Source organism: Castellaniella ginsengisoli, assembly GCF_040955415.1.
Lineage (GTDB): Bacteria > Pseudomonadota > Gammaproteobacteria > Burkholderiales > Burkholderiaceae_B > Castellaniella > Castellaniella ginsengisoli.
This window is the reverse complement of record NZ_CP158257.1, coordinates 1-57671: the sequence shown is the minus strand read 5'-3', so window position 1 is coordinate 57671 and position 57671 is coordinate 1. Positions and strand designations below refer to the sequence as shown.

41 protein-coding genes (1 of these 41 running past the window's edge) are annotated in these 57671 nt (G+C 65.0%); 31 read left to right on the top strand and 10 right to left on the bottom strand.

Going from position 1 to position 57671, the window contains the following annotated elements:
- From ABRZ00_RS00205 to clpB, 14 genes are all read left to right on the top strand, one after another.
- Nucleotides 1-6824 carry the 3' portion of an SDR family NAD(P)-dependent oxidoreductase gene (locus ABRZ00_RS00205; protein ID WP_368644350.1) on the top strand. Its footprint begins 805 nt before the window's first position, so only the last 6824 of its 7629 coding nucleotides appear in the window; its start codon lies beyond the left edge, outside the window; it ends in the stop codon at nucleotides 6822-6824.
- Nucleotides 6821-8146: an aminotransferase class I/II-fold pyridoxal phosphate-dependent enzyme gene (locus ABRZ00_RS00200; RefSeq protein ID WP_368641517.1), complete on the top strand. Its 1326-nt coding sequence runs from the start codon at nucleotides 6821-6823 to the stop codon at nucleotides 8144-8146. The genes ABRZ00_RS00205 and ABRZ00_RS00200 overlap by 4 nt, the downstream gene beginning before the upstream one ends.
- Before the next feature lie 29 nt (nucleotides 8147-8175).
- Nucleotides 8176-9384: a Wzz/FepE/Etk N-terminal domain-containing protein gene (locus ABRZ00_RS00195; protein WP_368641518.1), complete on the top strand. Its 1209-nt coding sequence runs from the start codon at nucleotides 8176-8178 to the stop codon at nucleotides 9382-9384.
- On the top strand, nucleotides 9377-10501 hold the full coding sequence (locus ABRZ00_RS00190) for a polysaccharide biosynthesis/export family protein (protein WP_368641519.1): 1125 nt from the start codon (nucleotides 9377-9379) through the stop codon (nucleotides 10499-10501). Before ABRZ00_RS00195 ends, ABRZ00_RS00190 begins: the two co-directional genes overlap by 8 nt.
- Before the next feature lie 4 nt (nucleotides 10502-10505).
- Entirely contained in the window at nucleotides 10506-11300 is a 795-nt protein-coding gene (locus ABRZ00_RS00185; protein ID WP_368644349.1) for an ABC transporter permease, read from the top strand.
- Nucleotides 11300-11962: an ABC transporter ATP-binding protein gene (locus ABRZ00_RS00180; RefSeq protein ID WP_368641521.1), complete on the top strand. Its 663-nt coding sequence runs from the start codon at nucleotides 11300-11302 to the stop codon at nucleotides 11960-11962. Before ABRZ00_RS00185 ends, ABRZ00_RS00180 begins: the two co-directional genes overlap by 1 nt.
- Nucleotides 11963-12050: 88 nt before the next feature.
- Nucleotides 12051-13166, top strand: coding sequence for a stealth conserved region 3 domain-containing protein (locus tag ABRZ00_RS00175; RefSeq protein WP_368642826.1), 1116 nt, complete (start codon nucleotides 12051-12053; stop codon nucleotides 13164-13166).
- Nucleotides 13167-13272: 106 nt separating this feature from the next.
- Complete coding sequence (locus tag ABRZ00_RS00170; RefSeq protein WP_368641522.1) at nucleotides 13273-14070, top strand: acyltransferase; 798 nt, start codon at nucleotides 13273-13275, stop codon at nucleotides 14068-14070.
- 366 nt (nucleotides 14071-14436) lie between these two features.
- Complete coding sequence (locus ABRZ00_RS00165) at nucleotides 14437-15903, top strand: CDP-glycerol glycerophosphotransferase family protein (RefSeq protein ID WP_368644348.1); 1467 nt, start codon at nucleotides 14437-14439, stop codon at nucleotides 15901-15903.
- Between the two features lie 92 nt (nucleotides 15904-15995).
- Entirely contained in the window at nucleotides 15996-18080 is a 2085-nt protein-coding gene (locus tag ABRZ00_RS00160; RefSeq protein WP_368644347.1) for a capsular polysaccharide biosynthesis protein, read from the top strand.
- Nucleotides 18081-18103: 23 nt separating this feature from the next.
- Entirely contained in the window at nucleotides 18104-19297 is a 1194-nt protein-coding gene (locus tag ABRZ00_RS00155) for a capsule biosynthesis protein (protein WP_368641525.1), read from the top strand.
- The gene (locus tag ABRZ00_RS00150; protein ID WP_368641526.1) at nucleotides 19297-20046 is read left to right on the top strand and encodes an SDR family NAD(P)-dependent oxidoreductase; all 750 of its coding nucleotides are present in this window, start codon (nucleotides 19297-19299) and stop codon (nucleotides 20044-20046) included. Before ABRZ00_RS00155 ends, ABRZ00_RS00150 begins: the two co-directional genes overlap by 1 nt.
- A complete protein-coding gene (locus ABRZ00_RS00145) occupies nucleotides 20036-21595 on the top strand; it encodes an LTA synthase family protein (protein WP_368641527.1) in 1560 nt (519 codons plus the stop codon). Before ABRZ00_RS00150 ends, ABRZ00_RS00145 begins: the two co-directional genes overlap by 11 nt.
- A gap of 96 nt (nucleotides 21596-21691) precedes the next feature.
- Nucleotides 21692-24283, top strand: a complete 2592-nt coding sequence (gene clpB / locus ABRZ00_RS00140) for an ATP-dependent chaperone ClpB (protein WP_368641528.1) — start codon at nucleotides 21692-21694, stop codon at nucleotides 24281-24283.
- Between the two features lie 236 nt (nucleotides 24284-24519).
- Here the strand turns inward: clpB and ABRZ00_RS00135 are convergent, their stop codons facing one another.
- Complete coding sequence (locus ABRZ00_RS00135; protein ID WP_368641529.1) at nucleotides 24520-24948, bottom strand: MFS transporter; 429 nt, start codon at nucleotides 24946-24948, stop codon at nucleotides 24520-24522.
- A 145-nt stretch (nucleotides 24949-25093) separates the two neighbouring features.
- Here ABRZ00_RS00135 and ABRZ00_RS00130 point away from each other — a divergent pair, with 145 nt between their 5' ends.
- Together ABRZ00_RS00130 and ABRZ00_RS00125 are read left to right on the top strand one after the other, a co-directional pair.
- On the top strand, nucleotides 25094-25573 hold the full coding sequence (locus ABRZ00_RS00130) for a GntR family transcriptional regulator (protein WP_368641530.1): 480 nt from the start codon (nucleotides 25094-25096) through the stop codon (nucleotides 25571-25573).
- On the top strand, nucleotides 25462-26184 hold the full coding sequence (locus ABRZ00_RS00125) for an aminotransferase class I/II-fold pyridoxal phosphate-dependent enzyme (protein ID WP_368644656.1): 723 nt from the start codon (nucleotides 25462-25464) through the stop codon (nucleotides 26182-26184). The genes ABRZ00_RS00130 and ABRZ00_RS00125 overlap by 112 nt, the downstream gene beginning before the upstream one ends.
- A gap of 31 nt (nucleotides 26185-26215) precedes the next feature.
- Here the strand turns inward: ABRZ00_RS00125 and glnE are convergent, their stop codons facing one another.
- Entirely contained in the window at nucleotides 26216-28972 is a 2757-nt protein-coding gene (gene glnE, locus ABRZ00_RS00120) for a bifunctional [glutamate--ammonia ligase]-adenylyl-L-tyrosine phosphorylase/[glutamate--ammonia-ligase] adenylyltransferase (RefSeq protein ID WP_368641531.1), read from the bottom strand.
- A 66-nt stretch (nucleotides 28973-29038) separates the two neighbouring features.
- Here glnE and ABRZ00_RS00115 point away from each other — a divergent pair, with 66 nt between their 5' ends.
- Complete coding sequence (locus tag ABRZ00_RS00115; protein WP_368641532.1) at nucleotides 29039-32632, top strand: YhdP family protein; 3594 nt, start codon at nucleotides 29039-29041, stop codon at nucleotides 32630-32632.
- A 35-nt stretch (nucleotides 32633-32667) separates the two neighbouring features.
- On the opposite strand, the gene ABRZ00_RS00110 is transcribed toward ABRZ00_RS00115, so the two are convergent.
- Nucleotides 32668-33093 (bottom strand): Lrp/AsnC family transcriptional regulator, encoded by a 426-nt coding sequence (locus ABRZ00_RS00110; RefSeq protein WP_343835527.1) that lies wholly within the window; start codon nucleotides 33091-33093, stop codon nucleotides 32668-32670.
- A gap of 155 nt (nucleotides 33094-33248) precedes the next feature.
- Here ABRZ00_RS00110 and rocF point away from each other — a divergent pair, with 155 nt between their 5' ends.
- Nucleotides 33249-34181 carry an arginase gene (rocF, locus tag ABRZ00_RS00105; protein WP_368641533.1) on the top strand — a complete coding sequence of 311 codons (933 nt, stop codon included), beginning with the start codon at nucleotides 33249-33251 and terminating at the stop codon, nucleotides 34179-34181.
- Between the two features lie 116 nt (nucleotides 34182-34297).
- On the opposite strand, the gene gdhA is transcribed toward rocF, so the two are convergent.
- The 3 genes from gdhA to trxA all read right to left on the bottom strand — a co-directional run bounded on the left by gdhA (nucleotide 34298) and on the right by trxA (nucleotide 37341).
- The gene (gdhA, locus tag ABRZ00_RS00100) at nucleotides 34298-35638 is read right to left on the bottom strand and encodes an NADP-specific glutamate dehydrogenase (RefSeq protein WP_368641534.1); all 1341 of its coding nucleotides are present in this window, start codon (nucleotides 35636-35638) and stop codon (nucleotides 34298-34300) included.
- Between the two features lie 19 nt (nucleotides 35639-35657).
- Nucleotides 35658-36914, bottom strand: a complete 1257-nt coding sequence (gene rho / locus ABRZ00_RS00095) for a transcription termination factor Rho (RefSeq protein WP_368640665.1) — start codon at nucleotides 36912-36914, stop codon at nucleotides 35658-35660.
- Nucleotides 36915-37014: 100 nt separating this feature from the next.
- Nucleotides 37015-37341: a thioredoxin TrxA gene (gene trxA / locus ABRZ00_RS00090; protein WP_343835513.1), complete on the bottom strand. Its 327-nt coding sequence runs from the start codon at nucleotides 37339-37341 to the stop codon at nucleotides 37015-37017.
- Nucleotides 37342-37488: 147 nt separating this feature from the next.
- Here trxA and ABRZ00_RS00085 point away from each other — a divergent pair, with 147 nt between their 5' ends.
- The 5 genes from ABRZ00_RS00085 (at nucleotide 37489) to ABRZ00_RS00065 (ending at nucleotide 45553) form a co-directional block, all read left to right on the top strand.
- Nucleotides 37489-39450 (top strand): DNA topoisomerase IV subunit B, encoded by a 1962-nt coding sequence (locus ABRZ00_RS00085; protein ID WP_343835512.1) that lies wholly within the window; start codon nucleotides 37489-37491, stop codon nucleotides 39448-39450.
- 9 nt (nucleotides 39451-39459) lie between these two features.
- Nucleotides 39460-41775: a DNA topoisomerase IV subunit A gene (parC, locus tag ABRZ00_RS00080; protein ID WP_368641535.1), complete on the top strand. Its 2316-nt coding sequence runs from the start codon at nucleotides 39460-39462 to the stop codon at nucleotides 41773-41775.
- 37 nt (nucleotides 41776-41812) lie between these two features.
- A complete protein-coding gene (locus tag ABRZ00_RS00075; protein WP_368642828.1) occupies nucleotides 41813-42859 on the top strand; it encodes a CDP-6-deoxy-delta-3,4-glucoseen reductase in 1047 nt (348 codons plus the stop codon).
- 120 nt (nucleotides 42860-42979) lie between these two features.
- On the top strand, nucleotides 42980-44233 hold the full coding sequence (locus ABRZ00_RS00070) for a D-amino acid dehydrogenase (RefSeq protein WP_368641536.1): 1254 nt from the start codon (nucleotides 42980-42982) through the stop codon (nucleotides 44231-44233).
- A 6-nt stretch (nucleotides 44234-44239) separates the two neighbouring features.
- Nucleotides 44240-45553: an extracellular solute-binding protein gene (locus ABRZ00_RS00065; protein ID WP_368641537.1), complete on the top strand. Its 1314-nt coding sequence runs from the start codon at nucleotides 44240-44242 to the stop codon at nucleotides 45551-45553.
- 69 nt (nucleotides 45554-45622) lie between these two features.
- Here the strand turns inward: ABRZ00_RS00065 and ABRZ00_RS00060 are convergent, their stop codons facing one another.
- Nucleotides 45623-46189: a hypothetical protein gene (locus ABRZ00_RS00060; RefSeq protein WP_368647773.1), complete on the bottom strand. Its 567-nt coding sequence runs from the start codon at nucleotides 46187-46189 to the stop codon at nucleotides 45623-45625.
- A 13-nt stretch (nucleotides 46190-46202) separates the two neighbouring features.
- Nucleotides 46203-46697 carry a type III secretion system chaperone gene (locus ABRZ00_RS00055; RefSeq protein WP_368641539.1) on the bottom strand — a complete coding sequence of 165 codons (495 nt, stop codon included), beginning with the start codon at nucleotides 46695-46697 and terminating at the stop codon, nucleotides 46203-46205.
- A 144-nt stretch (nucleotides 46698-46841) separates the two neighbouring features.
- On the opposite strand from ABRZ00_RS00055, the gene ABRZ00_RS00050 reads away from it, so the two are divergent.
- The 8 genes from ABRZ00_RS00050 (at nucleotide 46842) to ABRZ00_RS00015 (ending at nucleotide 55879) form a co-directional block, all read left to right on the top strand.
- Nucleotides 46842-47924 (top strand): TcpQ domain-containing protein, encoded by a 1083-nt coding sequence (locus ABRZ00_RS00050; protein ID WP_368641540.1) that lies wholly within the window; start codon nucleotides 46842-46844, stop codon nucleotides 47922-47924.
- Nucleotides 47921-49519: a hypothetical protein gene (locus ABRZ00_RS00045; RefSeq protein ID WP_368641541.1), complete on the top strand. Its 1599-nt coding sequence runs from the start codon at nucleotides 47921-47923 to the stop codon at nucleotides 49517-49519. The genes ABRZ00_RS00050 and ABRZ00_RS00045 overlap by 4 nt, the downstream gene beginning before the upstream one ends.
- Before the next feature lies 1 nt (nucleotide 49520).
- Nucleotides 49521-50789 carry a hypothetical protein gene (locus ABRZ00_RS00040; RefSeq protein WP_368647772.1) on the top strand — a complete coding sequence of 423 codons (1269 nt, stop codon included), beginning with the start codon at nucleotides 49521-49523 and terminating at the stop codon, nucleotides 50787-50789.
- A 70-nt stretch (nucleotides 50790-50859) separates the two neighbouring features.
- On the top strand, nucleotides 50860-51354 hold the full coding sequence (locus ABRZ00_RS00035; protein WP_368644346.1) for a hypothetical protein: 495 nt from the start codon (nucleotides 50860-50862) through the stop codon (nucleotides 51352-51354).
- Complete coding sequence (locus tag ABRZ00_RS00030; protein ID WP_368644345.1) at nucleotides 51351-53045, top strand: ATPase, T2SS/T4P/T4SS family; 1695 nt, start codon at nucleotides 51351-51353, stop codon at nucleotides 53043-53045. The genes ABRZ00_RS00035 and ABRZ00_RS00030 overlap by 4 nt, the downstream gene beginning before the upstream one ends.
- Before the next feature lie 14 nt (nucleotides 53046-53059).
- Nucleotides 53060-54157, top strand: coding sequence for a hypothetical protein (locus ABRZ00_RS00025; protein ID WP_368641545.1), 1098 nt, complete (start codon nucleotides 53060-53062; stop codon nucleotides 54155-54157).
- A 44-nt stretch (nucleotides 54158-54201) separates the two neighbouring features.
- Nucleotides 54202-54786: a type 4 pilus major pilin gene (locus ABRZ00_RS00020; protein WP_368641546.1), complete on the top strand. Its 585-nt coding sequence runs from the start codon at nucleotides 54202-54204 to the stop codon at nucleotides 54784-54786.
- A gap of 4 nt (nucleotides 54787-54790) precedes the next feature.
- Nucleotides 54791-55879, top strand: a complete 1089-nt coding sequence (locus ABRZ00_RS00015) for a hypothetical protein (protein WP_368641547.1) — start codon at nucleotides 54791-54793, stop codon at nucleotides 55877-55879.
- A 61-nt stretch (nucleotides 55880-55940) separates the two neighbouring features.
- On the opposite strand, the gene ABRZ00_RS00010 is transcribed toward ABRZ00_RS00015, so the two are convergent.
- Complete coding sequence (locus ABRZ00_RS00010) at nucleotides 55941-57182, bottom strand: urate hydroxylase PuuD (RefSeq protein ID WP_368644344.1); 1242 nt, start codon at nucleotides 57180-57182, stop codon at nucleotides 55941-55943.
- A 55-nt stretch (nucleotides 57183-57237) separates the two neighbouring features.
- The gene (uraH, locus tag ABRZ00_RS00005; protein WP_343835494.1) at nucleotides 57238-57591 is read right to left on the bottom strand and encodes a hydroxyisourate hydrolase; all 354 of its coding nucleotides are present in this window, start codon (nucleotides 57589-57591) and stop codon (nucleotides 57238-57240) included.
- Nucleotides 57592-57671: the final 80 nt, after the last annotated feature.

The following is a 57671-nucleotide window of genomic DNA, read 5'->3' as shown; positions in this document are numbered from 1 at the left end:
CCTATGAACAGGCCTTGGCCGACGGTGACGATATCCAGGCCGTCATTCTGGCCAGCGGAGTCAACGCGGATGGATCGCGCAAGAGCGGGATCACCATCCCCAGCGCCCAAGGACAGGCCGACTTGATGCGCGACGTGCTGTCGCGCAGCGGTCTGGCGGCCGGCGATGTGGATTTCATCGAGGCGCACGGCACCGGAACCGTCGTGGGCGACCCCATCGAGGCCGAGGCCATCGGCCAGGTCTATGGCCAGGCTCACGCCGCACCGCTGCCCATCGGTTCGGTGAAATCCAATGTGGGGCACCTGGAGGCGGCGTCGGGGATGGCGGGGCTGGTCAAGGCCGTGCTGGCCTTGAAACATCGGGTCCTGCCTGGAACCCTGCATCTGGACAACCCCAACCCGCGGATCGATTTCCAGGCCTTGAATCTGGAAGTGCCCACGGCGCCGCGCACTTTTCCGGAAACAGGCCGTCCCTTGATCGCGGGGGTGAATTCCTTCGGCTTCGGCGGTGCGAACGCGCATGTCTTGCTGCAAGGGCCCGCGCCGGCCGCTGTCCGGCCTGCGGCCGCCAGGGCGCTCTCTTCCCGGCAAAGCTCGAAGGATGCTCCCGTTTTCGGCTTGTCGCCGCTGGTGCTGTCGGCGCGTAGCGCACCGGCCCTGGCGACGCTCGCGGACGCCTACGCGCGCCAACTGGTCCTTCAGGGGCCGGATGCCTACGAGGCGATCGCCCGGGGCGCGGCTTTCCAGCGCGACCGGCTGGACAAAGCCCTGATTCTGCAGCCCGGGTCGTTCGCCGATGCGGTGGATCGGCTGCGGGCCTTTGCGGAAGGCGATGACCCCGAGGCGGTCCTGACGGAAGACCGGTTGCCCGAACCCGGCGGCATTGCGTTCGTGTATTCGGGCAACGGCGCCCAGTGGCAGGGCATGGGTTGCAGGCTGCTGGAAGAATCCACCCGGTTCGCCGCCATCCTGGCCGAACTGGATGCGCTGCTGCGGCCGCTGGCCGGTTTTTCCGTGCTGGACGAACTGCGCGCGTCCGCCGAGGCATCGCGCCTGGACGACACTACCGTTGCTCAGCCTTTGCTGTTCGCCCTTCAGGTGGCCGTCACTTCATTGCTGCGCGAGCGGGGTATCGAGCCGCATGCCGTTGCCGGCCACAGCGTGGGGGAAATCGCGGCGGCCTGGGCTTGCGGCGCGCTCAGCCTGGAACAGGCCGCTCGGGTGATCAGCGCCCGCAGTCAGGCCCAGGGCCTGACGCGGGGGCATGGCCGCATGGCCGCCGTGGCCCTGTCGGCCGAAGCGCTGTCGACCTTGCTGGCCGATCTCGATCTGTCCAGCCGAGTGGCCATCGCAGGCTACAACAGCCCGGTCGGCCTGACACTGTCGGGCGATCTGGAAAGCCTGATGCAGTTGCAATCGCATCTGCCATCAGATGTGTTCTTCCGTGTGTTGGATCTGGACTACGCATTTCACAGTCCTTACATGGATTCCATCCACGCTACGGTATTGCACAAGCTGAAAGGCCTGGAGCCGCGCGTACCGCAGTCCGCAGTCTTTGTCTCCACCGTTACGGGGGATGCCCTGGCCGACGAGCGCCTGGATGCGCAGTACTGGTGGCGCAACATCCGTGAGCCGGTCCGGTTCCAGGCCGCCATCCGCAGTCTGGCCGATCAGGGTTGCCGGGTTTTTCTTGAAATCGGCCCGCACGCGATTCTGCAGCGCTATGTCACCGAAACACTGACCTCACTCTCGATCCAGGGTCGGGTGCTTGGCGTGCTGCGCCGCCAGGACGACGGCATACGCTCGATCCGGGACGCTTGCGGGCGGTGCCTGCTGCTGTCCGATCCAGCCTTGCTGCAATTCCGTTTCCAGGCGGCGGCCCAGCGCGTCCGGTTGCCCAATTACCCCTGGCAGCGCGAGCGGCACTGGCATCCCCAAACCAGCGAGAGCCTGCGCGTCATTCAGCGGTCCCGCGAACATCCGCTGCTGGGCTGGCGTCTGCCCGATGCCGAGGCGGCCTGGGAAAATGCGCTGGATGTCCAGGTGCTGCCCTGGCTGGCCGATCATCGGGTGGGGGGCGCCATCGTGTTCCCAGGCGCGGCCTATGCCGAAATGGCGCTGGCCGCCGGCCAGGCCTGGCGGGGCGGAACGCCTGTGGTGGAATCGCTGGAAATCCTGGCGCCGATGGTCTTCGACGGCGACCATGCCCGCAGTCTGCGGCTGACGATTCAGCCGCGCGATGGCGGATTCATGATCCAGAGCCGTCAGCGCCTGAGCCACGATGAGTGGACACCGCATGCCGCCGGGCGTTTGCTGGAAAGTACCGGGGCATGGGCCGGAACGGACCCGGCCGCGCCCGGCGAAGCGCGCCGCGTGATCGATCACGATACGCATTACGCCCTGGCGGCCGGCCTGGGGCTGGACTATGGCCCCGTCTTTCGGGGCCTGCGATCCATCCGGGTCGAGGACGACCGCCTGGACGCCATGCTCGATCTGCCGGTTCAGGCCTGCTCGACGGACTATGTGTTGCATCCGGGCGCGCTGGATCTTTGCTTCCAGGCGCTGATCGCTTTTCTCCAGGATGCGGCTCCTTCGGGACGGGGCATGGCCATGCTGCCGGTGCGCGTGGGCCGGCTGACTGTGTGTCGGTCCGGGCCGGCGCAGCGCCTGCGGGTGCGGCTGCGGCGGCGCGGTCAGCGCTCTGCGCTGGCGGATTGCGAACTGCTGGACGGGGAAGGCGGGACACTGGCCGTGGCCGAGGCCTGCCGCTTTCGCGCCGCGGTCTTGAATCCGAACGCGGGCAAGTCGGCGAGCCATTGGCGGATCGTGCCGCGCCTGCAAGTCCACCCACATGACGAGCGACGGGCCGCGATTCCGGCGCTCTCCGGCCTGATCGCGTCCATGTCCGGGGGCCTGCCGCCACCGGAGGCGCGGCGGCGGTGGTTCCGCGAAACCTTGCCCTTGAGCGAAATCCTGGTGTTGTCCTTTGCGTTCGAGGCTTGCCGGCAACTGGCGCAGCCGCCCCGCGCGCCCGATTGGTCGGCCTTGTTCGACGCGCCGCACGCCAGCCCCCTGATCCGCTGGCTGGGCGCGCGCCTTCGGGATGAGGGTCTGCTGGTTCCCGAAGGGACCGGCTGGGCCTTGGCCCGGGATGCCGACTGGCCACCCGCGGCGGACGTCTGGCAAAGCTTGCTGCGCGACCACCCGGTCTATCTGCCGCAACTCACCCTGATGGGCCATTGGGGTCGCCAGTTGCCGGCCTTGCTGCGCGGTGAGCTGGACCCCTTGTCGCTGCATGACCGCCTGCGCCGTTCCGTCGTGGCCGAAAGCCGCTATCAGGACGACCCTACCTACCTGGGCGTGCGGCAGGCGCTGGAGGCCCTGCTGCGGTCTTTGGCGGCGGCGCTGCCCGCCGCGCGCCGCCTGCGGGTGCTGGAATGGACCGCCGCCCCCAGCGGGCTGTTCAAAATACTGCTGGACGTCCTGCCCGAGGAGCAGGTCGATTATGTGCTGGCGGTCACGGACCCCGAGCTGGCCGACCGCCAGGCGGCGGAGTGTCAGGATCAGCCGGCCGTGCGCGTCCTGCGGACGGATGACGATGAACAGGCGCTCCGCGAGAGCCTGGGCGCCGGACGATTCGATCTGATCCTTTATCGCCATAGCCTGCATCTGTTCGCCGATCCGCACACCGAGGCGGAGCGGGCGCGCCGGCACTTGGCGGACGGTGGCCTGCTGGTGATCGCCGAGCGCCATCCCGACTGGAGTGCTCACCTGGTGGAAGGCCTGGATCCCGCCTGGTGGGTGGACACCCCGGCCGATGCCGGCGCTGCCGAATCCGGCTCCATGCCCGCCCCGGTGGCGCCGCTGTGGCAGCCCGACGCCTGGTGCCGGCTGCTGGCCGAGGCCGGGCTGATGCACGGCACGGTCTGGCGCGAGTCCGCCGCCGAAGACCTGGCCGAAGGCGCGTACCTGGTGCTGGCGCAATGTCCGGACGCCGAGGCGCCCGTCGATCGCCCGGCCGAAGCCGGTGGCGATTGGCTGCTGCTGGTCGATGAGGCCAGTCAGTCCTTCGGACAGGCGCTGGCCGACGGACTGATTGCCGAGGGGTTGTCCGTGACGCTGCGGGACGCCGCGTCGCGGGCGCCCGGGGATGACGGCGTCTGGACCCATTGCGTGTCCCTGATCGGTTGGGGAAAAACCGCCGTCCGTGCGGCCGATCCCGCGATTTTCCTGCTGGGGTGCGTCCAAGACTGGATTCGCCGCGAGACCGCGCCACGCTTGTGGATCGTCACCCAGGGCGGATCGCCTGCCGGGGATCCGGCGCAAGGCCCCGACCCCAGCCCGGCCCAGGCCGCCCTGTGGGGATTCGGTCGCGTCCTGATGAACGAGGCGCCCGCGCTGGATTGCGTCTTGATCGACCTGGGCGGCGGCGATGCGGCGCGGCTGATCCGTGAATTGCGCCACCCCGACGGGGCCGACGAGATTCTCTGGCGGGGCGATCGCCGCCAGGTGCTGATGATGCGCGAGGACCGCCCAGAGCAGGCGGTGCCGCTACACCCTGCGGACCGTTTCCGCCTCGATTTCCATGTGCCGGGCAAGCTGCGCAACTTGGTCTGGCTGCGGGACGAGGCGCGCGCGCTGGATGATCGGGACGTCGAAGTCCAGACCCGCGCGGCCGGCCTGAATTTCCGGGACGTGATGTATTTGATGGGGTTGTTGCCCGACGAGGCCGTGGAAAACGGCTTTGCCGGCGCCAGCCTGGGCCTGGAGTTTTCCGGCGTGATCAGCCGGGTGGGAGCCGGGGTGCGCGATCTGGCACCGGGCGATGCGGTCATGGGGTTCGGGTCGTCCTGTTTCTCCAGCCATGTCGTGACGCGGGCCGATGCCGTGGCCCGCCTGCCCGAGGGTTGGTCTTTCGAAGCTGCCGCCACCGTGCCCACGGTGTTCCTGACCGTCTATTACGCCCTGAAGCAACTGGCCGATCTGCGGCCCGGCGAACGTGTGCTGATCCATGGCGCGGCGGGCGGGGTCGGGATCGCCGCCATTCAGCTCGCCCGCCACCTGGGCGCCGAGATCTTCGCGACGGCTGGCACGGATGAAAAGCGCGATTTCGTCCGGTTGCTGGGCGCAGACCATGTGTTTGATTCCCGCAGCCTGGCCTTTGCCGACCAGATCCGCGCCGCCACGCGGGGCGAGGGCGTGGACGTAGTCCTGAACTCTCTGGCGGGCGAGGCGATGCGCCGCAGCCTGGACGTGCTCAAGCCCTTTGGCAGGTTCCTGGAGCTGGGCAAGCGGGATTTCTTCGAAAACACGCCCCTCGGCTTGCGGCCGTTGCGCAACAACATCAGCTACTTCGGCATCGACGCCGACCAGTTGATGACCGGTCGGCCCGCACTGGCGGCGCGATTGTTCGCCGAAGTCATCACGCTGTTCGAGAAAGGGACGCTCGCGCCCTTGCCCTATCGCCGCTTCGGGGCCGATCGCGTGGTGGATGCCTTCCGTGTCATGCAGCAGGCCCGCCACATCGGCAAGATCGTGGTTGCCCTGGCCGACGCCCGGCCCAAGGTCGAGTCGCACATGACGGATGAGTCCGTCGCCTCGTTCCCCGCCGACGAGACCTGGCTGATCACCGGCGGGCTGTCCGGTTTTGGCCTGGAAACGGCCCGTTGGCTGGCGGCGCGCGGCGTGCGCCATCTGATGCTGCTGGGCCGGCGCGGTGCGGACACCCCGGGCGCCGCCGAGGCGATCCAGGACCTGGCCACCCTGGGCGCCCTGGCCCATGCGCGCGCCTGCGACATCCGCGATGCCGCAGCCGTGCAAGCCCTGATCGGTGAAATACGCCGGACGCTGCCGCCCTTGCGGGGTGTGGTGCACGCGGCCGCCGTGTTCGATGACCGCCTGGTCAGCCGGCAGGACGAGGACAGCATGCGCAACGTGCTGGAGACCAAACTGTCCGGCGCCTGGAATCTGCACCAGGCCACGCAGGCTGATCCGATCCGGCATTTCGTGTTGTATGCCTCGATCACCACCGCCATCGGCAACCCCGGCCAGTCCAATTATGTCGCGGCCAACGCCGGCCTGGAAAGCCTGGCCGCGCTGCGTCAGCGCCAGGGGCTGCCCGCCACCTGCATCGCCTGGGGGCCGATCGGCGACGCCGGATATCTGACCCGCCATGAGGCCGTGCGCGACAGCCTGGAGCAACGCCTGGGCCGCCCGCCGCTGAACGCGGCCCGGGCGCTGGAAGCGCTGGGCCGCCTCCTGGCGCAGGACAGCCCCCATGCCATCGTGGCGGACTTTGACTGGAACGTCCTGTCGCGTCTGCTGCCTTCGGCCGAGAGCGCCCGGTTTTCCGTGCTGAACCGCAACCGCCAGGACATCGCCGCCGACACCCAGGACATCCGAGCCCTGATCCGGGGCAAGGACGCGGACACCGTCATCCGCATCGTGCAGGAACGGGTGATCGGCGAAGTGGCCCAGACCCTGTCCATCGCGCCCGAACGCATCGAAGCGCACAAATTCCTGCACGATCTGGGCATGGATTCCCTGATGGCGGTGGAACTGGCGCTTGGCCTGGAGCAGCGCTTCGGCATCCAGTTGCCGGTGATGATGCTCAACGATGCGCCGACCGTGGCGGGCGTGACCGCCCGCATCATCGAGCGGCTGACGGGGGATGCCGAGGATGACCCGGGCGTGACGGCGGGCTCCGCCGAGCTGATCGCCGGCGTGGTGAGCCGGCATGAGTCCGGCCTGAGCGCCGATGAATTGCGCAGCCTGGAGGAAGAGACCCGAAGGCTGGCTGAAACTGGAACTTCCCTGATCCGATGAGCAAAATCGAACCCGCCCCTGCCGGCAAACTTCAATTGATCGACCGCATCCTCGGCAAGAAGGCCAGGGACAGCGGATCGGCCGCGGCGGCCCCGGTCCGCCGCGCTTCCGGCGCGCGCAGGATTCCCGATGCCTGGACCCGTTTCGACCGCCACCCGGCCTACGAAAGCATGCTGGTCTCCAAGGCCGCGTCGCAGCGCCTGGGTCTGGACAACCCGTTTTTCCGGGTGCACGACGGCCGGGCCGGGGCCATGACGCGGATCGATGGGCGCGACTACCTCAATTTCGCCAGCTACAACTATCTGGGCCTGGCCGGGCATCCCCAGGTCGACCAGGCGGCCAAGGACGCCATCGACCGCTATGGCACCACCGTGTCGGCCAGCCGCCTGGTCGCGGGCGAACGCCCCGTGCAGCGCGATCTGGAGCAGGCACTGGCCCAGGTGTATGGCACCGAGGACTGCGTGGTCTTCGTCAGCGGCCATGCCACCAACGTCAGCGCCATCGGCCACCTGTTCGGCCCGAAAGACCTGGTCGTGCACGACAGCCTGATCCACAACAGCGTGCTGATGGGCATCCAGCTTTCAGGTGCGGCGCGACGCGCCTTCCCCCACAACGATGTGGACGCCCTGGACCGGCTCCTGGGCGACCTGCGCGGCCGGTTCGAGCGTGTGCTGATCGTGGTCGAAGGCATCTACAGCATGGACGGCGACATGCCCGATCTGCCGGCGCTGATCGATCTGAAGCGCCGCCACCACGCCTTTTTGATGGTGGACGAGGCCCATGCCCTGGGCGTGCTCGGTGAAAAAGGCTACGGCCTGCACGAGCATTTCGGCATCGAAGGCCGGGATGTGGACATCTGGATGGGCACGCTGTCGAAAACCCTGTCGGGTTGCGGCGGCTACATCGCGGGCGAACGCGCCCTGGTCGAGCAGTTGAAATACGCGGCCCCCGGATTCGTCTACAGCGTCGGCATCGCGCCGCCGCTGGCGGCGGCCTCGCTGGCGGCGCTGGCGTTGATGCGGGCCGAGCCGGAACGTGTCGCCCGGCTGAAACAGCGGGGACAGTTCTTTTTGCGGCAGGCCCGCGCGGCCGGGCTGGATACCGGTCTGTCGCAGGGCTATTCCGTCATCCCGGTGATTCTGGGCAGTTCCCTGAAAGCCGTCCGGCTGTCGAACCAATTGTTCGAGCACGGCGTGAACGTGCAGCCCATCATCCACCCCGCCGTCGAGGAGAAAGCCGCCCGTCTGCGGTTTTTCCTGAGCAGCGAACATACCGAGGCCCAGATCGTCGAGACGATCGGGCTGGTGCAAACAATGGCTTGAAAAGGCCAGGACCCACTTTTTGATCGTTGATGTCCGACCTCACACCCCAATCCCCCGTGACGCATCCTCCCGCCCCCATTGCCGCCGGGCCTTCGGGCACCGTGACCGATCTCGAACTGGAGGACAGCCGGGCGCAAGCCGTCCAGAACAGGCGCCAACGACGCCTGTTCTGGGGCATTGTCATCATTCCCATGATTCTGGCCCTCGTGTATTACACGCTGTTGGCCGACAGCCGCTATGTCAGCCAGGCCCAGGTGGCCGTGCGCCAGACCAATGGCGAATCCAGCCAGGCCTTGCCCGGTCTGGCCATGATGCTGACCGGCACCAACCCGACATCGCGCGAGGAAACGCTGTACTTGCGGGAATACATCCGGTCCCAGGACATGCTGGATGCACTGAATGCGCAACTGCATTGGGCTGATCATTTCGCAGGTCGATGGCGCGATCCGTTGTATTGGCTGTCCGCCGATGCGACCACTGAGGATCAGCTGAGTTTCTATCGTCGTTTGGTGAATGCCCAGTTCGACGAAGAAACCGGCCTGCTGAGCGTCACGGTCGAAGCCCTGGACCCCGGGTTCGCCCAGGAGAGTCTGGATTTCATCCTGAAGACCAGCGAAGGGTTCGTCAATGAATTGTCCCACCGGATGGCGCGCGAGCAAGTGCGCTTCGCCGAGGACGAGCTGGCAAACGCCCATCGCGATTACGAAAGCCAGCGCGACCGGATCCTGGATTTCCAGCGCCGGAACCAGTTTCTGGATGCCGGCGAATCGGCCAGGAACCGCGCCACCATCATCGCCGAACTGGAATCCCGGCTGGTCACCGCCCATGCGGAGCTGAAGGCCTTGAAGGCCCGCCTGACCGGCGACGCCCCGGCGGTGCGCACGACGCAGACCGAGATCCGGGCCCTGGAACAGCAACTGGCCGTGGAAAACAAACGGCTGCTGTCCGATCAGGGCCAGAACAACCTGAATGTCGTTGCCGCGCAATTCCGCAAGCTGGAGGTCGACGGCAAGATCGCCGAAGAGACCTACAAGCTGGCCGTGGTCGCCTTGCAGAACGCCCGTATCGAGGCCAGCAAGAAAATCCGCAGCCTGGTCACCGTGGTGTCCCCCAATCTGCCCGACGAAGCACTGTATCCGCGTCGTCTGTACAACCTGTTCACCTTGATGGTCGTGCTGCTGCTGGTCTATGGCATCACGCGATTCATCATCGCCAGCATCGAGGATCATCGTGATTAAGCCCCTGCGACTTCTGGCCTGCCTGGCGGTCTGCGGCGCCTTATCCGGTTGCGCCGGCGCATTCCTGTCCGCGGCGGGGCCTTCCATCCGGCAGATTCAGAATCATTCCGAACCGGATCAGCCTGACGCCACGCCGCCCTATCAGTTGATCGATCTGAGCGCCACCACTATCGGGCCTTATATGCGGCCGCCGGAACCGGAACCCGTGGCCACCGTGACGGCCAAGCACATGCCCCAGTTGCGTCTGTCCCCCGGGGATGTCATTCGCCTGATGGTGGCCGATACCGTGGCCGATGGGGGGATTTTCGCCCCCCTGAGTGCCGGCGGCACCGTGTTCCAGCAATTGCGTGTCGAGGCCGATGGCCGCTTGTCGCTGCCTTATGTGGGCCATATCCGGGTGGCCGGCCTGACGCCCTATGAAACGGAACAACTGATCCGGCGCCGGCTGAAGGGCGTATCCGTTGATCCCCAGGTGCATGTCGCCCTGACGGGGGATCAGTCGGGCGCGGTCCTGGTAGCCGGCGCCGTCAAGCATCCCGGCCGCGTATCCACGCTGGATGGGCCTCTGACCCTGCTGGACGCCATCAACCGGGCGGGCGGCGCCGTGCTGGAGCCCTATCTGGTGCGGGTGACGTTACGCACGGGCGACCATGCCGAAGTCTACAACTACCAGGACATCCTGGAAGGGCAGAATCGCATCGTGCCCCCCGATTCCGAGATCATCCTGGATCGCAACCGCCAGCGTTTCGTCGCCATGGGCGCCGTGGTCAAGCCCGGCCTGCATGATTTCCCGGCCCCGAATCCCAGCCTGCTCGAAGCCCTGGGTGTGGTGGGCGGCCTGCGCGACAGTACATCGGATGCGACCGGCGTTTTCGTGTTCCGCCTGACCGACCCGGCATCGACCGGCCCGGTGGCGGAGCCCGGCAAGCCCGTCGCCCAGGTCTTTCGCCTGAATATGGAGGATCCTTCGGCGCTGTTTCTGGCGCGGCAGTTTCTGGTGCAGCCCGAGGACGCCATCTACGTGACCAATGCCGGCGTCTATGAATGGCAGAAGATCATTTCGCCCATCGTGCAGGTGCTGGTGCTGGGCCGCACGGCGGACGCGTTGGGGCGCTAGCGGCATGGCGGCCATCATTCGTCGCGATTCCCTGGCCATCAGCCGCGCCGTGGTGTTCGCCATGGTGCTGCGGGAAATGCAGGTGCGGTTCAGTTCCCGGCGCCTGGGCGGGGTGTGGACGTTGCTGGAGCCCATTTTGCACCTGGTGCTGATGATGGTGGTCTATGCCTACGTCCGCGGCAAAAGCCTGCCGGGGATGGAATTGCCCGTTTTTCTTTTGTTCGGCGTGCTGCCTTTCCTGACGTTCAAGAACATATCCCTGAACATGATGGAAGCCCTGGAGGCGAACCGCGCCCTGTTCGCCTACCGCCAGATACAGGTCATGGATGCGTGGGCTGCCCGATTCGTCGTGCATTTCTGCATCTCCGCCAGCGTGTTGCTGCTGGTCGGGCTTGTGATGGCTTTCTGGGGAGGATATGACCTGCGCATCCATGCGCCCCTGGAATGGGGGCTGACCTGGCTGGTTGGCCTGGCCCTGGCATTTGGATTGGGCATGCTGTACTGCGCCTTGGCCGAAGTCATGCCCGAGTCGAAAAGCATCATCCGGCTGGCCTATTTTCCCCTGTATTTATTGTCCGGCGCCATTTTCCCGGTGTGGCACCTGCCCGCCCAGGTGCTGGCCTGGATGGCCCTGAACCCCTGGCTGCACGTGATCGAACTGCTGCGGATCGACGCCAGCGCCACGTATCCCCGCATCCCGCAGGTCAATCTGGTTTATCCCTCGGTCTGGGCCTGCGCAACCCTGTTCATCGGCCTGGGGCTGTACCGCGCCCGGCGCCTGCACATGATGGCCGCCTGATGATCGAAGTGCGCAATCTTTACAAGTCATACCGCGACCGCAGCCAGCAGAAGCGCTACCGCGTATTCGAGAATCTATCCTTCACCATACCTGAAGGGCGCAATGTGGCCATATTGGGCCGCAATGGGTCGGGCAAAAGCACGTTGCTGCGTTTGCTGGGCGGTATCGATGTACCGGATCGGGGGCGGATCATCACGGACAAGCGGATCTCATGGCCCGTGGGCCTGAGCGGCGGATTCCAGGGGTCCTTGACCGGACGGGAAAACGTCAAGTTTGTTGCCCGCGTACAAGGCGCCCGAGGGCCGGCTCTGCGTCGCATCGTCGATTATGTCGAATCGTTCGCTGAGATTGGCGATTATTTTGATGAGCCGGTCAAGACGTATTCATCCGGGATGCGGGGGCGGGTGGCCTTCGGACTGAGCCTGGCCTTTGATTTTGATTATTACCTGATCGATGAGGCGATGTCGGTGGGGGATGCGCATTTCAAGAAGAAGGCTAAGACTGTGCTCCGCGAAAAAGTTGGGAAGGCAAACGTTCTATTGGTATCTCATAGTATGGGGGATGTAACCGCGCTGTGCGACCTAGTGCTGGTGGTGCGAGCGGGAAAGATCAGATGCTACGAGGAAGTTAAGGCAGGGATACAGGCCTACCAACAAGAGTAGGGGATGGTTCGGTTCTGCCTGTCCACCGATCTGATTTGCTCTTGAATTGGCTTAATGCGCCGATCGAATTTGGCTGCCTGTGAGCTATATGACAAAAAACGCTACTTACAGAAAATTTAAGAAGTTGCTCATCGATCCAGAGCTTTTCTTTCGCGACTTTCTTATGAAAAGAAGGCCTCCGATTTATAACGAAATTGGATGCAATGTGTATGAGGAAGGTGCGCTGATTTCGTCCAATAATATTCTAGAGAGCCTGCTGCCTAACGAAATCCCTGTGGATGTTGTTTTCACTTGGGTGGATGATGGCGATCCGATATGGAGACAGAAAAGGCAGGATAGTCTTCTACGCTGTGGTGGTGCCCCGGAGTGCTTGAATGCGCGTAGTTCTGCGCGTTTTAGAAATCATAACGAATTGACATATTCCGTACATAGTGTTCTCACCTATATGCCTTGGGTGAGGTCAATTTATATAGTCACAGATGGGCAGAGACCACGATGGGATCGCCTCGACAAAAAAATAAAATTTGTAGCGCATGAAGAGTTAATATCTTCAGAGTATCTTCCGACGTTTAATTCCCATGTTATAGAGGCGCATCTTCACAAAATTGCAGGACTTTCAGAATACTTTATCTATTTTAATGATGATGTTTTCGCTGCAAGGGGACTTGTAAAAGGTCACTTCTTTTCCTCGAATGGCCTCGCGGTTGTGTTTCCTTCTGGAAAGAGAATCTCATCATTGCTAGAAAGAGGGATCAGAACAGCGACGATCGCCGCGTCTATAAATAGCTCAGAACTCCTAAGAAATCGCTACAGTAAATTTATAGATATTCCTCTTGTCCATACCTATGTTCCACTGCGTAAATCTGCTTTTCGGCTCGCGTGGAATAAATTTGAAGAAGAAATACACCGTTTTCTTCCAAACCGGTTCCGAGGTGAAAGAGACCTGAATGTTGCAACGTTCTTAGTACCGTGGCTCATGTATTTGGAAGGAGCGGCATGTTTGGGGCGGGATGTCTGTCATTATTTTAATATCTCCTCTCCTGCCGCCCCTCAGTATTATAGAAATCTAATCCTTGCGCAGCTAAATGGTTCGTCTCCTCATTCTTTCTGTGTAAATGATGTCAGTGATATGGATGATATTCCTGGTTATAAGATGTTATTTAATGAGTTCATCGAGGAATATTTTGGAGTTTTCTCAAGATAGCGGATCTGTGCCGCCGAGGACGTGCCGGTTGCTATCCTTTGTGTTTGGTATGGAATATATTCTAGGTCCTATTCGCTAATTGTCATCTATTTTAATGAGAAAAGTAATGAACTTTTGGACGTACTTTCCAGATCAATATGTCCGAGACTTTGTAGAGTTCTGCGTTGCTGACTTCCCTATATCTACAGAAAAATTCTATGAATATATGCCAAGAGATATTGGTTTGGTTGGCGATGATTCAAATAGAATATATCTGGAGGATAGTCAACTTCCTGAAGGATTGAAAATAGTATTTACAGAAAAAGCTGTTAATTGCTGTATGGTCATAAGGTCGGGGGCAAATATTAAGAATAGTAGGGTCTCGTTTAAGGAAGATGGCCAATTTTCTTATGTTGGAACGGATGCCATACTAAACGGAGTGACTGCCATATTACTGGGAATCAGGGATTTCGTGTTGGTGGGGAACGGTGTTTCGGTCACGGCATCTTCTAGCTGGAGCACCGGTTTCAATTCAGGTGTTACGGGTAATGGACTAATCGTGGGAGACCATTGCTTAATTGGCCCAGAGTTGGTCATCCGTCCTGCAGACGGTCACCTTGTTATAGATTTAGAAAGCCGGGATCAGTTGAATAAATCTGTTCGACCTGTTGTTATCGAGCCGTACGTCTGGATTGCCCAAAGGTCAGCGATATTGAAGAGCGTGAGAGTGGGGGCTTGCTCAATCATTGCCTATGGGGCGGTCGTTACTAGATCGTGTGATCAATTTAGTCTTTTGGCTGGGGTTCCGGCAAAGGCTATTGATATGGGGCGGAAGATGTGGTTGAGGAATAATGCAAAAAAATCCATTCAAATACAGAAATTTTATGAGAGAAGATTTCTGAGAGACTGCCCTAATGGCGGCTAGAGGAACGGAAATTTGATTTCAAGAGCCATTGGGATGTATTTAATTTGAATTTAATTGATGTTAATTTCTTTGGTTTTGATGCTTGTGCCATTTGTGGTCAATATAATCGTATTTATTTCTTAGTTTGGATCTTGGATTTCTTTGATGCGATGGATCTATAAGGTTTCATAAAAATTCTGTGAAATGAAAAATAATTTATATAGCAAAAGATTAAAAATTCATAATTCAATTTTTAAAATAAATAGATACAGTAAATATTTCTGGATCTCATGTCTGTGTTTGGGGGTGGTGAGAAGGAGTTCGTTTGATAATAAATCTTTCCAGGTTTTGGCTTCTAATAGGAAAATTAAAGTAAAGATCTCCTTTATGCTGACCTTCAGATTGCATCATTTTGGATTTCTGATTGCAATATATGGTTTTAGATTGGATCCGGCGGCATTCAAGGAGATACATAATGGTCTGTTTCTTCGCAGTCTATCCGATGGTCTTGATTTTAAGAGACCTATTAAATATAAAACACTTGGATTTGGGCGGCGCAGGTATTTAAATAGCCGGATGATTTTTTTGGAAGGGTGTCGATCCGCATATATCAGGATGGGAGGTAATGGAAATAGTTATTTGACGATTCGAGAAACTGTAATTTCTGATCAAAATATCTATCAATTTAAGATTTTTATTGCGTGGCTGTTGTCGTATATTTTTCGTTTTTTGCCTAGACGATTTAAGCCGATTCTTCTATATGAAAAGAAATCTAGCAAATATGAGGAAAGCGCCTCTATGTTGTTTGAGCGGCTGGTCGAGTATGGCTACAGGGAAGTGAAATTCATACTATCTAAGCCCGCGGCCGATTCATTGGTAATTGATAGAAAATATAGAAATCAGATAATTATTAAGGGAAGTCTCAGGCATTATATTGCTTTCTTTCTGTGTAAGACCTTTATTTCTACGGAGTCTCCCGCTCATGCTATCGACCTAAGGGTCGCAAATCCTTACGCTCTCGAGAAATTGGCTCGTCGAAAGTTTGATTTTGTATTCCTTCAGCACGGAGTGTCATATATGATCTCTTTGGGGGCGAAGGAGCGGCGAAATTTTCGCCCAGGCAAGATATTTCCTGATAATACAAAAGTTGTTGTTTCTTCTCAATTAGAGGCCGATGAGTTTCGTGTTAATGCTGGATTTCTTGAGAGGAATATCTACGTGACTGGACTGCCTAAGTTTGATCATAAGGTTCGGTTCAGCCAGCATGACAAAATTATGATCATGCCGACCTGGAGGCCGTGGGACTATAACCTTATAGCCTTGGATGTTAGAAATTCAAGCTACTACAGGATGTGTGTCGAGATTGTGGGGTCTGTGCCAGACGAATTAAAAGAGAAAGTCATTTTGATGCCTCATCCTTTAATTATGGATTCTTTGCGCGACACGGATTTATCTAGCTATTTGACAGATTTGTCTTATGAGCATGCTTTGCGTAGCGCGTCAATCCTGATAACGGATTACTCTTCAATTGCATACGATGCTTTTAATAGAGGTTGTGTTGTGGTTTTTTGGTGGAAAGAAAAGGACGAATGCATGGCAAAGTATGGCGGAGATCTCATGCTGACTGAGGAGAACGCTTTTGGGCCAGTTTGTTTCTGTGGGGAACAATTAAGAGGTGTGATTTCCGAGCAATATGGTCGCGAAGTTGGTGATGAGTATTTCATGAAATTTAGAGAGATAGTGAATGACTTCGGGTCCAATAGCACTGACTTGCTGATTGAAAAAATTATAAAAGACGGTCTTTTGAGGAGAAGGCGAGCTTTCATCGAGGTTGGTCGAAATTCCGTTATATAGACGGTGAGATCGTTATGCAGTTCTTCGAGGTTTTAAAGTGGGGCTGTGGGGAAGGCCGAGAACTGATGGATACGGTGTGAGGTTTGGGAGGAGTGTTGGCACGTACTGCAGTTGGTGTTTTTTCGAACGGTATCCTACATAATCGGGTGGCGGAGCGTTTGCTGCAAAGCTCTTTCGTGCGAGTAACCGGCAACCGTATCCGACCAAGCGTTGACCGGATAGCCGGCTGGGGCTGCAAACAGAATACTCGACGCGCCTTTCAATACGCCAGCGAACGCGGCCTGCCCTTTCTTCGCCTCGAAGACGGCTTCCTGCGGTCCTACGGCGTAGGCCCAGGCTATCCGCAGCTGTCCTTGATCATCGATGACCAAGGTATTTATTACGACAGCACCCAGCCTTCGGCGCTGGAGGTCTTGCTGCAATCCGGTCAGGACGTCTTGCAGGGGCTTGGGGACCAGGTGTCCAGAGCGCGATCGTTGATCCTTGAGTACCGGCTCAGCAAATACAATCATGCCCCCGATCTGCCGCCAGCCTTGCTGCACTCGGGTGATGGTGGCCGTGTGCTGGTGGTCGATCAGACGGTGGGCGATGTCAGCGTGTCGTTGGGTGGGGCCTCGGCGCAAACTTTCTTCGACATGCTGGCGGCCGCCCGGCGCGAGAACCCCGGCGCCACGATCTACGTCAAAACGCATCCCGAAGTGTCTTCGGGCGCGAAGCGCGGTTATTTGTCCGATGTGGCCGAAGAAGACGGCATTGTGCTGTTGCGCCAGACGGTCAATCCGGTCGAGCTGATCCGTGCCATGGACCGGGTGTATGTAGTGTCATCCACCATGGGGTTCGAGGCCTTGCTGGCGGAAAAGCCGGTGTCTGTCTTTGGCCTGCCCTGGTATGCCGGCTGGGGGGTGACGGATGATCGCCAGACCTGCCCCCGGCGGACGCGGCGCCGCACGGTCGATGAACTGTTTGTCGCCGCCTATTTTCATTACACGCGTTATCTGAATCCGCTGACGCATCGTCCGGGCACGATTTTCGATGTGATCGACTGGCTGGTCCGGCAAAAGCGCATGCGGTGCCGATTTGCCGGAAAGATCGTCTGTGTCGGCTTCCGCCGCTGGAAAGCGGCCAATCTGCGGCCGCTTTTGCGGTTTGGCGCTGAACCTGTCCGGTTCGTGCGTAATGCCCGCCGGGCGGCGGCGGTGGGGCTCGGACCGGATGACAGCCTGGTGTGCTGGGGGCGTGAGCCGCCCGGGGGCGTCGCGGCATTGGCGGCCGCCAGTGGCGCGCGCCTGCTGCGCATGGAAGACGGTTTTGTCCGGTCGGTGGGCTTGGGATCGGACATGATTCCGCCGCAATCGCTGGTACTGGACGAGACCGGGCTGTATTTCGATCCGACCCGGCCGTCCGGTCTGGAAAACCTGTTGAACCGGCATGCCTGGTCGGCCGATGATCTGCGGCGGGCGGAATCCGTGCGCCAGTTCATCGTGACGCACGGCATCACCAAATACAACCTGGAGCCGCGCGCACCGGTGTCCTGGCCGTCCGGCGGCCGTCCGGTGGTGCTGGTGCCGGGCCAGGTGGAAGACGACGCGTCGATCCGTTTCGGTTGTACGGACGTCAGGACCAACCTGGCGCTGTTGCGGGCCGCCCGCGAGACGCATCCGGATGCGTTCATCGTCTACAAGCCGCATCCGGATGTGGCCTCGGGCAACCGTCAGGGCGTGGTGTCCGAGGCACAGGCGCTGGCGTATGCGGATCATGTGGAGACGCGGTGTTCCGTGATCAGTTGCATCGAGGCCTGCGATGCGGTGCACACGATGACGTCGCTGACAGGCTTCGATGCGTTGCTGCGGCATAAAAAAGTGGTGACCTACGGTCAGCCGTTTTATGCGGGCTGGGGCCTGACCGAGGACCGCGTCGTGGGCGGTGCGGCGTTTGCGCGGCGCCGGCGGCGCCTGACTCTGGCGGAATTGGTGGCCGGGACGTTGCTGGACTATCCCCTGTACTGGGATCCGCTGCTCAAGGGCTATACGACCTGCGAAGCGGTCTTGAACCGCCTGGTGGAAGAGCGCGATAGGCGTGCGCAGGACGGCACATTGGAACGCCTCAATCGCGGGTGGTGGGCCCGCAGTCAACGCAAGTTTCACGCCATTTGGCGGGCGTGGCGCACCGCCGACTGACCGGCTTTGGAGGGGATCACGGCATGCGCCGTACGTTTTTGTTCTTGCAAGGGCCTTGCACGCCTTTCTTTCGTGAATTGGCGCGGGCGCTGCGCAGCCAGGGGCATTGCGTGCGCCGGGTGAATTTCACAGCCGGCGATCTGCTGTACTGGCGTCTGGGACAAGCCGTGTCGTTTCGAGGGCGCTTGTCGCAATTGCCGTCTTTTTATGAACAGCATGTGCGGCAGTGGGGGGTGACGGACGTGGTGCTGTTCGGGGATTGCCGCCCCGTGCATCGGCCGGCGGTGGATCTGGCCCGGCGCCTGGGGTTGCGCGCGCATGTGTTCGAGGAGGGCTATTTCCGTCCGCATCGCATCACGCTGGAGCGCGGCGGGGTCAATGCCCATTCGCCACTGATGGCCGTGTTGCGTCAGGATGCCGCGACCGATTTTCCGCCACCCGCCGTCCCCACCGCCTTCAAGTCGCCGTTCTGGCGCCGGGCGATGCACGATGTGACGTATCACGTCGCCGGCGTGGCCAATCCCGTGCTGTTTCCGTTTTATCGCAATCACGCGCGCTACATCGCGCCGCTGGAATACTTGGGTTATGCGTGGCGCCTGCCTCTGTTGCGTTGGTATCGCGGGCGCGATGACCGGCTGCTCCGGACCTTGTTGCGCCAGCGCAGGCGCTTTTTCGTGCTGCCCTTGCAACTGGATGGGGACAGCCAGATTCGTCAGCATTCGCCCTACGGCAACATGCGGGAATTGATGGACGGGGTGCTGGCATCCTTTGCCCGGCATGCGCCGGCCGATGCGGTGCTGGTGGTCAAGAATCACCCGCTGGATCCGGGGCTGGCCAGACATGGCCGCGTGTTGCGACGCCTGGTGCGGCACCGCGATTTGCGGGGGCGTGTGTTCTATATGGAAACGGGACAACTGCCCAGATTGCTGCGCCAGGCCGCCGGCGTGGTGACCGTCAACAGCACGGTGGGACCGCTGGCGCTGGAAGCCGGCTTGCCCTTGATGGTGCTGGGGCGTGCGTTGTATGCCCAGCCAGGGCTGGTGCATCAGGGCGACCTGGACAGTTTCTGGACAGCGGACGCGAAGCCTGACGCGGGGCGTTTTCGCCGTTTGAGACAGCGGGTGCTGGCCCAGGCGACGGTCAATGGCGGTTTTTACTGCCCGCAGGGTATCGCCCTGGCGGTGCGCAACAGCTTGCCGCGTTTGCTGGAGGCCTGATGCGACGCATCCTCATCACCGGCGCCACCAGCGCCATCGGTTCGGCGCTGGCGTGGGAATATGCGGCGCCAGGCGTGACGCTCATCCTGCATGGCCGCCGTCAGGACGTGCTGGCGCGGGTCGCCCAGGCCTGCGAGGCGCGCGGCGCGACGGTGCGGTGTCATTGTCTCGATGTGCGAGACGGCCCGGCGCTTCAGGCCTGGCTGGCAGGGCTGGAGCCGTTGGACCTGGTCGTCATCAACGCCGGCATGAACACGCATGTGGGGCCGGGGGGTGAACCGGAGCCCTGGGACGAGGTGGATGCCCTGCTGGATGTGAACCTGAAGGCGTCCATGCGGATCTCACACGCGGTGCTGCCGGCCATGCGGGCGCGGGGCAGGGGACAGATCGCCTTCATGAGTTCGCTGGCCGGATATTTCGGTCTGCCGGTCACCCCGGCCTACAGCGCCAGCAAGGCCGGCATCAAGGCCTATGGCGAGGCCTTGCGCGGCTGGCTGGCCCCCGAGGGCATCCGCGTGAACGTGATCATGCCCGGCTACGTCGAATCGCCGATGTGCGCGGCCATGCCCGGCCCCAAGCCGTGGTTGTGGCCGCCGGAACGCGCCGCGCGCGCTATCCGGCGCGGCCTGGCACGGGATCGGGCGCGCATCAGCTTTCCCTTCCCCCTGAATTGGGGCACCTGGTGGCTGGCCGTGCTGCCGGCCGCGCTGTCGCATCGGATCGTGCGCTGGATGGGCTATGGGGCTTGACCCCGATCTGATCTCGATGCTGGCGGCGACAGGGGCGGGTGTCGTGCTGTCCGTCGCCATCGAGCGTCTGATGGTGCCGCGCCCGCCGCTGAGCCGACCGATGGCGGCCTGGGCGGTTCATGCGGGCATCTGGTGTCTGGCGCATGCGGCCTTGACGCTGTTGCTCGGGCGGCCCTGGTTTGCGGCGGCGCTGGTGTCCGCCTTCTGGCTGGTGCTGGTGCAGGTGAACAATGCCAAATACAAATCCCTGCGCGAGCCCTTCGTCTTTCACGATTATGAATATTTTACCGACGCGGTCCGCCATCCGCGCCTGTATATCCCGTTTCTGGGCTGGGCGAAATTCTCGGGGGCAACGGTCGGGGTGCTGCTGGCTGTGGCGGTCGGGCTGTGGGCCGAGGAACCGCTGGAAGATCGCTGGAACTGGGCTGGGCACCTGGGCGGTTTGTGCTCAGTGGCCGTATTGGGCGGGCTGCTGCTGTGGGGCGGGGCGTGGCGCTTGCCGGCTGTGACGTTTCAGCCGGCGCGCGATCTGGCGGCGCTGGGGTTCATGGCTTCGCTATGGCGATATGCCTGCGCGGCGGGGCGCCTGCCGTGCGTGGGGTCGCCATTCGATTTTGTGGCGCACGTCCGGCCGGTGTTGTCCACGAGTAGGGCGTCTTCGCGGGCCGGGACGCCGGGAAAGGAACTGCCGCATTTGGTGGCTATCCAGAGCGAATCGTTTTTCGACCCGCGCGCGGTGGTGCCGGGCATTCGTGGCGATGTGCTGGAGCAGTTCGACCGGCTGCGCGCCGATGCGGTCCTGCAGGGCGGGTTGGCTGTGCCTGCGTGGGGTGCCAATACCATCCGCACCGAATTCGCCTTTCTGTCCGGCATCGCCGCCGAACGGCTGGGCGTGCACCGTTTCAATCCTTACCGGGCTGTGGCCGCGGGGTGGCCGCTGGCATCGCTGGCGTCCTGGCTGAAGACCCTGGGTTATCGCACGGTTTGCGTGCATCCCTACCCAGCCGGTTTCTATCAGCGAAATCGCGTCTACCCGCAACTGGGTTTCGACGCTTTTCTGGACATTCAGGCCTTTGCCGGGGTGCCCACGGCCGGGCCGTATATGGACGACTGCGCCGTGGCGGACAAGGTCGCCGAGTTGCTGCGCCAGTCCGACCGTCCCTTGTTCGTGATGGCCATTACCATGGAAAACCATGGTCCCTTGCATCTGGAAACGGTTCGGCCAGGTGAGGCCGACGCGCTGTATACCCAGCCGCCGCCCCCAGGCTGCGAGGACTTGACGATCTATCTGCGCCATCTGCGCCATGCCGACCAGATGGCCGCCACCCTGCGCGACACCCTGGAATCCCTGGATCGGCCCGCCAGCCTGTGCTGGTATGGCGATCACGTGCCTATCTTGCCGGAAGTCTACCGGCGCTATGGGCTGCCCTCGGGCCGGGTGCCGTACGTCTGCTGGCACAACTGGGCATCCGGCCCGAGCCGGTCGCTGGACCTCGCCGCCGAAGACCTGTCGCGGCACTGGTTGAAAGGGGTGGGGCTGGTGCGGTGATGATTGCGTTCGTCGTGTCTTGAAAACCTCCTGATTACCCGCATATATATCGCATCTCGGGGCGTATGCGCCCCTTCCCTATAAAGGGCTCCACCCATGCGATTCGACAAACTGACGACGAAGTTCCAACAGGCGCTCGCCGATGCCCAGAGCCTCGCGGTGCGTCATGACCATCCCTATATCGAGAATGCCCACCTGCTGGCGGCCCTGCTGGCCGACGCCGACAGCGGCGCGGCCAGCCTGCTGGCGCGTGCGGGCGTGGCGGTGCCGCGGCTGCAGGCCGAGCTGGACCGCCAGATCAAGGGCTTGCCCGTGGTGCAGGGCGCCGAGGGCAATGTCCAGGTCGGCCGAGACCTGCAGGCCGCCCTGGCGCGCACCGACAAGGAAGCCGGCCAGCGCGGTGACGCCTACATCGCCAGCGAACTCTACCTGCTGGCGCTGGCCGACGACAAGGGCGAGGTCGGGCGCGCCCTGCGCGAAGCCGGGCTCCAGCGCAAGGCGCTGGAAACCGCCATCGAGGCGGTGCGCGGCGGCGCGGCCGTGACGGGCGCCGAGGACGAGGACAACCGGCAGGCGCTGAAGAAATACACCCTGGACCTGACTGCCCGCGCCCGCGAAGGCAAGCTCGATCCGGTGATCGGGCGCGACGACGAGATCCGCCGCACCATCCAGATCCTGCAGCGGCGCACCAAGAACAACCCCGTGCTGATCGGCGAACCCGGCGTGGGCAAGACCGCCATCGTCGAAGGCCTGGCCCAGCGCATCGTCAATGGCGAGGTGCCGGAAACCCTGAAGGGCAAGCGCATCCTGTCGCTGGACTTGGCCGGCCTGTTGGCGGGCGCCAAATACCGGGGCGAGTTCGAAGAACGTTTGAAGGCCGTGCTGAAGGAATTGTCCCAGGATTCGGGCCAGACCATTGTCTTCATCGACGAACTGCACACCATGGTGGGCGCCGGCAAGGCCGAAGGCGCCATGGACGCCGGCAACATGCTCAAGCCCGCGCTGTCGCGCGGCGAACTGCACTGCGTGGGCGCCACCACCTTGGACGAATACCGGCAGTACATCGAAAAAGACGCCGCGCTGGAGCGCCGCTTCCAGAAGGTGCTGGTGGACGAGCCCAATGTGGAGTCCACCATCGCCATCCTGCGCGGCTTGCAAGAGCGCTACGAGCTGCACCACGGCGTGCAGATCACCGACCCGGCCATCGTCGCGGCGGCGGAACTGTCGCACCGCTATATCACGGATCGGTTCCTGCCCGACAAGGCCATCGACCTGATCGACGAGGCGGCGGCGCGCATCCGTATGGAAATCGACTCCAAGCCGGAAGTCATGGACCGGCTCGACCGGCGCATCATCCAATTGAAGATCGAACGCGAGGCTGTGCGCAAGGATACCGATGAAGCCTCCGAGCGCCGTCTGAAGGCCATTGAAGACGAGTTGGAATCGCTGCAGCGCGAGTACAACGACTACGAGGAAGTCTGGAAGGCGGAAAAGGCCGCCGTCCAGGGCTCTCAGGCCGTGAAAGAGGAAATCGACCAGGTGCGCGCCGAGATGGCGGAACTGCAGCGCAAGGGCCAGTACGACAAGCTCGCCGAGTTGCAGTACGGCCGCCTGCCCGAGCTGGAGGCGCGTCTGAAGGCGGCGGAATCCGCGCCCAAGGCAGAGGACGCCGACAAGCCGCGCCTGCTGCGCACCCAGGTCGGGGCCGAGGAGATCGCCGAGGTCGTGTCGCGGGCCACCGGCATCCCCGTGTCGCGCATGATGCAAGGCGAGCGCGCCAAGCTGCTGGGCATGGAAGCCGTGCTGCATGAGCGCGTGGTGGGTCAGGATGAAGCCGTGCGCCTGGTGTCCGAGGCCATCCGCCGCTCGCGTGCGGGGCTGTCGGACCCGAACCGGCCGTATGGTTCGTTCCTGTTCCTGGGGCCGACCGGCGTGGGCAAGACCGAACTCACCAAGGCGCTGGCCAGCTTCCTGTTCGATTCGGACAATCACCTGGTGCGCATCGACATGAGCGAATTCATGGAGAAGCATTCGGTCGCCCGCCTGATCGGCGCGCCGCCGGGCTACGTGGGCTACGAGGAAGGCGGCTATCTGACCGAAGCCGTGCGCCGCAAGCCCTACAGCGTGATCCTGCTCGACGAAGTCGAGAAGGCGCATCCGGACGTGTTCAACGTGCTGCTGCAGGTGCTGGACGACGGCCGCCTGACCGATGGGCAGGGCCGCACCGTGGATTTCCGCAATACGGTCATCATCATGACCTCGAACATCGGTTCGCAACACATCCAGAACATGACCGATCAGCCTTACGAGGTTGTCAAGGAAGTGATCCGCGACGAGTTGAAGACCGCGTTCCGGCCGGAGTTCCTGAACCGGATCGACGAGATCGTGGTATTCCATGGGCTGGATGCCGCGCATATCGAGCCGATCGCCCGCATCCAGCTCAAGCGCCTGGCCGAGCGCATGGCGCAGCAGGAAATGCGCCTGGAAGTGTCCGATGCGGCGGTCCAGGAACTGGCGCGCGCGGGCTACGACCCGGTGTTTGGCGCGCGGCCCCTGAAGCGCGCCATCCAGCAGCATGTGGAAAATCCGGTGGCGCGGCTCATTCTGGAAGGCCGCTTCGGCCCGAACGACGTCGTGCCGGTGGATTGGGATGGCGAGAAGTTCGTGTTCGAGCGCACCTTGCAGTAAGCGTGCCAGCCCTGGCCTTCAGCGCAGCAGCAGGACCGCACTGAACATCCAGGCGCCGTACAGGGTTTTCCAGCCGGCGCGCGCGCCCTGGGCCTGGCGGCGCTGCGCCGGCAGGGGCGTCCGGGTTCGCGCGATGTCCAGCTGGCTGCGGCCCGCGTGGCGGAGGTGTTGGCCAGGATCTAGCCACAGGCCGTTTGCCGACCGGGTCGTTCCCCGGATCGATCCGGCGGCCGGGCTCAGGCGCGTGCGGCGGTGGGGTTCGAGTCCGCGGCCGGATGGTGCCTGAGGCAGCGGTGAACGTAGGCCAGCAGGGCCAGGCAGAGCCCGATGCACGCCAGGTTGGTGCCGGCCCACCCCAGGCCTTGCAGCAGCAGGGCGGGCAGGAAGGCGCCGGCGGTCGCCATCACGGAAAGCCCCAGGTCGTTCAGGCCCTGCATTTCGATCGCATGGGGCTGGTCCCCCAGGATCCGGGCAAGCAGCGCGCTGCCGCCCACATCGGTGAAATTCCAGCCCAGGCCCAGGACCACCAGGCTCGCGACCAGCATCACGTAGTCGCTGGACACGAGGTTCAGGATGCTGGAGGCGGCCAGCAGCCCGATGCCGCCGGATACGACGGTCCTGAGACCCAGGCGGCCGATGATCGCCCCGGTGAAGAAGGATGGCAAGGGGCAGCTTCGAGGTCATCGGGTTTCGTCCGGTTGCGTGTCGTCTGGAGATATTGTGTCAGTTCAGACGCTGCGCCGACGGAAACACCGGCTGCTTTTCCCGCAAACTGTTTGAGCGTTTTTTCTAACAGTTGGACGGGCTGCGATGGGCCTTTATGACGATATCCGCTCGGACTTGCTGGCGGGCCGGTGGGAATGGGGCCAGCGGCTGCCTTCCATCCGTGCGATGGCCGCGCAGCGGCGGGTGAGCCTGCATACGGTGGTCAGCACCTACGGCCGCCTGGTGGGCGATGGCCTGCTCGAAGCGCAGCAGGGCCGGGGCTATTTCGTGGCGGTGCAGGGGCCCCTGCACCGGCCGGCGGCCCCTGCGGAAGCGCCGGTCCTTCCGGGCGATCCCTTGTTCCGGCTGCTGCAGGCGCCGCCCGGCCGCCACGTCAAGCTGGGTTGCGGCTGGCTGCCGCCGTCCTGGCGCGATACCGATCTGCTGGCGCGTGCCATCCGCCGGACCGGCTCATCACCACACTGGGCGCGACCCAGGCGCTGGACCTGGTGGCCCGGCAACTGCTCTCGCCCGGGGACCGGGTGCTGGTCGATGAGCCGTGCAACGGCAACCTGGTGCGGCTGATCAGGCTGTGCGGCGGCGAGCCGGTGGGCGTGCCCCGCCGGCAGGACGGCCCCGACCTCGAACTCCTGGACGACATCCTGTCGCGGCATCGTGTCCGTGCCTTTTTCTGCAACAGTACCTTCCATAACCCCACGGGCGCGGGCCTGACGCCCCGGGCGGCCTTCGGGATGCTGAAGCGCACCGAGGCGCACGATTTCCTGATCATCGAGGACGATGTGTACGGGGATTTCCACCCCGGGGGCCGCCAGACTTTCGCGGAACTGGACGGACTGGAGCGCGTCGTCCATACCATCCTGGCCGATGGCACCTACCTGCGCCACGCGCGCGCCATCCAGCGGCGGCTCGCCACGCAGCAGCAACTGACGCAGAAGGCGTTGCGCAACCTGGGCTGGCGGTTCGAGGTTGCACCCGCCGGAGGCATGTTCCTGTGGGCGGGGCATCCGGACCTGCCGGATCTGTCCGGTTTCATCGCGGGCCTGGAGGAAAAGGGCATTCTGCTGCTGCCGGGAGAGGCCTTTGCCGTGACGGCCGACTATCGCGCCATGACCCGCATCAACGCCGCCCATTTCTCGCCCACGCTGGCCGGAGCGTTCCGGGTGGGGGAGGCCTGATCCGGCCGGCCCCGCAGCCTGCGCCGCCGCTTCAGCCCTTGTTCTCCAGCACGTGCGCCCACAGCTGGCGCACCGCTTCGCGCTCGCGTGCGAATTCCGCCGGCGGCACGCGCGCCTTGTCGGCGCCCTGCAGGCGCAGCGTGTGCTGGCGCCGGCGGAAGACGCGGTAGGCATCCGCCGTTTCGGCCGCCAGCGTGCCGGGGATCAGGCCGGCGCGCGCCGCCAGGCCCAGCAGGGCGATGTTGCCCAGGTTGCCCAGCAGTTCTGGGTGGGCGCCAGCCTGACTAAGCACCAGGAACTGGATGATGAATTCGATGTCCACCATGCCGCCCCGGTCGTGTTTCAGGTCGAAGTCGCCGCTGCGGTTGGGGTGGCCTCGGGAAATCTTGTCCCGCATGGTCAGCACTTCGCGGCGCAGGGCCTCGGGGTCGCGCGGCAACAGCAGGATGCGCTGGCGGATGTCCTCGAAACGGGCGCCGATGGCGGCGTCGCCCGCCACGAAGCGCGCCCGGGTCAAAGCCTGATGCTCCCAGGGCCAGGCCTGCGTCAACTGGTAATGCTCAAAGGCGTCGATGGGCAGGGCCAGCAGCCCGGCGTCGCCATCCGGGCGCAGGCGCAGGTCGATCTCGTAGAGCCGGCCCGAGGAGGTCAGGGTGGACAGCCAGGACGCCACCCGGCGCCCCAGTTTCGCATAGCGTTCGCCAGCCTCCTGGTCGGGGTCGTCATAGAGAAAGACCAAGTCCAGGTCTGAGGCATAGCCGATTTCCTTTCCGCCCAGCTTGCCGTAGGCGATGATGGCAAAGCGCGGCTCGCCGGGGTCGGAGCGCCGGTCACGCGGCAGCACTTGGGGCCAGGCCCGGTGGATGGCCTCTGCCAGCATCAGGTCGGCCAGGGCAGACAGGTGATCGGCCAGCCCTTCGACGCTGATGACGTTTTCCAGATCCTGGGCCAGCAATTGAAAGGTGATCTGGTGCTGGACGTCGCGCATCAGGTTCATCTGCTGCTCCACATCGGCCTGCCCATCGGGCAGCAGGCAGGCGTCCAGATCGCTGCGCAACTGCTCGGCCAGGGCCGCGAAATCGGGCGCCTGCATGAGGCTGCGCCACTCGATCAGGCTGTCGAGCAACAGCGGGTAGCGGGTCAGGTATTCCGAAGCCCAGGGGCTGGCGAGGACGATGCGCGCTACGCGCGCCAGGGTCTCGGGATACTCGGCGAGCAGCGCCAGATAGGCGCTGCGCTGGGCAATATGCTCTACCAGGTTCAGCAGCCGCTGCAGTGCGACGGGCGGATCGTTCGTGCGCGCCGCCGCCTGGCGCAGGCCCGGCAGCAGCGCCTGCAGGCGCTGCAGGCTGGCGCGCGGCAAGCCGCGGACTCGGTGGCTGTCCAGCAGGGCGTCGATGCGGGCCTGCATCGCGTCGGCCTGATCGTCGGACAGAACGGCGGCGGGGGTCTCGGCCGGCGGGGTTTCCGGTTCCTCCGCATCGCCGCCCATGCCGGCGATGCGGAACGCGTTGCGGAAACAGTGCGAGACGCAGGCGCGGTGGCGGTCCAGGTCGGCCAGGAATCCGGCGGTATCGGCGTAGCCCATGGCCTGCGCCAGCGCCTCCATGCCTTCGTCCGTGCGCGGCAGCAGATGGGTCTGCTCATCCTCGCGATATTGCAGCATGTGTTCAACCCGCCGCAGGTGGACGTAGGCGGCCTCCAGGCCGGCGGCCTGGGCTTCGTCCAGGATGCCGGCCCGGCGCTGCTTGTGCAGGGCCGCCAGCAGATTGCGTTGCTGCAGGGAGGGCTGGCGGCCCGCCCGGATCAACTGATTGAGCTGAACGACGAACTCGATCTCGCGGATGCCGCCTTCGCCCAGTTTGATGTTGTGGCGGGTATCCAGGCCTTTGCGGGCCTGGGCGCGGCGCTGCCAGTCCATGCGGATGCGCTCGCGCAAACCGCGCAGGGCCGATAGCGCGTCGAAATCGAAATACTTGCGGTAGACGAAGGGCCGCCGCAGCGATTCGACGTCGCGCGCCTGGGCGGCGAAGGCCGCCTCGTCGAACAGCGGACAGGGGATCAGCCGGGCCTTGAGCCAGGCGTAGCGCTCCCACTCTCGTCCCTGAACCACCAGGTAGTTCTCCAGCGCGGCCAGGCTCCAGGCGAGCGGCCCGCAGTCGCCGTCCGGGCGCAGGCGCAGATCGGTGCGGAAAACGATGCCGTCGGCATCGGGTTCCGACAGGATGGGCATCATCAGGCGGCAGACCTTGCCGTAGAACTCGTGATGGCTGATGCGCCGCCGGCCATCGGTTTCCCCCTCCTCGTCGTAGAGCATGATCAGGTCGATGTCCGAGGAGACGTTCAACTCCTTGCCGCCCAGCTTGCCCATGCCCAGGATCAGCATGTCCTGAGGGGCGCCCGTGGTGGGATGACGGGGGACGCCGTGCGTGTCCATCAGCGTATGCATGGCGCAGGCGTAGGCCTCGCCGACCGCCAGGTCGGCAAGATGCGACATGGCCGCCACGACCTCGTGCAGGGGCGCCTGCCCGGCGATATCCCGCACGGTCAGGGCGGCGAAGGCCCGGGCGCGCAACTGCCGCAGCGCACGCCGCAGCTCGGCCTGGGGAACCGGCCGGGGGGGCTCGGGGCCGAGCAGTTCCGCGTACCAGTCGGTCAAGGTCTTGCGGGTGACGGGCCGGGCGGCGTCGGCGGCCAGGCGGGATTCCTGGCCCGGATGGGCCGTCAGGTAGCGCCGCAGGGCGCCGGACCATTGCAGGGCGGGCTTGAATATAATGGTCTCGGACATGGGGACTGCCTGCGGTAAGCGGGTTCCGGGGGGGCAAAAGACCCCTAACATACTGCAAAAGGTGGCATGCGCCAATTCATTTCACGCCATGGTTCCACCTGGGGGCGGCGGTTGCTTTCAGCCGCCGTCTGCGTGTATTTCTGCGTCGGGATCGCGCTGCTGGCCTTGCGGTATGTGGTGTTGCCGCAGATCGACGTCTGGCGCCCCCGGGTCGCCGCGCAACTGGCCGAGGCGCTGGGCGTCCAGGTCGAGCTTGGCGTCATCCAGGTCCGCTGGCATGGCTGGGATCCCGAATTCGATCTGCAAGGCGTCCGCTTGCGGACGAACGACGGCCGCGACTTGCTGACCCTTCCCGAGACGCGCGCCCGGCTGGACTGGCGCGCGATTCTGCCGGGACGGCAAGGATGGCTGGAGCTGCGGGTCCGGGGCATGGATTTGACGCTGGATCGCTTGCCGGACGGGCGCCTCAGCGTGCTGGGGCAGATCGTCGGCCCGGAGGGCGCCCAGCCCGCTGCCGACGCGCGCGTCCTGCGCTGGCTGCTGGCTCAGCCCCGGATTTCTTTTCACGACGCGACCCTGCATTGGGTGGACCAGCGGCGCGCCGCGCCCGAGCTGCGCCTGGAAGGCGTCGAGGCGGTCCTGGCGCATGAGGCCGGGGGGCTGGGCCTGTCCCTGAGCGCCCGGGTGCCGGATGCGGCTGACGCCCGCCTGGATCTACGGGCGCGTCTCGCGGATCCGGATGCGCTGGCGCAGGGGAGCCTGCCTGCGGACTGGCAGGCTTGGCTGCAGGTCGGGCCGGTCCTGCCCCGCGCCTGGACCGCATGGCTGGATGTGCCGCCGGCCCTGCGACAGGGTGGGCTGCAGGCCCAGGCCTGGATCCAGGCCCAGGATGCGCGCCCCCGCCTGACCCTGCTGCTGGAGGCCGAAGCCGTGCATTGGGTCGAGGCCGCCAGCCTGGATCTGACGGTTTCCCGTGCCGGTATCTGGGCTTCGGGCGCACTGGATCAATGGCGGGCTCTGGAGCAGGGCGGCCCGATGCCCGAGGGGCTGGGTTTCCAGGTGCGCGCCCAGGGGGCGCGGGGAGCCATGCCGGCCGTGTTCGCACAGCCTGTGGCCCCGGGTTTCGTCGAAGCCCGGGGGCGTCTGCACAAGGACGGCGCCTGGGCTTTGACACTGTCGGACCTGGATTGGCGCAACCCCGACATCGCCTTGCGGGGCGAGGGCGGCTGGCGCTCCGGCGGCGCCGCCGGCCAGGCCGATTTCCGGGGCACCATCGCCCGAGCCCGACTGAATGCGATCCACCGTTATCTGCCGTTGGAGGTCAATCCGGATGCCCGGGACTGGCTCGCAGGCGGTCTTCAGGCGGGCGAGGTCGTGGATGCGCGCTGGCGGTTGCAGGGCGACCTGGCCGAGTTCCCCTTCGGCGTCCGGCCTGAGGCGGGCGATTTTCGTGTCCAGGGAAGCTTTCGCGGCGCCCGCATCGAGTTCGTGCCCGGGGCCGCGCCACAGGACACCTGGCCTGTGCTGGAGGATGTCGCGGGCACGGCCGACCTGCATCGCACCGATCTGCGGCTGACGGCCTCCACGGCGCGGATGCGTCCCGAGGCCGGCCAGGAAATCGCCCTGTCGGGCCTGCGGGCCCGGATTCCGGATCTGGAATACGAGTCCACCTTGCATGTTTCGGGCCAGACGGCCGCGCCGGGCGAGGCCTATATGGCGCTTATCCGGCATTCGCCGCTGGCGGCCCTGCTGGATGGTGTATTCGACGAGGCGAGCGCCGGGGGCGACTGGGCCGTGCCTCTGTCCCTGACCATTCCCCTGCTGCACAGCGAGGACACCCAGGTCCAGGGGCGCGTGGATCTGCGGCAGGGCAGCCTGCGGTTCTTGCCGCATGCGCCGGCCTTCGAGGCCATCGAGGGGCGGCTGCATTTCAATGAGCAGGGCGTGCGCGTGGCTCGGCCCCTGAGCGCGCGGCTGCTGGGCTCGGAGGTGCGGATCAGCGGCGGCCTGGGCGGTCCCCGGGACGGCGGGCTGGACCTCCGCGGCCGTATCGACGCCCGGGCGCTGGCGGACTATGTCGGTGTGCCGGGGATGCGGCGGATCACGGGCGCCCTGGATTACCGGGCGACGTTGCGCATGCAGGGACGCGCCACGGTGTTCGAACTCAATTCGGACACCCGGGGCCTGGCGCTGGATTTCCCCGCGCCGCTGGGCAAGCCGGCCGGCCAGCCCCAGACCCTGCATGTGCAGTGGTCGGATGCCGACCCCCGTTCGGACCGCCTGGAGGCGCGGTACGGCGATATGCTGCGCCTGGCGCTGCGGCACGATCGCAAGACGCAAAAAGGGCCTTACTTCCAGGGGGCTGCCGTCGGAGCCGGCCGGGCTGCCGATGCGAGCGCGGACGGCATGCAGGTCCAGGTGGCCTATCCTTTGTTCGACCTCGATCTGTGGAATCGGATCGTCGACGAGTTTTCCATTCCCCGGCGCGGCACCGGCGCCCAGCAAACAGCCGCGCGCCCGCTCTGGCCGGATCTGAGCCTGCTCAGCGTCCAGGCCGACCAGTTGCGGATGTTGGGCACGCGCCTGGACGCCGCCGTGTTGCGGGTATCGCACACCCCCGAGGAACGGTGGTCGATGAACCTGCGCTCGGAGCAGACCAGCGGCACTCTCAAATGGCAGGAGCTCGATGGCCGGGTGCTGGGCCGGGTATCCGCGCGTTTCGACCGCTTGAGTCTGGGGGACGATCCGCACGATCACGGTTCTTTGCTGCCCGAGGCCGTTCCGGATGAGGATGCGGCCTTTGACGACGATCTGGAGATCCCCGGCATCGTGCTGCAAGCCGATGAACTGCGTCTGTACGGGCATTCGATGGGGGCTCTTTCCCTGGAAGGCGTGCGCGATGGCGCCCGCAAGGTCTGGGAGTTGAACAATCTGCGCCTGGGCAATGAGGATGCCCGCCTGCGTGGAACGGGCATCTGGCGTTTGCGCGGGCCGGAACGCGGCCTCGAACTCACCGCCTCGGTCCAGGCCGCCGACCTGGGCGCGTGGATGACTCGGGCCGGCTGGAAAGACGTGCTGTCCGGCGGCGTAGGCACGGTCAAGGGGCGCTTCCAGTGGCGAAATCTGCCATGGACGCGCGAAAAATCGGACTTGAGCGGCAACCTGCAGATCGAGCTGGACAAGGGGCGGTTCCAGAAACTGGGATCGCACACGGCCAAGCTGCTGGAGTTCCTGTCCCTGCAGTCCATCACCCGGCTGACGAAGTTGGACCGCGGCCTGGCCGGCTTGCCCCAGGACGGTTTTCCCTTCGACCAGTTGCGCGGCGCCATGGACATGGACCGGGGGCGCGTGAAGATCCGCGACTACAAGGTGATCGGCCCTGTGGGCACCATCCTGCTCGAAGGCAGCACCAACATCATGGATGAAGCGCTGGACCTGCAGGCCGTTATCGTGCCCAATCTGGACGTCAGCGGGGCGGCCCTGGCCGCGGGCATCGCCATCAATCCGCTGGTCGGCCTGGGGGCCTTCGTGACTCAGTGGTTGTTGAAGGCACCGTTGGCCAAAAGCATGACGGCGCGCTACCGCGTGACGGGGACGTGGGACGAGCCCAAGGTCGAAGAGATTCCCGCCGATGCGCAGGTTCAAAACGCCGCGGATTGACGGGGCCGGCGACCGGCGGCGCGGGCGCGGCGCGCTCAGTGCAGTTGCAGGGTTTTCAGGTGCAGACTGGTCTCGGTGGCCGAGATCCCCTTGATGAGCCGGATGTGTTCCAGCGCCTCGGAAAGCTGGGCGATATTGGTGACCCTGAGCTCCGCCAGCAGATCCCAGCGGCCGTTGGTGTCGTGCAGCGCCCAGACCGCCGGTTCGCCGGAAAGGGCATGGATGATGCGCGAGGCTTCGTGGCCTTCGATGGCGATGCTCATCCAGGCCACGATTTCCTGCGGCTGAGAATCGGCCTGCACCCGCACGGTATAGCCCAGGATGACGTGGTCGCGCTCCATGCGGGCGATGCGGTTGCAGATGGTGCCGCGCGAGACACCCAGTTTCTTGGCCAGGGTGGCGGCCGAGATGCGGGCGTCGCTGCGCAGATAGGACAGAATCTGGTGATCGAGCGAATCCATGATCCCTCTCGTTTTGATTGAACAGACAAAATAGATATTTAATCTGTTCAAAATACTATCATTTATTATAGAAAATTGACGCTATGAATTGTTCTCTTGATCGAGAATAATGACACCAGGCTCGACGGAGGGGCGTCAATCGACGGAGCATGAAAATGACGAAAAAAGTGGCGGCCTTGATCGGCGTGCCCACGGATGTCGGCGCAGGCGCGCGCGGGGCATCCATGGGGCCGGAGGCCTTGCGCGTGGCCGGTCTGGCGCGTGCGCTGGCCCGGCAGGGACTGCAGGTCGAGGACACCGGCAACCTGAGCGGCCCCTTCAATCCCTGGCAGCCGCCGCTCGACGGCTATCGGCATCTGCCCGAGGTGCTGCAATGGAACCACACCCTGTTCGACGCCGTGACGGCGCAACTGCAGGCGGGCCGCATGCCCGTGATGCTGGGCGGGGATCATTGCCTGGGCGTCGGTTCGGTGGGGGCGGTCGCCCGCCACTGCAGTCGGACCGGGCGCCCCTTGCGCGTGTTCTGGCTGGATGCCCATACGGATTTCAATACGGCGTGCCTGACGCCCAGTGGCAATGTGCACGGCATGCCGGTCGCCTGTCTGTGCGGTTTCGGCCCCGACGAACTGGTGCACCTGGGCGGCCAGGGCCCCGCCTTGCAGGCGGGCGACCTGCGCATGATCGGTATCCGCAGCGTGGATCGCCAGGAGCGCCTGTTCGTGCATGAACAGGGCCTGGACGTCTATGACATGCGCATGATCGACGAAATCGGGATGCGGGCGGTGATGCAGGCGGCGTTGGCGGATCTGCCCGAAGACGCCCACATCCATGTCAGCTTCGACGTGGATTTTCTGGATCCGTCCTATGCGCCCGGCGTGGGCACTACGGTCCAGGGAGGCCCGACCTGGCGCGAGGCCCAGTTGTGCATGGAGATGCTGGCCGACACGGGCCGGGTCGCCTCTCTGGACATCGTTGAACTGAACCCCGCGCTGGATGTGCGCAACGGCACCGCCGAGGCGGCGGTGCAGATGGTCGAAAGCCTTTTCGGCAAAAGCACCCTGGTGAGAGAGGGGCCGTCTGCACCATGATCCGGCCTGCTCCGGGTCTGCAATAAGGGGCCTTGGCCATCGGTTCCGATCCCCATGAAAAAAGCTCCCGAAGGAGCTTTTTTCATGGGGGAGGTGATCGTGGCGCATAGGGTGCGTCAGTAGACCCCCTGGGCCAGCATGGCGTCGGCGACCTTCACGAAACCGGCGATGTTGGCGCCGTTCAGGTAGTTGACGGCCTTGCCGTTACTGCCGTAATGCACGCAGTTTTCATGGATGTCACGCATGATGGCGTGCAGCTTGGCGTCGACTTCTTCGCGGGTCCAGTGCAGGCGCTGGGCGTTCTGGCTCATTTCCAGGCCGGAGACGGCCACGCCGCCCGCGTTGCTGGCCTTGCCGGGGGCATACAGCACGCCGGCCGCAATGAAGGCTTCGGCCGCTTCGATGCTGGAGGGCATGTTGGCGCCTTCGGCCACGCAGCGCACGCCGTTGGCGATCAGGGCGCGGGCGTCCTCGATTTCGAGTTCGTTCTGGGTCGCGCAGGGCAGGGCCACGTCCACGGGCACGTGCCAGGGGCGCTTGCCCGCTTCGTAGGTGAGGCCGAACTGTTTGGCGTATTCTTCGACGCGGCCGCGCTTCTCGTTCTTCAGTTCGATCAGGGCGGCCAGCTTTTCAGTCGTGAAACCCGCCGGATCGACCACGCAGCCGTGGGAATCGGATACCGTGACGACCTTGGCGCCCAGTTGCAGGCATTTCTCGATGGTGTATTGCGCCACGTTGCCCGAGCCCGAGACCGAGACCGTATAGCCTTCGAGCGACTGGCCGGCGTGCTTGAGCATTTCTTCCGCGAAGTAGACCGTGCCGTAGCCGGTGGCCTCGGGGCGGATCAGGCTGCCGCCAAAGCTCAGACCCTTGCCGGTGAAGACGCAGGCGCTCTGGTTGGACAGTTTTTTCATCATGCCGGCCATGAAGCCGACTTCGCGCGCGCCCACGCCGATGTCTCCGGCCGGCACGTCCGTGTCCGGGCCGAGATGACGGTGCAGTTCCAGGATCAGCGCCTGGCAGAAACGCATGACCTCGGCGTCGGACTTGCCTTTGGGGTCGAAGTCGGAACCGCCCTTGCCGCCGCCCATGGGCAGGGTGGTCAGCGCGTTCTTGAAGGTCTGCTCGAAAGCCAGGAATTTCAGGATGGAGAGGTTCACCGAGGGGTGAAACCGCATGCCGCCCTTGTAGGGACCGATCGCCGAATTGTGCTGGATGCGAAAGCCGCGATTGACCTGGAACCGGCCGGCGTCGTCCATCCAACTGATGCGGAACTGCAGGGCGCGCTCCGGCTCGACGAGACGCTCGAGCAGCGCCTGGCTGGCGTAGCGCGGGTTCTGCTGGATGAAAGGCCACAGGCTGTGCATCACTTCTTTCACAGCTTGCATGAATTCGGGTTGATGCGGATCCCGGGCCTGAATCCGGGTGAGGAACTGATCGACGGAAGGAAGTGTCATCAAAGGGGCTCGCTTGTGCTTATTTCTTCATCATGTCAAAAAATTCGGCGTTGTTTTTGGTGGCCCGGATTTTGTCCAGGATGAATTCCATTGCTTCGACGTCATCCATGTCGTGGATGAATTTGCGCAGTACCCAGATCTTCTGTAGAAGTTCGGGCTTGATCAGGAGCTCTTCGCGACGCGTGCCGGATTTGTTCAGGTTGATGGCCGGGTAGATGCGTTTCTCGGCCAGTCGGCGCTCCAGGTGCACCTCGGAGTTGCCGGTGCCCTTGAATTCTTCGTAGATCACTTCGTCCATGCGGCTGCCGGTCTCGATCAGGGCGGTGCCGATGATCGTCAGGGAGCCGCCTTCTTCGAGGTTGCGCGCGGCGCCGAAGAAGCGCTTGGGGCGCTGCAGGGCGTTGGCGTCCACCCCGCCGGTCAGGACCTTGCCCGAGGCCGGCACGACCGTGTTGTAGGCGCGCGCCAGGCGCGTGATCGAATCCAGCAGGATGACCACGTCCTTTTTCATTTCAACCAGGCGTTTGGCCTTCTCGATGACCATTTCAGCGACCTGGACGTGGCGCGTGGCCGGTTCGTCGAAGGTCGAGGCCACGACCTCGCCGCGCACGGTGCGCTGCATTTCAGTGACTTCTTCGGGGCGTTCGTCCACCAGCAGTACGATCATCACCGCGTCGGGATAGTTGTCGGTGATGGCGTGCGCGATGTGCTGCATGATCACGGTCTTGCCGGACTTCGGGCTGGCCACGATCAGCGCGCGCTGGCCTTTGCCGATGGGCGCGAAGATGTCCATGATCCGCCCGGTGACGTTTTCCTTGCTCTTGATGTCGCGCTCCAGGAGCAGCGGCGCGTCGGGATGCAGCGGCGTCAGGTTCTCGAACATGATCCGGTGCTTGATGGCTTCCGGAACCGTGCCGTTGACCTTGTCGACCTTGACCAGGGCAAAGTAGCGCTCGCCGTCCTTGGGCGTGCGGACTTCGCCTTCGATGGAGTCGCCCGTATGCAGGTTGAAGCGGCGGATCTGCGAAGGCGAGATGTAGATGTCGTCGGTGCTCGCCAGGTAGGACGTGTCCGGCGAACGCAGGAAGCCGAAGCCGTCGGGCAGGACTTCCAGGACCCCGTCGCCGAAAATCTGCTCGCCCTGTTTGGCGCGCCGCTTCATGATGGCAAACATCAATTCCTGTTTGCGCAGCCGATTGGCGTTTTCGATCTCGAGACCGGCGGCCATTTCGAGCAACTGCGAAACGTGCAGCGCTTTGAGTTCGTTCAGGTGCATGTGAAGGAGGGGGAAGAAAGTGAAGGTCGTCGGATGGTCGGCGAACCCGGGACCGGGTTCGCGCGCGGAAACGAATCAATGAAACGGATGGGCGGGAGGATCAGAGGGCTTCGTCGAGGAAAGCCTGGAGCTGGCTGCGGGACAGGGCGCCGACCTTGGTGGCGGCGACCTTGCCGTCCTTGAACAGCATCAAGGTGGGAATGCCGCGGATGCCGTACTTGGCGGCGCTGTCGGGGTTTTCGTCGACGTTGAGCTTGGCGATGGTGACGCGGCCCTGATATTGGGCGGCGACTTCGTCGAGCAGGGGGGCGATCATTTTGCAGGGACCGCACCATTCGGCCCAATAGTCGACCAGAACAGGCAAATCGGATTGGAGCACGTCGCCCGGAAAGGACGCGTCGCTGACGTGCTTGATGGAGTCACTCATGTCGTGTGCGCGGATGCGAGGGTCAAGGGAAGACGGCGGGCCGGGAAGAAACCGCCCTGAGGAAGGGCGCATCGGACCGATGAAGATAAGCATACCATTATCTCCGTAAAATAGTCGTCTTTTGCGATCAGACATGGACGGAACACATTGAGCACCGCACGCTACGATGAATCATCGATCCGCGTCCTCAAGGGGCTGGAGCCGGTACGCCAACGCCCCGGGATGTACACGCGCACCGACAATCCGCTGCACATCATCCAGGAAGTCGTCGACAATGCCGCCGACGAGGCGCTGGCCGGATACGCCCGCAACATCGGGGTCACGCTGCACGCCGACGGCAGCCTGACCGTCGAGGACGACGGGCGCGGCATCCCGGTGGGCGAACACCCCGAAGAGCATGCCCCCGTGGTCGAACTGGTCTTCACCCGCCTGCATGCCGGAGGCAAGTTCAACAAGGCCGATGGCGGGGCCTACGCTTTTTCCGGCGGCCTGCACGGGGTGGGGGTGTCGGTCACCAATGCCTTGTCCACGCGGCTCGAAGTCACCGTCTGGCGCGAGGGCGGCGAGTGGCGCATCGTCTTTGCCGATGGCGCGGTGATCGAGCCCCTGGCCCAGGTGGGCAGCGTCGGCAGGCGGCGTTCCGGAACCCGGGTGCGGGCCTGGCCCGACGCGCGCTATTTCGACCATGCACAGGTTCCCCTGGGAGACCTGGAGCACGCATTGCGCAGCAAGGCGGTGCTGTTGCCGGGCACGCGGGTCACATTGACGCTCGAGAAATCCGGCCAGCGGCGCGAATGGCACTACGAATCGGGCCTGCGCGGCTACCTGAACGAGGCGCTGAGCGGCGCGCCGACCCTGGCGCCGCTGTTCGAGGGCGGCCAGCATGCGGATCAGGATGACGAACAGTTCGCCCCGGGCGAGGGCGCCCAGTGGGTCGTGGCCTGGACCGAGGACGGCCCGGTGGTGCGCGAATCCTACGTCAATCTGATTGCCACGCCGGCGGGCGGCACCCATGAGTCAGGCCTGCGCGAAGGCTTGTTCAACGCCGTCAAATCATTCGCCGAACTGCATAATCTGCTGCCCAAGGGCATCCGTCTGTTGCCTGAAGACGTGTACGCGCGCGCCAGCTTCATCCTGTCGGCCAAGATCCTGGATCCGCAGTTCCAGGGTCAGATCAAGGAGCGCCTGAACAGCCGCGACGCGGTGCGTCTCGTGGGCGGGTTCTTGCGCAATGCGCTGGAGCTCTGGCTGCATGCCAACGTGGAATACGGCAAGAAGATCGCCGAACTGGCCATCGGCCAGGCGCAGGCCCGCTCGCGCGCGGCGCGCAAAGTCGAAAAGCGCAAGGGCTCGGGGGTCGCCGTGCTGCCGGGCAAGCTCACCGACTGCGAATCGACGGACGTGAGCCGCACCGAAGTCTTTCTGGTCGAAGGCGATTCGGCGGGCGGTTCGGCCAAGATGGGCCGCGACAAAGAGTTCCAGGCCATCCTGCCGCTGCGCGGCAAGATCCTGAACGCCTGGGAGGTCGAGCGCGACCGGCTGTTCGCCAATCAGGAAATCCACGACATTTCCGTGGCCATCGGCGTCGATCCGCACGGCCCCGGCCAGGCGGCCGATCTGTCGGGTCTGCGCTACGGCCGCATCTGCATCCTGTCGGATGCGGATGTGGACGGCGCACATATCCAGGTGCTGCTGCTGACCTTGTTCCTGCGCCACTTTCCGCGCCTGATCGAGGCCGGGCATGTCTACGTCGCCCGCCCGCCGCTGTTTCGCGTGGACGTGCCGGCGGCCGGCAAGCGCCCGGCGCGCAAGCTCTACTGTCTGGATCAGGCGGAGCTGGACTCCGTGCTGGACAAGCTGCGCGGCGAGGGGCTGCGCGAAGGCGGCTGGCGCATCAGCCGCTTCAAGGGCCTGGGCGAGATGAATGCCGAGCAGCTCTGGGATACGACGCTGAACCCGGATACCCGCCGTCTGGCGCGGGTGCGGCACGGCGACGAGGGCCTGGAAGCGTCGGCGCGGATGTTCGATATGCTGATGGCGCGCGGCGAGGCCGCCCAGCGGCGCGGCTGGCTCGAAGAAAAGGGCAATCTGGCCGATGTGGATGTTTAAGGACTGGGAATGGATCTGAATCAGACGGAATTGTTGAACGGCGACGACGAAGGCCTGGTCCTGGCGCGCTATGCCGAGCAGGCCTACCTGGACTATGCCGTGTCGGTGGTGCGCGGCCGTGCGCTGCCGGAGGTTTCCGACGGACAGAAACCGGTGCAGCGCCGCATCCTGTACGCCATGGACGCCATGGGCCTGGGGCCGCAGGCCCGGCCCGTGAAATCCGCCCGCGTCGTGGGCGACGTGCTGGGCAAATACCATCCGCACGGCGACCAGGCGGCGTATGACGCCATGGTGCGCATGGCCCAGGATTTCGCCCTGCGTTACCCCCTGATCGACGGGCAGGGCAATTTCGGCTCGCGCGATGGCGACAACGCCGCCGCCATGCGCTACACCGAGGCCCGCCTGACGCCATTTTCCCGGTTGCTGCTCGACGAACTGGACGAAGGTACGGTCGATTTCACGCCCAACTATGATGGCAGCCAGCAGGAGCCCGTCTGCCTGCCCGCGCGTTTGCCCATCATGCTGCTGAACGGCGCTTCGGGCATCGCGGTGGGCATGGCCACGGAAATCCCCTCGCACAATCTGCGCGAAGTGGCGCGCGCCTGCGTGGCCTTGTTGCGCAGGCCGGCCCTGTCCGACGAGGAACTCTTCGCCCTGGTGCCGGGGCCGGATTTTCCCGGAGGAGGCCAGATCATCACGCCGGCCGAGGACATCGCCCAGATTTATGCCAGCGGCCGGGGCACGTTGAAGGCCCGCGCACGCTGGCACTTCGAGGACATGGCGCGCGGCCAGTGGCAACTGGTGGTCACCGAATTGCCGCCGGGCGCTTCGTCCCAGAAAATCCTTGAAACCATCGAGGACCTGACCAACCCCAAGCCGCGCGCCGGCAAGAAATCCCTGTCGGCCGAACAGCAGCAGACCAAGGCGCTGGTGCTCAACATGCTGGATTCGGTGCGCGATGAGTCCGGCAAGCAGGATCCGGTACGGCTGGTTTTCGAGCCCAAGAGCAGCCGCGTCGACCGCAACGAGTTCGTCAATATGCTGCTGGTGCGCACCGGCCTGGAAGGCAATGTGCCCATCAATCTGGTGTGCATCGACACCGATGGCCGTCCGGGCCAGCGCACCTTGCGCCAGATCCTGGAGTCCTGGCTGGCCTTTCGCGCGCAGACGGTCACGCGGCGCACGCGCCATCGCCTGGACAAGGTGCTGGACCGCATTCACATTCTGGAAGGCCGCAGCATCGTCTACCTGAACGTCGACGAAGTCATCCGCACCATCCGCGAAGCGGACGATCCTCGCGCGGCGCTGATGGAGCGCTTTCGCCTGAGCGAGCGCCAGGCCGACGACATCCTGGAGATGCGCCTGCGCCAACTGGCCCGGCTGGAGGGCATCCGCATCGAGCAGGAACTGGCGCAAAAACGCGAGGATCGGTTGGCGCTGCAGGAGTTGCTCGACGACACGGCCGCCTTCAAGCGGCTGGTGATCCGCGAGATTGAAGCCGATGCCAAGCAGTACGGCGACGATCGCCGCACCCTGATTGAAACGGCCGAGCGGGCCGTCCTGGAGACCCAGGTGGTGGACGAGCCCGTGACGGTGATCGTGTCCCAGAAGGGCTGGCTGCGGGCGCGCCAAGGGCATGGCCACGATGCTTCCCAGTTCGGCTTCAAGACGGGCGATGCGTTGTACGACGCCATCGAATGCCGCAGTACGCAGGAGCTCATGGCGTTGTCGAACTCAGGCCGCTCCTACAGCATTGCGGTAGCCAATCTGCCTTCGGCGCGCGGCGACGGGCAACCGGTGACTTCCATGATCGGCCTGGAGCCGGGCGGCCGCATCGTCCACATGCTGGCGGGCGCGTCCGAACGGCGGGTGCTGCTGGGTGTGGCTTCCGGTTATGGCTTTCTGGCGCGGATCGGCGACTTGTCGACCCGCCAGCACGCGGGCAAGCAGTTCATCACGGTGGACAAGGGCGATACGTTGCTCAAGCCGCTGCCGCTGCGTCCCGACGACACGGCCGTGGCCCTGCTCAGCCGCAAGGGCAAGTTCCTGGTGGTGGCGCTCGATGAGCTCAAGACATTGGCCAGCGGCGGGCGCGGCACCATCCTGATGGGGCTGGACGAGGGCGACCGCATCGAGCAGTGGGCCGGTGTCGGCGCGGCGGGCGTCGTGCTGCGCGGCGTCTATCGGGCGCGCGACACGGAATTGACCCTCACGCCCGACGAGCTGGCTCAATATGCCGGCCGACGGGCCCGAAAAGGGCGCTTGCTGGACGTCAAGATCAAGCAGCCCAGCCTCTGGCCGGGAGCGGAAGGCCAGTCGGACTAAAATGGAATTCCTGCAACACGCCGATGGAATCCACATCATGAGCTTCAAGGTCACGGTGCTGCCGGCCAACCGGGAATTCACGGCCGAGCCGGGGCAGACGGTCCTGGATGCCGCCTTGGCGGCCGGCATCGTTTTGCCCTACAGCTGCCGCAACGGCACCTGCTCCACCTGCGCGGGACAGGTGCTTTCGGGTGAATACGACGCCGGCCCCGCGCCGGCCCGCATCCTCGATGCGGCCGATTTGGCACGGGGCCATACCTTGCTGTGCCAGGCGCGGCCGTCCTCCGATCTCGTGATCGAGGCCCGCGAGGTGCGCATGGCCGACGACATCGTGGTGCGCAAGATGCCTGTGCGGGTGTTGTCCCTGGAGCCCTTGGCGCCCGATGTGATGGAAATCACCCTGCAGTTGCCTTCGGCGGAGGCTTTCCGCTTTCAGCCGGGGCAGTACCTGGAATTCATCCTCAAGGATGGCAGCCGGCGCAGCTATTCCATGGCCTGCGGCCAGGCCGACGAGCATCGGGTGCGCCTGCACGTGCGCCACATGCCGGGCGGGCTGTTCACCAGCCGGGTCTTCGGCGTGGGTGCCGAACCGCTCAAGCCCCGCGAAATCCTGCGCATCGAAGGTCCGCTGGGCGCCTTCTTCCTGGAACCGGACGATCCGCGGCCCATCATCTTCCTGGCCAGCGGCACGGGGTTCGCTCCGATCCGGGCCATGGTCGAGGGCATGCTCGCCCGGGGCGATGCGCGACCCGCGACGCTGTACTGGGGCGGGCGCCGCCCGGCCGACCTGTATCAGCGGGCCCTGGTGTCCGAATGGCAGAGCCAATTGCCGGGCCTGCGCTTCGTGCCGGTGTTGTCCGAGGCCGAGCCCGACGATGGGTGGACGGGCCGCACCGGCTGGGTACATCAGGCCGTCATGGATGACTTCCCCGATCTGTCCGGGCACCAGGTCTATGCCTGCGGTTCCCCGGCCATGGTCGAAGCCGCGCGGCGCGACTTCGTCGGGCAATGCGGGCTGTCGCCGGAGGCCTTCCATGCCGACGCCTTCACCTCCGCCGCCGACCGGGTAGGAGCCGAAGCATGAAAAAGAATACTCCCCGCTTTCATCTCGGGACGGCCCAGCGATGAAAAATACCCCCCACGCTGCGCCTTCGGCTTGCTTCCCCCCCGAGGGGGGCGCTTTTCATCTTGGGACGGCCCAGCGATGAAAATTGCCGTTTTCGGTGCGGGAATCATCGGGGTGTCCAGTGCTTGGTGGCTGGCGCGCGCCGGGCACGAGGTCGAGGTCATCGAGCGCCGTCCTGGCGCGGCGCTGGAGACCAGCCGGGCCAATGGCGGGCAGATTTCCGTTTGCTACGCCGAGCCCTGGGCCAGCGCCCATACGCTGCGCAAGGTGCTGCGCTGGATCGGGCGGTCCGATGCGCCGCTGCGCGTGTCGCCGCGTCTGGATCCGCGGCAATGGCTTTGGTGCGCGCGCTTCCTGAACGAATGCCGAGGGTCGCGCTTCACGGCGAATCTGCGCGCCATGGTGACTCTGGCGCAATACAGCCGCGCCACGCTGCGCGAACTGCGGTCCGATCTGGGCATCGAATACGATCACCTCGAGCGCGGCATCCTGGCTTTTTACCGCGATCCGCGCGAATTCGAGCACGCCCGGGCCAGCGCCGCGCAGATGCGCGAACTGGGGGTGGAGCGGCGGATCGTCGACGCGGCTGAAGTGCTGCGCATCGAGCCGGCCCTGGCGGCAGCCCGGGACCCGATCATCGGCGGCGATTTCACGGCCGATGATGAGTCCGGCGACGTGCACCTGTTCACGCGCGCCCTGGCCGAGCGTGCGCGGGCCGCGGGGGTCGTCTTTCGCTACGGCACCCGGGTCAACCGGCTGGTGCCCGTGGACGGCCGCGTTTCAGTGGCGGAACTGATCGAGCCCGATGGCTATTTCCGGCCCTTGCAGGCCGACGCCTATGTACTGGCTCTGGGCAGTTTCACGCCGGAACTGACGGCGCCGTTGGGGTTGTCCTGCCCGGTCTGGCCGGCCAAGGGTTATTCCGCCACATTCCGTTTGAAGAATCCGGAAGCCGCGCCCATGGTCAGCCTGGTCGACCAGGAAGGCAAGATCGTTTTTTCGAGGCTGGGCGATCGATTGCGCATGGCCGGGACGGCCGAGATCGGCGGCTATTCCCGCGCCCTGGATACCGGCCGTTGCAATCGGCTGGTCGAGCGGGCCCGGGCCCTGTTCCCAAGCGCCCTCGATTTTGCTAATGTTCAGTTCTGGTCCGGCCTGCGGCCCACGACGCCTTCCAACGTTCCCCTCATCGGCCGTACCCGGATACGCAATCTCTACCTGAACACAGGCCATGGCAGCCTCGGCTGGACCATGGGAGCGGGTTCGGGCAGAGTGCTGGCTGATCTGGTGTCCGGCAGGGCGCCGGATATCGACTTTCCTTTTTTGGATTGACCCATCATGAATCTTTCCTTCGGTTCCGGCACCTTGCGTCCGGGGTTGCGCGCTGTCTGGACGCTGGCGGCGGTCATCGCCACCGCACCCGCCTGGGCGGCGACCGAGGTGCCGGTCTGGCACGCGCTCAAGGGCCACAATGCCGAAACCTTCCAGGATCTGGTCAAGGCCTATAACCGCAGCCAGTCCGACGTCAAGGTCGTGGTGCGCGACTTTGAGACGCCCGAAGCGCTCGACCAGGCGCTGGCCGTTGCAGCCCAGTCCAAAAAACTGCCGGCCCTCGCGCAGATCGGCGGCAGCCATACGCTCGAAGAGATCGCCCGGCGCAGTTACGTGCAGCCGTTCCATACGCTGCAGAAGTTCCCGGCGCTGAAGAACACGCGTTGGTTCGTTTCCACGGACAATGCCTTCATCCGTGATGCCAAGGGCCAGTTGATGGCTTTCCCGTACATGCTGGAAATTCCCGTCATGTACTATAACCAGGATGCCTTCAAGAAGGCCGGGCTGGTGCCCGCCGTGCCGCAGCGCACCTGGATGGAGCTCCAGGGCCAGCTCGTGACCCTGGCGAACAACGGTTCGCGCAAGTGCCCGCTGACTTCCGACCTGCCGGTGTCGATCAATCTGGAAAATCTGGCGGCGGTCAACAATCAGCTCTACGCCAGCGCCGACAACGGCCTGAAGGCCAAGGGTCTGCCGAGTTTTTCCTTCGACTCCACGTACGTGCGCCATCTGGCCTTGATGATCAGTTGGGTGCGCTCCGAGATCATGGTGCGTCCGGACGCGGGCATGCATTCGATCAGTCGCTTCGCCCAAGGCGAATGCGCCGTGTTGATGTCCGGTTCCAGCCACATCGGCGAGTTCCTCGCCCAGCGCAAGCTGCGCTACGCCGTGTCCGGCCTGCCGTACTACCCCGAAGTCACGCGCAAGCCCGGCAACCCCTTCGTCAGCGGCGCCGGGCTGTGGGTCATGAAGGCGGATAAGCCCGTGACCGAGGCTACGGCCGCTTTCCTGGGGTGGTTGTCTCAACCCGAACAGGCTGCGCGCTGGCACCAGCAGACCGGCTTCCTCCCCCTGACTCAAGCGGCCTTCGACGCCACGCCCACCGACTACTATGCCAATCTGGGCCAGTGGCGCGACCTGGTGGCCGTCTACAGCGGCAAGGCCGCCCTGACGGCTCAAGGCTTCCGCATCCATAACTACCCGGCCATCCGCGCGCGCTTCCATCAAATCCTGGATTCCGCGCTGAACGGCCAGCAGCCGGCCGTTACCGCCTTGAACACGGCAGCGGTCGAGGCCAACAACCTGGTACGCCAGCGCTAGTCGTCTGCGCGATGCCGGGCTGGGCAGCCCGACATCGCGCCGCAGCGCCCCGCGATGTCGGGCGCGCGGTCACTTGCAGTAGTTGTAGGCGAATTCCGCCACGCTCAGCGCAACCCCTGCCTCGGGGACACCGCTCAAGGCCATGGCGGTGCACAGCTTGGCGCCGGAGAACAGGGCTTGCGATACGTTGCCCTCCTGCAGGTTGGTGTAGACCTGGGTGGCATTCAGAAAGGCCGAGGTGGCGCCCGAATAGGCGCCCAGCGCGCCGAACCCTTGACCGCCCGCCGCCTTGGCCAGCAGCACGGCGCCATTGAGGCCATGGGATAGCGTCATCAAAGCGTTGCTGTTGATGTAGCTGTCCGAGGACATCCAGCTCGAGAAGGACGATACGGCGTTCTTGATTCCCCACAGCCCCATCCCCGCATCCTTCAGGACCATGCCTGCGTCCTTGAGGACACCCGCCGACTCCAAGTAGGTATCCAGGGTTTCTCGGTCCACACCGCACTGCTGGAATGCGCCCGTCAGCATGGATTGCAAGCCGCCGCTTCCAGAGGCATCGACGAGGCGCAGGACTGGAAGGTCCGGTGAAGACATGCCTGTCTGGGTGATCGTGCCAGAAATATTCGAGATATTCATGTCGGTTCCTTGCCTAGACCAGGTCGGAGGCGCCGGGGCGCGAATCCTCGACTACCGCCTCGGTTGAGGCCGAGGAGTCGAGAATGCGTTCGACGTCGCGGCTTGCGATGGATGCCGCCAATGCATCGACGTGTTCTGCGAAAGTCGTCAGCACGCCCATGAAGGTGTCTTCCGTCCAGCCGGATTCCGCCGGCGTCCAGTACATGCGCAGGATCAGCGCGTCGGTTTGCGGCGCCAGGCCGATGAATCCCGTGCCCGACAGCCCCGGGGCCAGGTTGATGGCCAGCAGGGCGCGCAGCGTGCGGGGCGGGAGTTCGCTGGCCGTATTGCCCAGTTCGCCATTGAAGGCGACGCCGCGTGATCCGGGCATCGGCTCCACCCCCACCAGGGCCCCGCCTTTGCTGCGCAGGGCGAAGGCGCCGTCCTCGCGGACGCAGAGCGGAATGCCCAGGGCCTGTTCGATGCGTTCTCCCCACTGCCGCAGCGTATCGGACGATTCTGTGTTCATGTGTGTTTCTCCAAAGGTGGTGGTGAGCCATGCTCTCTACCGTGAGTGAAGGGCGCGAGGATTTTGTTCCCATTCGTCCTCGTCCAGGGGCTTTTTATCCGTTCGTACATCTCAGTCTGGCGGCCTGTTTCGAAGCACGCCACCATGGACGCCATGATTCACGACCGGGGTGTCGCGGGGGCAAACATGATCAGGATGCTGGGGGCCGGATTATTGTTGGTGGGCTTGGGGGGGTGCGCCGCCCCGGTGGATGGGGGCTGGTGGCGCGCGTTGGCGGGGCTGCCGTCGGTCCCGGGAGCCTACCGTTTTGATTGGCGCATCGCGGGCGATCCAGCGTTGGCGCCGCTGCAGGTCTTTGACGACGGCCGCGAAACCTGGCTGCAGTATCCGGCGGATCAACCAGCGCCCGCCGTGTTCGCGCGCACGGCCCTGGGCGATCGGCTATTGCGGCCCCGGCGCGATCGGGATTACCTGATCCTGCCGGGGGTGCCGGATCGGATTGTGCTGCGCGGCGGCCTGTCGCAGGCGCAAGCCTGGCGTGATCCGCTGGCCGTGCCTCCGGCGGCCGGCGCCGGCTCCGCCTTGCCGCCGGCCGCCGCCTTGCCCGTCTCCGTCTCCGTCCCCGGCGCCGTGCCGGATGAGCCGAATACGCCGGATGCGCAGCGGCCCGTCGCGGCGCCGCAGGCCGTCAGCCTGGATTTCCGTCGATCAACGACGCCGTCCATGCCGATTCCGGCCGCGCATTTGCCTGCGCCTGCGCCAGAGCCGCAACCACGACCGATGCCGTATCCGATTCCTCCAGCGCCGATGCCGGATGAGGTTCCCGGTCCGGCTGCGATCGTCTCCGCTGGGCAGGCCCGCGCGGCGTCCTTCGAGGTGACGCCGGCCGACGGCAATGTCCGGCGGGCCCTGGCCCGTTGGGCGCGCGTCGCCGGCTGGACCTTCGAGCCGGAGCACTGGGCCGTGGATGCCGACATTCCCCTGGCGGGTTCCGCCGTCTTCGGCGACTCTTTCCGTGCCGCCGTGCGCGGCCTGCTGTCGGCGACGGAGCTGGGAGACCGGCCGGTGCAACCCTGCTTCTATGCCAATCGGGTCTTGCGCGTTGTGCCGCTGGCACAGCGTTGCGACCGAACCCGGGCGCCTGGCACGGAAGCTCAAGGCGAGACCGCACCGTCCGGGATTTCCTCGGCCTACGGGGGCGCGCGCTTGTTCCGGTGGCGTTCATGATTGCGTACCGCCGGCTCGGCCCGGTTCTTCTGTGTGCCTGCCTGGGGCTGTCCGGCTGCGCGTTTTCAGAGCGTCTGCGCCAGGCGGCGGGCAATTTTCGCCATGCGGACGAGGTCGTGACCCGCGCGCATGGCCGGTTTTCCCCGGCGACGGCCGATGCGCAGGCGCGTCGCGCCGCTCAGGATATTGATCGGCCTTGGCTGGCCGGGCGCGCTCAGCCGCTTGCCCGTGAGTTGACGTTGCCTGCGCCCTTGCGCGCCCATGTGCGGACTACGCTGCTGTTTGCAGACGGCACCGATGACTTGCGCCGGATCGGGCGGCGCATTGCCGCCGTCACAGGCATACCGGTTCACGTGCGTCCCGATGCCTTGCTGCCGGCCAGGCTGTTCCTGCCGCGCCTGGCGGGCGGTGCGGGGCAGAGCATGCCGGCCGCCGGTCCGCCCGAGCCTTTCGACCTGGCGGTTGGCCCGGCTCCCCTGCCGCAGATACTCGACCGTTTATGCGCGCATCTGGGCGTCCGTTGGCGCTACGACCAGGACCGCATCGAATTCTTCCGCACCGACACCCGGGTCTTCAACGTCCAGGCGCTGACGCTGGATGCGCGCGTCCAGGCATCGCTGGGGCAAGGGCGCGATGCCGCCGACGGCGGCTTCGTCAGCACCTCCGGCACGCGGTTGAGCGGCGGCGATCAGAACGTGATGCAAACCGTGCGCGCGCGCATCGAGCCCTTTCTGTCCAGGGCCGGTGTGCTGGCGGCCGAGCCCGGCGCCGGGGCCTCGGTCGTCGTCACCGATACACCCGACGTGCTGGATCGGATCGCCCGGTATCTGGATCAGGAAAACCGGGCATTGACGCGCCGCGTGCGCCTGGTGTTCGAAGAACTGACCGTGGCCCTGGGAGAGCAGGCGCAGGCGGGCATCGACTGGAATCTGGTGTTCTCGGGTGCGAGTCTGGCCGCCGGCCTGGCGGTCCCGGCCCTCACCAGCGGCGCGAGCGGGAAACTGGGAGTGGGCGTCGTGCAGGGGGCTCTTTCCGGCAGCGAGGCCGTGATCCACGCGCTGGGCGAGTCCGTTCGGCTGGTGCGGCGCAGCAGCGTTCCTCTCTTGTCCCTGAATCGCAGGCCCGTATCGCATGCGGTCCGCACGACGTTCTCTTACATTGACCGGATAGAAACCACGCCGGTCTCCGGCGCCACGGGGCTAGCGGTGCCGGCGGTGTCCGTCAACCAGAAGGCCGAGACGGTCGGCTCGCTGCTGACACTGGTGCCCGATGCCCAGGAAGACGGCCAGATCCTGCTGTCGTTGGCCTACGACAATACGGTGGCCCAGCCGCTCAAGACCGTGACCTTCGGCGGCAAGGATCATCCCTTGCAATTGCAGCAGTTGACCATCGAGGGCAATGGCACGGTCCAGCAGCTCGCTTTGCAGCCGGGGCAGCCGCTGGTGGTGTCGGGATTTGATCGGCAAACCACAGAATCTACCGAGCGCCGCCTGAGCCCGGGCGTGCCCGCGTTGTTCGGCGGTGGCAATCAGCTCAATGCGCAGCGGCTGGCCACGGTGCTGATCATTACCGCCCAGGTCGAAGAGGGGCTTTGACATGGCGCGAAGCGCACGCATCGTCTGGGTGGACCGGACCCCGCTGGCCTTCGGCCTGGATTGGGTGCCGCTACTGGGCGCTTCCGAAGCGGTCCAACTGCGCACACGCCGCCGGGGCGTTTCCCATCGGGTGGTCTCGGGCGATCCTCCCGCCGCGTTGGGGCTGGCCGGCGGCCTGCGGGCCGACCAGGCCTGCTGGTCGGCGGCCGACCTGTTGGCGCGCCACCATCCGCGCGGCACCGTGGCCTGCGTGCTGCCGCTGGATGCGGGCACCTGGCATGTGCTGGCTGCGCATGAGGGCGTTGCTTTGGCGCGAGCCGACCGAAGTTATCCCGGTCCTGACCTGGCCCGAGAGGCGGTAGAGGCTTTGCGGCGGGCGCATCCGAAACTGGAGCTGCTGGCCGCGACCGACGAGTCGGGATCGGCGGGCTTGTTGCAGGCGCTGGCGCGCCAGGCATCGGGACAGCGCCCTCTGGAACCGGTCCGGCGGCGCGGGGCGCGGCTGGCGTTGCTGGTGCTGGTGGCGGGGCTGGGCATGGTCGGTTGGCTGCATGGAAGCAGTGGCCCGGATGCGGCTGCCGCCTCTCGGCCGGATGATCGCGCCAGTTGGATCTCGGCTCTGGACCGCGTGCTGGACCAGCGTCCGCTGCATGGCGAGGCGGGCACTCGCGCACTGCTGGACGCCTTGTACCGTCAGCCGGCGCGGCTCGGAGGCTGGTCTTTGCGCGAGGTGCGCTGCCAACCTCAGCCGGACGGCGGCCCCTGGCGCTGCGTGGGCGAGTACCGGCGCTACGGCCCTCAGGCCGATAACCGCGCCTTGTTGCAGGCCGCACCCGCCGGTTGGCGACTGGATTTTCCATCCCTGGATAGTGCCCGTGCGGCGTGGTCTTTGCCGCTGCCCGGCCAACGCCCCGAGCCGCATGCTCTGCCGCAGGCCGGGCTGCTGGCCCGCGATTGGGCCAGCGCGCTGCAAGCCGTGCTGCCGGCCTTTGCCGTGTTGCGCCTGGATGCGGCGCAGCCGCTGACGGTGCCCGCGCCACGCGATGCACAGGGTCTGGAATTGCCGCTTCCGGAAGACTTCCCCGCCTTGTCCGTGCGTGTCTTGCGCGTCGAAGGACCGCTGCGTTCGGGTGCGCTGCTGGCGCCGCTGGCGGGGGCCGTCTCCTGGCGCAAGGCCGCCTTGACATTGGCGCCGGGCGTCCGGCCTGACGTGCGCGCCAGCCGCCTGATCCTGCATCTCGAAGGAACCGTCTATGAAAAACGATCATGAATACGCGCGCGGACGGCGTATTTTCCGGGCCGGTCCGAGGGACCGGGACTGCGGGGCACGCCGTCCGGGCATGCCGCCGGCAGGTGGCTGGCTGTGCCTGATGCTGCTCTGGGGTGCATGGATGCCGGTTTTCGCACACGGTGCGGCGGGCGGCGAACCGGCGGACGCCGCGCGTCCTGCGGATGCGGTGTCCGAGGATTCCCAGTCCCGTTGGGAAACCCAGTCGGTGCGCGAACTGATGCAGCAGGACCTGCGCGATGCGTTGCGCTCCCCGGCGGGCGGGCCGGACCGCCGGACGGAGACGGGGCCGGCTCTGGGCATCCGGCCCGTGCTGGAGCCTCGCCTGGTGGCCTTGTATGGCGTCGGCCGGACGCTGATGGCCGAGGTCCAGGTGGGACGGCGCGCCTATCTCTATGTGCGCGGCCAGGCTTGGCCTGCCGGGCACGCGGGGGATCGGGGCGTTTATCAGTTGCGCGGCATGAACGGCGCCTGCGTTCAGCTTGAGCGCGGGCAGGACCGTCATTCCCTGTGCTTGCGCATGCTGCTGGGCGAGGCGCGGCCATGAAGACCTGGTCCGCGCCCTTGTCGCTGGCCGAGCCTGCGCCGCCTTTCGATCCTGCGCGGGCCGGCGTGATCGATCATCCCGGCCAGTTGTCGGCGCTGCGGCCGGAAGTCCGGCGCGTGCTGGCGCGGGATCTGGGCATCCAGTCTCTGGCGGATCGGATTTGCCCGGTGGAGCGCGCCGATGGCAGCGTCACACTGCTCGCGCGGGTTGAATACGTCGGCAGCGACCAGGCCGACGCGCTGGAGCGGCGTCTGCGGGCCTCTGGGCGCGCCTTGTCCGAACCGGCCCGCTACATTCTGCCGGCCGCGCTGCTGCTCGATTTGTCGCGAGAGAGTGGCGTCGCCGTGCTGGCGCAGGCAGGCAATCGGACTCCGACCGCGTTGGCCGGAGTCTTCCAGGACCTGGTCGAATGGGGCGTGCGCCAGGGGGCCACGGATTTGCACCTGAATGTCTTGAGCGATGCGGCGGAATCCGAAGTCCGCTATACCGTGGCCGGCCGCTATGTCGCCCCGGAGCGTTTCCGGCACATGCCTACCGGTCTGCTGCGGGATGTGCTGGCGGTGGCCTGGATGGACATCCAGGGCGGCAACGGAGCGGTCTTCGATCCCCTCCAGGAGCAGCAGGGCAGCCTGCTGCGCCGCGTCGACGGCCAGGCCTACACCTTGCGCTGGGCTTCACTGGCCGCGGACCGCGGCCCCAGCGTCTGCCTGCGGTTTCTGCCGCGCGATGCGCAGTCCAGGCCCGCCTCGCTGGAAGGGCTGGGTTATCGGTCGGACCAGATCGCTTGTTTCGAGCGGGTGCTGCAATCCGAAGGAGGCGCCCTGGTTTTCGCGGGTACCGTGGGCTCGGGCAAGTCGACGTCGCTGGCGACCTTGATCCGCGGCTTGCCGGCGCACCGCAAGATCATCACACTCGAAGAGCCGGTGGAATACCGGATTGACCGGGCCGTTCAAAATACCATTGGCCGCGATTTGGATCAGCAGGCGCATGGCCGTTATGCCGCCAAGCTGCGCACTCTGAAGCGCTCGGCCATGACCGATGTGCTGCTGGGAGAAATCCGCGATGCCGAAAGCGGGCTGGCCTTCATGGATCTGACGGGTTCAGGCGTGAATGTCTATACCACCGTGCATGCGCCTTCGGCGCGCGCCATCGTTGATCGGCTGGCTTCCGATTTCATTGCCGTGCCGCGCGATTTCCTGGCCACCCCGGGCATTCTGAAACTGCTCGTCTACCAGGTGCTGTTGCCGCGGTTGTGTCCTGTCTGCGCCGTGCCGGCCCATGTCGCCGAACTCGTGCGCCAGCGGCCGCGCGGCGGGGTCGGCTACTGGCGGCAGTGGCTGGATTGGGCCGGCCAGGCCTGGGCGGTCGATCCGGCCATGCTGCGGTTGCGCAATCCGGATGGCTGCGTGCGGTGCCGCCGTGCCGCGCTGCCCGAACTTCACGGCTACGACGGGCGGACCGTCGCTGCCGAATGCCTGGAGCCCGGATTGCCGGGCGCCGGGAAAGACGATGGCTACGTGCCGGACCCAAGATCCAGCGCCATGGCGCATGCCATGGAAAAGGCCGTTGCTGGCCAGGTGGATCCGCGCGACATCGAAGTCCGCTTCATGGCCTTCGAGACGCTGCTGCTGCGCCAGGGCCGGTTGCCGGCGGGCGAAGCTGCGCCGTGCCGGTCGGGAGCCGGACGATGATGTGGAGGCGAATCGTGAGGGCGCGGTGGCGCCAGCGTCTGGACGCTTGGCGCTTTGCCTCCGGGCGCTCGGATTACTTCGATTACCTTCATGCGGTGCTGCTGGGGGCGCAGGGGCGCTTGACGGTGCGCGAACTGTTCGACCGCGATGCCGCCCGCCATGGGCCGCGCACGGTACGCGGCCGGCTTTCGCGGGACTGGGCCCGGGCCTGCGAGGCCAGCGGTGGCGACCTGCACGCCACCTGGCTGGGCTGTTTTCCCGCCGATGAACTGGCTCTGGTGCGGGCGGCGCAGGCCTACGGCAATGCCCGGCTGCTGGCGTGTTTCCAGGCCCTGTCCGACCATCTGACACTGCTGATCGGAGCCCGGCGCATGCTCTGGGCCACGCTGGGTTCGGCGGCCGTCGCCCTGCTGGTGGCCAGCCTGTTGTTGCTGGCCTTGCCGCACTGGACGGTGCCGGCTTTGCAACAGGCCTTCCAGGGTTTGCCGGCCGCCTATCTGGGAGGCTGGTCGGGCGCCTTGTTCGCAGGGGCGGAATGGCTGCGCGTCTGGGGCGTCTGGCTGCCGGTGGGAATCGCAGCCGCATTGGCGGCCGGTTTGTACTCCCTGCCGCATGGGCGCGGTTCGCTGCGCCGCTTCCTGGACCGCTATGGGCCCTGGCGCCTGTACCGCCAAGTCCAGGCTTTGCGGCTGCTGGCCCTGGTCTCCATCCTGCTGCTGCCGGGGGCTGGCGTCTCCACCCAGTTGCGGCCGGTGATCCTGCTGCTTCTGGAGGATGCCAGCCCCTGGCTGGGCGGGCATCTGGAGCACATCGCGGATCGCATCGATCAGGGGTTGGCCGGCGCGGCGGCCTTCGATACGGGGCTGCTGGATCGCGATCTGTACTGGTACCTGGAAGACATGACCGCCGCTCGCGGCCTGCAGGCCGCATTGCAGGCCGCTCACCGGCGGATGGCCGGCCGCTGGCTGGATCGTGTCCGTCTTCAGGCCATGGCGTTGCGCTGGACGGCGCTGCTGCTGGGCGTGGCGGTCGTGCTGGGCATCGGTTTGTGGCATTACGCCGCGCTCGACGAGTTGCGGCGCGGCTGGATGATGTTCCATGCCGGCTCTTGAGAGCCGGTCCATTCACGCGCCGGTCATCCGGCAAAGGAGGCTTCATGCACACATCCCTATCCGCATTCGGGCGTTCGCGCATCGCGCGCCGCCGCGCGGGGCAAGCGGGGTTTTCTCTGGTCGAGGTTTCGATCGTCACCGCCATCGTGCTGCTGATCGCGGTCATCGGCATTCCGGCGATCGGCGGTTATGTGATGGAAAATAAAGTGCCCAAGGTCGGCCAGGAATTGGCCCGCTTCGTCATGCACGCGCGCGTCAATGCCGGTACTTCCGGCGATGCGCCTTATGAGCAGATCGGCACCGCGAACCTGGCGGCCATGGTGGCCGATTCCACCGTCCTGACCCTGGCGGCGGACGGTTCGGTGCTGCATGGCCTCGGAGGCGGCGGTACGGTCGAGATCGAGCCGGCGGATGCCGGCGCGGCCTTTCTGCTCCGTCTCAAACAGGTGAACCACGTGGCGTGCCCTTCGATCGCCTCGGTGCTGCAGCGCGTGGCCGGGCGCATCACGATCGAGGCCGGCGGCGCCGTCCGCACGGTCAAGGATGCCTCCACGACCTACAACGCCTTGTCGGCGGAATCGGCCTGCGACAAGGGGGATATCAATCAGTTTGTCTTTCATGTCAGTTGAGCGCATGGCCAGAGGCGGCGTGTGCGGCGGTTGGCATGCCCAGCGAGGCGCCTTGCTGCTGGAATTCATGGTCGTTGCGATATTGAGCCTGGTTCTGGCGGTCTGGGCCGGCGGCGAATGGGCGCAGCGCGCCCGGGCGTTGCAGGCCCGGTCTCTGGCCGCCTGGATGGAAATCGCCCGCGACGCGGCCGATGCATTCCTGGCGCGCCACGCGCATGAACTGGCGGTTGCTCCGGCTGACGATGTCTTGGCCGAGCGGGGTTTTGCCGACTGGACGGCGCCGCGCTGGGACGAGCTGCGCGCCGCGGGCCTGCTGGCGGGCGGCTGGCAGGCCGCAGGCCCCTTGCGCCGGACTCTGGGGTTGCGGGTGGTGCGCGAGGGCGCATGCCCGGGGCCTATCCCGGATTGCCGCGTTCAGGCGCTGGTGCATGCCCGGCCAGCCTTTCAGACCGCACGCGGCGGCGTGGACGAAGCATTGGTGGCGGAATGGCTGCAGGCCGCCGGCGGGCGCGGGATGGTGGTCTGGCCGCATCGGCCCGGTTTCATCAGCGGCGCCGGGCTGCGGATCCCGGTCCCCGAGGCGGACGTGGCCGATTGGGCGCCCGGCACCGTGGCGTTGGCCGCACGCATGGCCCTGGCTCATGAGGGCGGCCCTGGCGCCGGAACGGACGATACCGCGTATCTTCGGATACGGGACGCGCGCGATCCGGACTTCCAGGGGGACGCCACGGTCCAGGGCGTGGTGCGCAGCGGGACGAGGCTGGCCGCAAGCGACAGCCTGCATCTGGAGCAGGGTTGGGGCGTCGGGGATGCCTGCGCACCGGAAGGCGCGCTGGGCCGGCTCGGGAAAGGTCCGGGCCTGCTGGCCTGCCGGCAGGGCGCGTGGGTTCCGCTGGCGCGGCCTGCCGGCGGCGGCTATCTGCTGAACAGCCGGCGGGGGTGCCAGGATTCCCTGGGTGGCTCCACCGTGAATCCGGTCACAGGGATGTGCGCGTGCCCGACGGGCTACGTCAGGGCGACGGTGGCTGAAAGCGGCTCGGTGACGGGGCCGGAGGGGCTGACCATAGGGTATCTATGCCTGCCGCAGGATTGAGCGGCCCGGCGCAGGGCGTCCGCCGGGCGCGGGGCGGCAGGCGGGCCGCCCCGCGTCGGGCTTACTTGCCGTTCCAGGCGGCGATCACGGCGCGTTCCTCGTCCGTCATCTGCGTGAGGTTGGCCAGCGGCATGTACTTGCTGGCGACGACCTGCTTGATCTGGTCGGCGTGCTGCAAAGTCTGCGCATCGGTGTCCAGCATGATCCCGGCCGGGGCGGCCGCGAAACCCGCCTGCGTGGGCTTGGCCGAATGGCACTCCGTGCAGCGGGCGACCATGATGCCATGGACCTGGTCCAGGGTGACGGCGGCTTGCGCCGGGGCGGCCGCGCCGCCGGCCTGGCTGCTCTGGGCGGCGGGCGCTGCCGCCGGCGCGGGCGCCGGTGCCGCAATCCAGCCGATGAGCGCCAGCATCGCGATGCCGGCCAGCGGGTAGCGCAGGTCGTTCTTGCCGGTGTGGCGCAGCACGAAATACTGGCGGATCACCGCGCCGGCGAAGATGAACAGGCTCATGATGACCCAGGCATACTCGTTCGTGTAGGTGAACGAGTAGTGGTTGCTGAGCATCAGGAAGATCACCGGCAGGGTGAAGTAGGTGTTGTGCACCGAGCGCTGCTTGCCCAGGGCGCCATCCAGCGGATTCGGCTTTTCACCGGCCTTCAGGGCCTTGACCATGCGGCGCTGGCCGGGAATGATCCAGAAGAGCACGCTGGCCGACATGCAGGTTGCCATCAATGCGCCGGTGATCAGGAACGCGGCGCGGCCCGGGAAAATCTGCGTGGTCAGCCAGGCGACGGCCACCATCATCACGCCCACGGCCACGCTCAGCAGGCCGTCGCGCTCGACGGTGGGACTGATGATGCGGCACAGGCGCGAATAGACGTTGTAGCCGATTACCAGGAAGGCCACGGCCAGGATGCCGGCTTCGGTGCCATTCATGTTGCGCGCCCATTCCCAGGGGCTGGCCGGATTGACCAGGTAGATGTCGGCGCGCAGCAGGTACAGCAGCATGAACAGGCCGAAGCCCGACAGCCAGGTGGTATAGGATTTCCAGAACGACCAGTGCAGGTCGTCGGGCAGTTCGGCCGGGTTGGTCAGGTATTTTTGGTTGTGGTAGAAGCCGCCGCCATGGACGGCCCACATTTCACCGTAGACGCCCAGCTTCTTGCTGTGTTCGCTCTTGGGGGCGTGCAGGCTCAGGTCGAGCATGACGAAATAGATGGATTCGCCGATCCAGGCGATGGCGGCGATGACGTGCAGCCAGCGCAGCAGCAGGTTGCCGTACTCAAGGAAAAAGCCTTCCATGAGAGTCTCCTCTTGGGTTCTCAGATCGTAGGGGGTGCCGAAGTGAGCGTGGCGCTCAACTGCCGCGATAGGTGGACCAGGTCCACGGCGTCACGACCAGGGGGACGTGATAGTTCTCGTCCGGATTGGCCACGCCGAAGCGCAGCACCACCTGATCGACGAACCGGGGTTCGGGCAGCGGCACCCCCTTGCGGGCGAAATAATCGCCGGCATGGAAGACCAGTTCGTAAACGCCCCGGGTCAGCGAAGGGCCGCTGAGCAGGGGCGCGTCACAGCGGCCATCCTGGTTGGTGGCTGTTTGCGTGAGCAGGGTGCGGGAATCGCCGTCGAGGCGGTAGAGTTCAAGGGCGACGCCCTGGGCTGGCACACCGTGCACGGTGTCCAGGACATGGGTGGAGAGTTTTCCCATGGGATTTACGCCGGTCAGTATCCTGCCAATAGGCCCCCGGTATGGCCGGACCCGATGAGCCATTCATCGGTTCGCGAAAC

What these genes read in the sequence shown, in the direction of transcription:
- ABRZ00_RS00200 (WP_368641517.1), top strand. Translation starts at nt 6,821, where the DNA reads ATGAGCAAAATCGAACCCGCCCCTGCCGGCAAACTTCAATTGATCGAC.
- ABRZ00_RS00195 (WP_368641518.1), top strand. Translation starts at nt 8,176, where the DNA reads ATGTCCGACCTCACACCCCAATCCCCCGTGACGCATCCTCCCGCCCCC.
- ABRZ00_RS00185 (WP_368644349.1), top strand. Translation starts at nt 10,506, where the DNA reads ATGGCGGCCATCATTCGTCGCGATTCCCTGGCCATCAGCCGCGCCGTG.
- ABRZ00_RS00180 (WP_368641521.1), top strand. Translation starts at nt 11,300, where the DNA reads ATGATCGAAGTGCGCAATCTTTACAAGTCATACCGCGACCGCAGCCAG.
- ABRZ00_RS00175 (WP_368642826.1), top strand. Translation starts at nt 12,051, where the DNA reads ATGACAAAAAACGCTACTTACAGAAAATTTAAGAAGTTGCTCATCGAT.
- ABRZ00_RS00170 (WP_368641522.1), top strand. Translation starts at nt 13,273, where the DNA reads ATGAACTTTTGGACGTACTTTCCAGATCAATATGTCCGAGACTTTGTA.
- ABRZ00_RS00165 (WP_368644348.1), top strand. Translation starts at nt 14,437, where the DNA reads ATGCTGACCTTCAGATTGCATCATTTTGGATTTCTGATTGCAATATAT.
- ABRZ00_RS00155 (WP_368641525.1), top strand. Translation starts at nt 18,104, where the DNA reads ATGCGCCGTACGTTTTTGTTCTTGCAAGGGCCTTGCACGCCTTTCTTT.
- ABRZ00_RS00150 (WP_368641526.1), top strand. Translation starts at nt 19,297, where the DNA reads ATGCGACGCATCCTCATCACCGGCGCCACCAGCGCCATCGGTTCGGCG.
- ABRZ00_RS00145 (WP_368641527.1), top strand. Translation starts at nt 20,036, where the DNA reads ATGGGGCTTGACCCCGATCTGATCTCGATGCTGGCGGCGACAGGGGCG.
- clpB (WP_368641528.1), top strand. Translation starts at nt 21,692, where the DNA reads ATGCGATTCGACAAACTGACGACGAAGTTCCAACAGGCGCTCGCCGAT.
- ABRZ00_RS00130 (WP_368641530.1), top strand. Translation starts at nt 25,094, where the DNA reads ATGGGCCTTTATGACGATATCCGCTCGGACTTGCTGGCGGGCCGGTGG.
- glnE (WP_368641531.1), bottom strand. Translation starts at nt 28,972, where the DNA reads ATGTCCGAGACCATTATATTCAAGCCCGCCCTGCAATGGTCCGGCGCC.
- ABRZ00_RS00115 (WP_368641532.1), top strand. Translation starts at nt 29,039, where the DNA reads ATGCGCCAATTCATTTCACGCCATGGTTCCACCTGGGGGCGGCGGTTG.
- ABRZ00_RS00110 (WP_343835527.1), bottom strand. Translation starts at nt 33,093, where the DNA reads ATGGATTCGCTCGATCACCAGATTCTGTCCTATCTGCGCAGCGACGCC.
- rocF (WP_368641533.1), top strand. Translation starts at nt 33,249, where the DNA reads ATGACGAAAAAAGTGGCGGCCTTGATCGGCGTGCCCACGGATGTCGGC.
- gdhA (WP_368641534.1), bottom strand. Translation starts at nt 35,638, where the DNA reads ATGACACTTCCTTCCGTCGATCAGTTCCTCACCCGGATTCAGGCCCGG.
- rho (WP_368640665.1), bottom strand. Translation starts at nt 36,914, where the DNA reads ATGCACCTGAACGAACTCAAAGCGCTGCACGTTTCGCAGTTGCTCGAA.
- trxA (WP_343835513.1), bottom strand. Translation starts at nt 37,341, where the DNA reads ATGAGTGACTCCATCAAGCACGTCAGCGACGCGTCCTTTCCGGGCGAC.
- parC (WP_368641535.1), top strand. Translation starts at nt 39,460, where the DNA reads ATGGATCTGAATCAGACGGAATTGTTGAACGGCGACGACGAAGGCCTG.
- ABRZ00_RS00075 (WP_368642828.1), top strand. Translation starts at nt 41,813, where the DNA reads ATGAGCTTCAAGGTCACGGTGCTGCCGGCCAACCGGGAATTCACGGCC.
- ABRZ00_RS00070 (WP_368641536.1), top strand. Translation starts at nt 42,980, where the DNA reads ATGAAAATTGCCGTTTTCGGTGCGGGAATCATCGGGGTGTCCAGTGCT.
- ABRZ00_RS00065 (WP_368641537.1), top strand. Translation starts at nt 44,240, where the DNA reads ATGAATCTTTCCTTCGGTTCCGGCACCTTGCGTCCGGGGTTGCGCGCT.
- ABRZ00_RS00060 (WP_368647773.1), bottom strand. Translation starts at nt 46,189, where the DNA reads ATGAATATCTCGAATATTTCTGGCACGATCACCCAGACAGGCATGTCT.
- ABRZ00_RS00055 (WP_368641539.1), bottom strand. Translation starts at nt 46,697, where the DNA reads ATGAACACAGAATCGTCCGATACGCTGCGGCAGTGGGGAGAACGCATC.
- ABRZ00_RS00050 (WP_368641540.1), top strand. Translation starts at nt 46,842, where the DNA reads ATGGACGCCATGATTCACGACCGGGGTGTCGCGGGGGCAAACATGATC.
- ABRZ00_RS00045 (WP_368641541.1), top strand. Translation starts at nt 47,921, where the DNA reads ATGATTGCGTACCGCCGGCTCGGCCCGGTTCTTCTGTGTGCCTGCCTG.
- ABRZ00_RS00040 (WP_368647772.1), top strand. Translation starts at nt 49,521, where the DNA reads ATGGCGCGAAGCGCACGCATCGTCTGGGTGGACCGGACCCCGCTGGCC.
- ABRZ00_RS00035 (WP_368644346.1), top strand. Translation starts at nt 50,860, where the DNA reads ATGCCGCCGGCAGGTGGCTGGCTGTGCCTGATGCTGCTCTGGGGTGCA.
- ABRZ00_RS00030 (WP_368644345.1), top strand. Translation starts at nt 51,351, where the DNA reads ATGAAGACCTGGTCCGCGCCCTTGTCGCTGGCCGAGCCTGCGCCGCCT.
- ABRZ00_RS00020 (WP_368641546.1), top strand. Translation starts at nt 54,202, where the DNA reads ATGCACACATCCCTATCCGCATTCGGGCGTTCGCGCATCGCGCGCCGC.
- ABRZ00_RS00015 (WP_368641547.1), top strand. Translation starts at nt 54,791, where the DNA reads ATGGCCAGAGGCGGCGTGTGCGGCGGTTGGCATGCCCAGCGAGGCGCC.
- ABRZ00_RS00010 (WP_368644344.1), bottom strand. Translation starts at nt 57,182, where the DNA reads ATGGAAGGCTTTTTCCTTGAGTACGGCAACCTGCTGCTGCGCTGGCTG.
- uraH (WP_343835494.1), bottom strand. Translation starts at nt 57,591, where the DNA reads ATGGGAAAACTCTCCACCCATGTCCTGGACACCGTGCACGGTGTGCCA.